Origin of the sequence: Parasphingorhabdus sp., assembly GCF_048267785.1 — a bacterium.
Classification (GTDB): Bacteria; Pseudomonadota; Alphaproteobacteria; order Sphingomonadales; family Sphingomonadaceae; genus Parasphingorhabdus.
In genome coordinates this window covers 1-56,973 of sequence record NZ_JBLWWU010000019.1, presented here as the reverse complement: position 1 = coordinate 56,973, position 56,973 = coordinate 1, and the positions used below count along the sequence as shown (strand labels likewise).

Genomic DNA, 56,973 nt, shown 5'->3' with positions numbered 1-56,973 from the left:
CCGCTATCCGTTTTTCGAACTGCTGGCGCTCGCCACCATTTTGCTCGCACCTGTGCCGTGGTGGATCAAGATACCGGCTGCGATCATCCACAACCGCCTGCCGTTTACCTCGATTCTGGTCGGGAAATTCGGATTGCCGACTCGCGAGAGCAAGGCAATTTTCAACTACCGCAAGGCGATCAGCTTTCCGGTGCTGGCCTATCCATTAATCGCAGCGGTCGTATGGGCAGCCGCGGGCATGGGAGCCGCCTTCGCCTTCTCCGCCGGGTTACTCACCTATGTCTACGCGATGATCCATCTCGGCACCGCAAAGGGATGGAATCGCAAATTTTTCTGCGACATGAAGAGCAAACGGTCGCCGGAGATGGTCGGCTTTTTCGAGCGGTATCGAAAGGCTTTTGGGCGAGTTTCCAGCAAAGGTAATTGACGTCCTGTCCGTGATAACGATCACGCGCACCACAATCCGTCTTGCCCGTCTTCATCGCTCAACAAACAGCGACGCTTTGAGGATTGGCAAAATTGTGTTACAATTTACAAAACCAGAAAATGGTCGCTATCGGAAATAATGGATTGGGGGCAGTCTATGAAGCGGCTATTGTATTCTATTATTTTGAGACCGCCGGTTCTGGTGGTTGCGCTGGGTGCGGTTGGGTTGAGTGGGTGCACGTCATTGCGGGGAGCACCCGACCCCATATTCCCGGCAAATACCGCCCAGAAAGTTCTCGAAGCCTATCCGATTCCCGGCACGGTCACAAAATATAACGAAGCAAAGACCGACGCTGCAAAGCGAGCAATTCGCGACGAATTTTTGTTTGCCTATCTGAACGCCATCGATGCCCATTATTACCGCTTTCGATCAAGGCTTGGTCAGGACAACAGGGAATTGTCCATCGGTTTCGATACAGCAGTACTCGGGCTCAGCGCACTTGGAACAATCGCGAAAAAATCGGCAGATGAGCTTGCGGCTGTATCCGGCGCATTTATCGGCACCCAGTCTTCGATCGACAAAAATCTGTATTTTGATCAAACTGCAGCAGCATTGATCGCTGCAATGGATGCGGAACGATACAAGGTCCGGACGGGCATTATCAGGAAGATCGGATCGGACGCTGCGTCCTATCCGATCACCTCTGCCCTATCCGACATTACCGAATATCAAGCGGCGGGCACTATCGATCATGCCGTCACCATCATCACCGACGAAGCCGTGAAGGAACGGGTGACCGCAAAATCCGAATATGATCAAAAAGTTAGATTTGCCTGCACACCCGAGCAAGTGAGACAATTGGGTGACGGCAAAACGGCGAAGATCGGCGATTTCAACTTCGAAGTTGCCAATGCGGCCCGCGCTGAACTGGACGCCGGGTCGGGCAGTTTCGCCGCTCGGAGCGCCCTTGAGACGCTGGCAAAATATTATGGCCTATCACTCCCCGAGGGGATCACCGAAATTCGGTCGGTGCAGGATATCGACAGAGTGGACATGTTGATCAACAATTCGTTCGGGTCGGCATTTTGCACGATGCAGGAAGTTGACGATCTGATTGCCAAGCTCAAGGCGGAACCATCCTTTACGAACCACAAGTCCAAACTCCCCTAGATTCCAGACCGGAGGTGAAATCATGGCCCTTTATGGTGAATTTAAAGCAAATCTCAGCAAGGAGGAATTGCAGGAAGCATTGAAAGAATATGAAGGTCGGACTCGATTGATGATTGACATTTTGGCCATTTCAACTGGTGACGGAAAGATTACCCAGGTCGAACAGAATATCCGGCAAAGAGCCGAAAAACAGCCAATTCTGATAGTCGTAGGGGAAGACACACCACCAGATGGCGCGGAACTGGATTTCGCCGGAACCGCCTATATTGCGAGCGAAAGAAAGATCGTGGCGATATATCGATAACTCACCCCTTGAAAATAGAACAAACATTGAACATATGACGCGGACCACCCTGTTCTTTTGGCCCGCTGGACTCTCTCCGGCATCTTCTGCAAAGCACGCTTATGAGTCTGACCCACATCAAAGTAAAAGGTGCCCGCGAGCATAATCTCAAGGGCGTGGATATCGAGCTTCCGCGGGAAAAGCTGATCGTGATCACCGGCCTGTCCGGGTCAGGCAAATCGAGCCTTGCGTTCGATACCATCTATGCCGAGGGGCAGCGGCGCTATGTCGAATCGCTCTCTGCCTACGCGCGCCAATTTTTGGAGATGATGCAGAAGCCCGATGTCGAGCATATCGAGGGGCTTTCGCCCGCGATCTCGATCGAACAGAAGACCACCAGCCGCAATCCGCGCTCTACCGTTGCGACGGTCACCGAGATTTACGACTATATGCGCCTGCTCTGGGCGCGTGCCGGCGTGCCTTATTCGCCGGCGACCGGCCTGCCGATCACCGCACAGACGGTATCGCAGATGGTCGACCGGGTGATGACTTTGCCGGAGAAAACCCGCTTCTTCCTGCTCGCGCCCGTGGTCCGTGGCCGCAAGGGCGAATATCGCAAGGAACTGCTCGAGTGGCAGAAGGCCGGTTTCACCCGGGTCCGGGTCGATGGCGAATTTTACGATATTGAGGAAACGCCGAAGCTCGACAAGAAATACAAGCATGACATCGAGGTTGTGGTCGACCGGCTGGTCGTGCGAGAAGGGCTGGAACAGCGGCTGGCGGACAGTTTTGAAACCGCCTTGCGGCTGGCGGATGGGCTGGCTTTTGTTGATCTCGCGGATGGGACGGTTGAGGAGGCTTTGGCGCTTGCCAGTCGTGCTTCGACAGGCTCAGCACGAGCGGCCGGGGAAGACGATAGCGCGGCAAAGAAACCCGTTCGTCCTGAGCCTGTCGAAGGACCCGGCGTCGCAGAAGCGCAAACACCGTTCGTGTCGAGCGCAGTCGAGACACGCCTCTCGACTGCGCTCGAGGCGAACGGACAAAATCCGGATTCCCCGCAAGGCAAGATGAAAGGCACCGGCCTGCCGCCCAACCGAATCGTTTTTTCCGAACGCTTCGCCTGCCCGGTCAGCGGCTTCACCATCGAGGAGATCGCGCCGCGGCTGTTCTCGTTCAACGCTCCGCAAGGCGCCTGCCCATCCTGCGACGGCCTCGGCGAGAAGCTCCATTTCGATACCCAGTTGATCGTGCCCAATCCGGCACTGAGCATCAAGAAAGGCGCGGTCGTGCCCTGGGCGAAGTCCAACCCGCCCTCGCCTTATTATATGCAGGTGCTGGGCAGCCTCGCGCGGCATTTCGAATTTGATCTGGAAACGCCGTGGAATGAACTCAGCGAGCATCATCGTGACGTCATCCTCAACGGCACACAGGGCCTGCCGGTCACCCTGCGCTTTCAGGACGGGCGCAAATCCTATGAGGTGAAGAAACCGTTCGAAGGCGTCGTCGGCAATCTCAAACGGCGGATGCTGCAAACCGAGAGCGCCTGGATGCAGGAAGAACTGGCCAAGTTTCAAGCAGCAGCGCCCTGCGAAACCTGTCACGGCGCGCGGCTCAAGCCGGAAGCGCTGGCGGTCAAGATCGCGGGCGAGGATATCTCGATTTCGACCCGGCGCAGCGTCGGCGATGCCCTGGAATTTTTCGAAGGTCTGGGTGCAAAGCTCGACAAGACGCAGAGCCAGATTGCCGAACCGATCCTGAAAGAGATTATCGAGCGGCTGGGTTTTCTGAACAATGTCGGACTCGACTATCTCAATCTAGACCGGACCAGCGGCACGCTCTCCGGCGGTGAAAGCCAGCGCATCCGTCTCGCCAGCCAGATCGGTTCGGGCCTCTCGGGCGTCCTTTATGTCCTCGACGAACCGAGCATCGGCCTTCACCAGCGCGATAATGACCGCTTGCTGACAACCCTCAAACGGCTGCGCGATCTTGGCAATACGGTGATCGTGGTCGAGCATGACGAGGATGCGATCCGCACCGCCGACTGGGTCGTCGACATGGGCCCGGGCGCCGGCGTTCATGGCGGCGAGGTCGTTGCCGAAGGCACGCTCAAGCAGATATTGAAGTCCAAGAAGTCACTGACCGCCGCCTATCTCAACGGCACGCGGGAAATCGAAGTGCCGGCCAAGCGCCGCAAGGGCAATGGCAAGAAGCTGACCGTGCACGGCGCGACCGCCAACAATCTGCAGAATGTCACCGCGTCGATCCCGCTCGGAACCTTCACCTGCATCACCGGCCTGTCCGGTTCGGGCAAAAGCTCGTTCACCATCGACACGCTTTATGCGGCGGCGGCGCGAACGCTGAACGGCGCGCGGATGATTGCCGGCAAGCATGACAAGATTACCGGCCTGGAATATTGCGACAAGGTGATCGATATCGACCAGTCGCCGATTGGCCGCACGCCGCGATCCAACCCGGCGACCTATACTGGCGCTTTCACCAATATCCGCGACTGGTTTGCGGGTCTGCCTGAGGCACAGGCCCGCGGCTACAAGCCCGGCCGGTTCAGCTTCAACGTCAAGGGCGGCCGCTGCGAAGTCTGCCGTGGTGACGGGCTGATCAAGATCGAGATGCACTTCCTGCCCGACGTCTATGTCACCTGCGAGGAATGCGGCGGCAAACGCTATAATCGCGAAACGCTGGAGGTGAAGTTCAAGGGCAAGTCGATCGCCGATATTCTCGACATGACGGTCGAGGATGCGGTCAGCTTCTTCAAGGCCGTGCCGCCGATCCGCGACAAGATGGCGATGCTCTATGAAGTGGGCCTCGGCTATGTGAAGGTCGGCCAGCAGGCGACAACCCTGTCCGGCGGCGAGGCGCAGCGGGTCAAGCTGGCCAAGGAACTGTCGAAACGATCAACCGGGCAGACGCTCTATATCCTGGATGAACCCACCACCGGCCTGCATTTCGAGGATGTCCGCAAGCTGTTGCAAGTGCTTCACCAGCTGGTCGAACAGGGCAATAGCGTGGTGGTGATCGAACATAATCTCGACGTCATCAAGACCGCCGACCATATCATCGACCTCGGCCCCGAAGGCGGCGTGCGCGGCGGCGAGATCGTCGCACAGGGCACACCGGAAGAAGTCGCCAAGGTCGAGGGCAGCTTCACCGGCGGCTATCTGAAGGATATGCTGGCGAAGTGAGCGGTGGCCAAAGGAAGCTGTTGTTTGTCTGTTCCCGCAATAGACTGCGCAGCCCGACTGCCGAAGCGGTGTTGAATGGTGTGGAAACGGTAACTGCCATTTCCGCCGGCACGAATAATGACACCGAAACGCCGCTATCCGGCGATCTGATCATATGGGCGGATATCATCTATGTGATGGAGACCGCCCACAAGAAGAAGATCACCCGGACATTTGGCGAATTACTGAAGGATAAGCCCGTCAGAAATCTCGCTATTCCGGACAATTACAAGTTCATGGAACCGGATCTTGTCACCAGGATAAAGTCAAAATTTCCGGAATATTTCTCTTAATATCGCAGCGCTTTCGCCTGCCAGAGCAGCAGCAGCGGTGACAGCAATTCGACGGCCATCGCCCCGATTTGCTCGGTCGGCGCCGGACCTACGGTGAGGTAGGATATCGCTCTCGCGCAGCCGCCAATAAAGAAGCACAATATACCGAAGCGGAACAGGCTGGCCCGTCGTCTCAGATCGCCGGCGCTGTAGAAAAACATAGCAGCGACGCCGAGATAAACCCCTGAATAATAACGATACTGGTTATCCAGCGCGGCGCTGAACGGGTCTGCACCCATATGCTCCGCCGCTCCGAAAAATATTCCGTTCACTCCGAACCAAAGCGGAATGAAGCCAATCAATATAGTGACAAAGCGAAACGCGATCATATGATATCCCCCTGTTTCCCCTCCCTGCTGAACGAAGAAGGGTGTGTGACTTTACGAACTGGTTGCCCAGCCATAGTTTGTTGAGGCTGTGATTTCGTCCAATTGCGAAGCCCCCTCATCCGGCTCCGATCAACGAATGTTTCGCAAGCAGTGAAAATCTTGTCCTTGGTGAGAGAAGACTTGCACCCATTCCAAACCCCAAACTCACCGATAACCCATTCGGCCAGTTATGATCGTCGTTGATCCATGAAGACTGCCACGGAGGAATCACACTGTCAATTTTTGTGTGTAATATCAGTCAACAAGCAGGAAAAACCTTTTGTCATAAGAGAATATTTGCACTTATTTCCGCCACCATGATGGCTTTCCGGCCGGTCCGGTTCCGCATCGATCCGCGATTGTTTGCCATAGCAGGCAAACCTAGCCAATTTTATGCGTAATATCAGTGACCTGACAGAAAAACACGCTGGCCCGGTTATGAGAGAATATTTACATTTATTCCCATCGCCACAAGCTTTCCGGCCAATTGGGTTCCTCATCGATCGATGAAACCTGCCAGAGAGGAAACAGCTGCCCGTTTTCTGAGCATCAATCACCGCCAAGCAATGGAGGTATCGCCCTTATGAGAGAATATTTACACTTATTCCCGACAGTGCAGCATCAGCCATAAAACTGGCCTTCAACCGATACATATCCGCCAGTGCTGAGATCGACCGCAACCCGGCTTTCGGATATTAGGTCGCTAGAGCCGTTCAAGCCGAACCGGCAATCCGTCTTTTGGCTGCGGGATTGGAAAAACCTGCCACTTCGGTTCATAATCCGGCCCGCCCTGCAGCATAATGCGATTCTGAGTCAGCATCGCGTGCATCAATATCTTGATCTGCATATAGGCAAAATGGAGACCGAGGCACATATGGGCGCCACCGCCGAAGGGCACCCAGGCATATTTATGACGCCCGACAGAGTTTTCCGGCGTGAAACGCAGCGGATCAAATTTTTCGGGATCGGGCCAGTGCTTTTCCATTTTGTGAACGAAGCTGGGGCTCACCCCGACCGATGTGCCGGCGGGAATGGTATAATTGCGGAATGTGAAATCCTTGAGTGCGCGGCGCGGGATGCTCGGCACTGGCGGAATCAGGCGAAGCGCTTCCTTGAAAGCCATTTCAGTCAGTTCCAGCTTGCCCAACTGCTCCATGCTCAGCGCCGTTCCAGCAGGCGCCACCGACAGACATTCTTCCCGAATCTTGCCCTGCCACTCGGGATGTTTGGCGAGCAGATAGATCAGGCTGGTCGCCGATGAGGTAATCGTATCATGCGCCGCCATCATCAGAAAATTCATGTGATCGACGACTTCATCTTCGGTCAGCAACTCGCCGTTTTCATGGGTTGCGAGACATATCTGGGTGAAAATATCCTCCCCACCCTTTGCCCGTCGCTCTTTCACTTGCGGCGTAAAATATTCGAGTAGATATTCGCGCGCCTTCACGCCTTTCCACATCTTGGTGAACGGTATCGGCGAACGCGCAACACCTACCGAAGCCTGCACTTCATCGACAAACGCCTTGTTGATCTTGTCCGCTTCCGGCCCCCACGGGATGCCCAGAATGGCGCTGGCAGCGGTATCAAGCGAAAGAGACTTGATAGCGGGATAAAATTTGAATTCGGTCCCACCCCAGTCGGAAACGCGCTCCAGAATACCTGCGCCCAGCACCTCGCAATGGTGCTTCATCGGTCCCGGCTTGAAGGCAACGGAGAGCGCCTTGCGGTCAGCCCTGTGCCGGTCAAAGTCCATCAACATCAATCCGCGCGGAAAAAGATTGTTGAGCACCGGGCCCCAGCCCTGTTCGCTGGAAAATATCTTTTCGCGGTTGAACATCACCAATTCGGTCGCATCGGCACCGAGCAGCATGACATTCTGCTTGCCGAAACTATGCGTACGATAAACCGATCCGTAGCGTTCGAACATATATTTGCCGAAACCGATCGGGTCCCGGATCACTTTCAGCGTCGTTCCCAATATTGGCAGGCCCTGTTCACCCGGGATATGCGCCAATTGCGCTTCTTTTGGTGGTTTCACCCAATGCGGATTGGCACTTTCCTGATAGGGATATCCATGCGGTTTTGCTGAAATTGTCGCCAACGGAAAGCTCCTGAATTATTGTCTCCATTTCTTAATAGCTACTTTCATTAATGTCAGCAAGCTGCTCCATTCATCGATTATTCAATCGCAGCATGATAGCGGGGATAACGGTAAAGCGGGATCGCGACCCGGCACATCTGGTGCTGTCAGAGGCGGTCTCTAGGGAAAAGATCATGATAGAATTTACGATGGCTCGGGGCCTGAAGTCCGCTGTGGCGGCCGGAGCACTATTGGGGCTGGGCGGCTGTATGTATGGCAGCGCCGGCTATTATGGCGATGGCTATGTCAACGGTGGTTATGATTGCGACCCCTATGCTCCGTTCGACGATTATTATGCCTGCGACTATGGATATGGCTTTGCCAACATCGGATTCGGCGGCGGCTGGTACGATCATTATTATTATCCCGGCTATGGTGTCTATATCTTCGATCGTGGCGGGAGACGGCATGCAATGCGGGATAATCACCGGCGCCATTGGGCGCGGCAACGGGCCGAATATGGCGGACATCACGTCAGAGGTCGTAATCTAACGCCCCAACAGCGAGCGAATCGACGCGACCGCCGGGATGATCGTCGTGACGATGCCCGCGATCAACGGCGCGGTAATTATCGTGACAATATAGGCACGCGCAATGGCCGCGGCGATCGTGCCAGAACAGGGGCAAGGTCACCCCAGCAAAATGGTCAAGCCGCACCGGTCCGCAATCGCGGGGATCGCGCGGGAACAGCTAGTCGACGACCATCCAGAGCGGTCGAGCGACCACAAACCCGGACGCCCCCCGTTGCGCGGCCCGCAACGACGTCGAGACCGGTGCGTACAGACCCGCCCCGCCCTTCAGCGCGTAACGGTCGCAACGGACGGAAACACGTCAACGACGACTGAATCGGCCTGAGGTTCATCTGCTGACAATAGCCGGGCAATTGAATGAAAAGGGCGGCTTTTGGCCGATAGCCGGCCCAATGGTTAAGACAATTGTAATCATCGTAAATAGCCTATATCCTGTGTTCCCGAGTGAAGTTTCGAGGAATTGGCCGATGGCGACCGCATTTAGCGACATTCAACCCGATGATTATACACCGTCGGAACAGCATCCCCAGCACGGCGTCATCATCGGCGGTCCGGCTGCGCGGGCAAAGCGCATCGAATATGGCATATTGCTCTCGACCATGGTTCTGGGCTCGCTCGGCGCGCTTTACTGGACCCTTGCCCATTCTACCGGTTGGGTGGAATGGTCTGCCTTTCTCTTCGGTTTTGTCCTGATTAACATGGGCGTCGGTATCGGCTATCACCGCTATTTTACCCATCGCTCCTTTGAAGCGGGTCCGAAAATGCGCCTTGCTATCGGTATCATGGCGCAAATGGCTTGTCAGGCATCGGTGCTCAAATGGGCCGCAGACCATCGCCGTCACCACGCTTTCGCTGACGGGGTTGGCGATGTACACAGCCCCTATATCGACGGGCACGGCAAGAATATGTCCAAATGGAAGGGGCTCGGCATCGCCCATTTCGGCTGGCTGTTCGACAATACCACTTCCGATATGAAGGTGTACGGAAAAGGACTGATCGACGATCCGCAAGTATTGTGGTGCCACAAGCATCGCTGGTCGATCGCGATTTTTTCCAGCATCATTCTGCCCGCTGGTTGGGCGCTGGCCTTTGGCGGACCCGAACATATTATCGGCACCATCCTGATCGGCGGATTCTTCCGCAATTTCTTCTTCCTGAACTTCGTCATGGGCGTGAACAGCATCGGCCATGTCTTTGGCTCGCAACGGTTCGACACAAAGGATGGTTCACGCAACAACTGGTTCATGGCCTGGATGACCTTTGGCGATGGATGGCACAACAACCATCACCAGCACCCGCGCGCCGCGTCGTCGCAAGTCGCGTGGTGGGAATTCGATCTCAACGGACAGATCATTTATCTATGGGAAAAAATGGGTCTGGTCTGGAACGTCCAGCGCGCGCCAGCCTATATCCGCAACGAAAAGGGCGAATGGGTCCAGAAAAAAGCGAAAGTCGCGAGTGCCGATCTGGCCGAACCGGAAGCCATGTCGGCTGACGATGGCGGCATAATGTTCCCGGCCAAGGACAAACAGCACCATATAGAACCGGCCGAGTGAAGCTTCACACCAAAGCCCGCTAATGGGCTCCCCCAGCTAATGTGCTCGCAAAGTCAGCGTTGCTGATATCGTGCCATTTCCCGCAGGATTGATGCTGAGGGACTCGACCGCGACTCCCTCCCGTTCGATCCGTTCGAGCCAGCCAAATAACGCTGTCGGCTTAGCGGATTCGACCACCATATTGACTCGCTCACCTAACTGGGGAACGACAGAACCAACCGCAATGCCGGTTTCCCCCGCACTTTGGCTGACAAAAGCGTCGATCGCGCCGCTGAACTTGACTGGCGTTCCATCCACCGGCTGCTGGAGCGCCGCAACCTTGGCCTCGATCCGCGCCTGCCGCTCGACCGCTTCTACATAGCGATCTTCGGCAGATGTCATCGCTCCCGACATCGGCCGCACGATGCCATAATAACCGACCAACCCGACCAACAGAAGCCCGGCGATCCCGAGCAATATTCTTTCCCTCTGGCTCAGTCCGGCAACCCAGTTTCGTGCATTGTCGATCATGGCGCCCTCACCGTAATATCCGCCTGCGCCGACCCCGTGGCATCGGTGCGCGGGGTTGCCGTGATGATGAAACCCGCCTCCTGCAGCGCCAGCAAGGCTGGGTTGATATCCTCGTTACGAACTGCGGACAATGTCGCCGAAATTATCCCGTTTTTACTATAAGCCATACGGGTGATCGATACGCCCGGTACCTGCTGCAGCGCGGAATAGAGCCCCGAGGCCGGAACCGGGAACATGACATTGCCCCGGTTTTCGGCAACCAGCCGCTCGTCCAGCGCGCGCTCGGCGCTCTCCGGATTTTCCATCTCTCCGACAATAGCGGCGGCGCTGGCCAGAGCCGCTTCGTCAGCCTTGCCCGCCGACCAATGATATTGCGCCATCTGCACCAGCGGAATGGCAAGCGAAACGATGACCAAAGCCACCGCCATCCAACCGAGCCGGCGCTTTTGCTTTGCGTCCATCGCCCGCTGCGTTTTTTTGGCAAAAGGCCCGCTACGAAAATCCAGATCCGCTGTTTCAATCGTGCCGACCAGCATCGCGTCAAAGGCATCGCCGGTGATCGGTGTGATAGTCCGATCAGCGAAAAGCATTTCCCGCAGCGCCGGATCATCGGTTGCTATGATATTATCCGCTCGGACAACCTGATCGAAGCCGAAATCCACAGACGCCGCGCCGCCATCAATGACCGGCAGCAGCCATCCCGATGGAATGATCGCATCGGGATCAATTTTAAGCGCCTTCAAACGGACCAGTCCAGCAGATAATATATCCCGTCCAACCGATGCCGTGATCAACTCACCCACGCTATCGACAGTGGCGACGATATGGAGATTCTCGTTTTCAAGGCTTTGGGCTTTCGCCGCCATCATCGCCGCCGTGAGCGCCTGATTTTGCGTCGCGTCGCTAATCGGTTCGTGCTCCATGACCGTTGTGAGATGCGACGGCAGGAGCGCGATCACCCTCACATCCCCTTCGGTATGGTCCGGTCCATAGGCCTGCGAAGCCATAAGCGGGTCGGGATCACATCCCCATGCTTGCACGGAGCCATCAACAACATGCCACCAATGGAGCGCCTCGTCGTCGGTGGCCGGAAAGGCAATCAGAAGGAAGAATTGGCTCATGCGCTGCTGTTCTTATTCGCCGTAGATATCGGCATTGTCGTCTTCGCCGCCCGGTGCGCCATCGGCACCCAGCGAGTAGAGATCGTAGCCGGGTCCCTGACGGCCCGGATTGTCATATTGATAGGGCCGGCCCCACGGATCATCGGGCAGCTTCTTGATATAGCCACCCTGCCGGTAACGCCCGGTCGTGGCCAGGGAAGCGGGCGGCGCAATCAGCGCCTGCAACCCGTCGGACGAACCGGGATAGCTGAGATTATCAAGCCGGTACATTTCCAGCGCCTGCCCAAGAGTCGCAATATCCGCCCGCGCCTTCTCGACCATCGCGCGGTCCTGACTGGGCAATACATTGATCACGACAATCGTCGTCAGCAGGCCGAGGATGAAGATAACCACCATCAACTCGACCAGAGTGAAGCCATTGCGCTTTTGCTGCTTTTTGCTTTCGGGAGCCGAAACCGTTTCTGGATTTTCAATTTCTGTCGTCATGATCATTCCTTTTTCCGGCCCTATAGTCCGGCAAGATTCTGAAGCTGCAGGATCGGTAATAATATCGCCAATATCACCACCGCGACCAGTCCGCCGAGCGCCACAATGATGATTGGTTCGAGCAAGGACAAGGCGGTTGAGCTAAAATTGTCAAATTCCCGTTCCAGATAACCCGCCGCCCGCGCCAGCATGTCGTCGAGCTGCCCCGAGGCCTCGCCGCTGGAGGTCATATAGACCAGCATCGGCGGGAACACGCCGGTATTCTTGAGCGCCGTCGACAGGCTTCCGCCGCCTCTTATCGCCTCGACCATATCTTCCGAAGCCTTGCGCAACACGCTGTTGTGGATCGTATCGGTGGTCAGCCGCAGCCCCTCGATAATCGGCAGGCGGCTGGCGACCATGGTCGACAGGGTCCGCGCCAGACGCGCCGCGTGCAAATCGCGCAGCAAGCGGCCGACAAATGGCAGGCGCAGCAGGAAACCATCAAAGCGATATTTGAGCTGCGGCTCCTTGAGCGCGCGCCAGCCGATCAGAAACATCAGTCCGATGAAAATTGCAATCGCCCACCACCAGTCGGCGAGAAAGCCGGAAATGCCGATGACGATCCGCGTGACCATCGGCAGTTGCTGGTTCACATCGTCAAACTGCTCGACCACCTTGGGCACGACCGCGATCATCAGCAGCGCGACGACGATCACCGAAACCAGCGCCAGTACCGCCGGATAGGCCAAAGTGCCGATCAATTTTCCGCGCAATTCGGCCTGGCGCTCGAGCAAATCGGCGAGCCGTTCGGTGATATCGGGCAGCGTGCCGGAGCTTTCACCCGCGGCAATCATCGCCCGGTAGAGCGGCGGAAAGCTTTTCGGTTCGCGGCGCATAGCTTCGGACAGACGCTGCCCCTCGATCACCCCGCCGTGCACCGTTGCGATCCGCTGCTGCACATGCGGTTTCTCATTCTGGTTGCCGATCAGCCGCAGCGCTTCCTCGAGCGGACTGACCTGCACCAGCGAGGATAATTGCCGTGTGAACAAAGTGAGTTCTTTCGAAGTCAGCTTTTTCGGACCGAACAGGCCTGCAGATTCCTTGCCCTGCCTGCTCTTTCCGCCCTGCGCCGCTTCCATCCTGACGACATAGAAATTGCGCTCGGTCAGTTTCGCCCGGGCCGCATCATCGCTGGCCGCAGTCAATCGCCCGGTCTTTTCCCGGCCCTTGGGGTCGATCGCGCTATAGGCATATTCAGGCATCGGCTGCTTCGCTTTCGCGCCGGGATATGCGGATCACCTCTTCGGCCGTGGTGAGCCCTTCGCGGACAAGCGCTCTCGCGGCGACACCCAGATGCGGCTGGTTGCGGAAGGCATGGGCACTGATCGCGGCCTCGTCGCCACCGTCGTTGATCAGCTTGCGCAACGTGTCGTCGATGCGGATCGCCTCGAACACGCCAATACGTCCCTGAAAACCGGTCTGGTTGCAATGTTCGCAGCCGGTCTCGCGATAGACCACCGTGCCATCCTCAAAACCGAGCAGCGATGCCAGACTACCATCAACCGGAAATGGCGTGCGGCAATGTTCGCACAGCCTGCGCACCAGACGCTGGGCAATCACCGCGCGCAAGGTCGAGGCGAGCAGAAACGGCTCCACCTTCATGTCGCGCATTCTGGTAATCGCGCCGACCGCATCATTGGTGTGCACCGTGGACAGCACGAGATGGCCGGTGAGGCTCGCCTGCACCGCAATCTCTGCTGTCTCTCTGTCTCTGATCTCCCCGATCATCACGACGTCGGGATCTTGCCTGAGAATGGCGCGCAGGCCCGCAGCAAAGGTCAGACCGACCTTCGCATTCACCTGCGTCTGGCCAATGCCCTCGATCGCATATTCGACCGGATCCTCGACGGTCAGGATATTGCGACTGCCGTCATTGAGCTGCTTGAGCCCGGCATAAAGCGTTGTGGTCTTGCCCGATCCGGTCGGACCGGTGACGAGGATAATGCCATTGGGTTCCGAAAGCGCATCGGTAAGGATCGCGTGGGTGCTTGGCGACATGCCGAGCAGATCGAGCGATATCCCTGCGCTTTCCTTGTCGAGAATCCGCATCACCACCCGCTCGCTCGCGCGGTTGGGCAGCGTCGAAACGCGCACATCGAGCAATTTTCCACCCAATGTCAGGCTGATCCGGCCATCTTGTGGAATCCGCCGCTCGGCAATATCGAGCCGCGCCATCACCTTGATCCGGTTGACGATCACGCCCGCGACATGCGGCGGCATGCGCAGCTTTTCGGTCAGCACACCATCGACCCGCATCCGCACCACCAGACCCGTCTCATAGGGTTCGATATGGATATCCGATGCGCCCTGTCTGGCCGCTTCGGCGATAATCCCGTTGATCAGCCGGATCGTCGGCGCATCGTCGGCGCTGTCGAGCAAATCTTCTGCACTTGGGATATCGCCGGCAATGTCGTCGAGCCCCTCGCCCGCCAGCGCCATATCGCCCGCCATCGCGGCGGCAGAGCCGTCCATCGCATAATGGGCGCTGAGCAGCTTCTCGAAGGCCGGACCATCAACACGCTCCACATCAAAGGGCAGAGCGAGAAAGCGCCGCACTTCCAGCAGCGCCGAAGGATCGGACCCGTCGCGCATCGCGAGCGACAACCGTTCACCACTGCGATCCTGTATCAACAAACCATGATCGCGGGCATAGGAATATGGCAGGTCCTTGACAGCCACCGGCATATGCACCCCGCCATCCGCTTCGGAGACCACCGCATCTGTTCCCCGGGCGATCTTCATCATCGCTTCCCGCTGGTCTCACTTGCCGGCAGAGGAGCCTGCTCGATCATGCCCCTGTCCCTGACCGCAGGCATATCGCCCGGCGCATAGATAATCTGGTCATCCGGCCGCGCCTCGGCCGAAGGCGGCACGGTGCCGAGATAATCGCGTACCAGAGCATCAATCGACGGTTCCCGCTCAGGATTCCGGCTAAGCTGGCGATCGCGAATATAATCGTAACGATTGCCGGAGAAACGGCGCGCGTCATTGGGATCTTTCAGGATCGTCGGACGAATGAACACCATCAAATTGGTCTTGACCCGCGACTTGCCACGCGATTTGAATAATTCACCCAGGACCGGAATATCCCCCAGAAATGGCACTTTCTGGATCGTGCGCCGTTCGTTATCGTCCAGCAAACCGCCCAATGCGATGATCTCGCCATCGCCAACGGTGACGGTGGTGTTGATTTCGCGCTTGTTGATGATCAGCTCGTTGAAATCGTCGGAAACGGGTCCTGCTATCGAACTGACCTGCTGGCGCAATTCCATCCGCACCTCGTCGCCGGCATTGATTTGCGGCGTCACTTCCAGTTCGATGCCGACATTCTGCCGCTGGATCGTCCGAAACGCATTGTCGAAATTGCCGGACAGTGCTTCGCCGGTCGACACCGGTATTTCCTGTCCGAACAAGATGCTGCCCTTGAGATTGTTATTCACAGTCAGCGAAGGCGTCGACAATACATTGCTGTTGCTGTCCGACTGAACCGCGTTGATGATCGCACCAAGCACGGCGCTACCGCCCAGACTGGTCGCAAAGCCGCCAAAGCCGCCGCGCGCGGCAAGCACCGCATCCGCCCCGTTCTGGCGCAACGCATCGCCAACCGCACTGTTCGTCGTTACGGTGGTCGCTGTATCGGTTGTGGTGGTCGTCGTCGTATCAAACTGGTCCGCCAAAAGACCGCCAGCGACATCGACGATATTGGGAGAAGCGTTGGAGAAATTGGTCACCGCGAAGGGCACATCCTTACCGCCGACCAGCCATTGCACGCCCAGTTCGCGGGCAAGGGTCTCCGAAATCTCGACGATGATCGCTTCAACCACCACCTGTTCCTGGCGCGTATCGAGCTGGCGGATCAGTTCGCCGATCATCCGCTGGACATCGGGATTGGCCGCCACGATGATCGCGTTGGTCCCTTCAAGGCGGCTGACAATGGACGGGCCACGGCTGGCGATGCCATTGCTGCCGCTCGCCGCGGCTACGGGTGCGGTTGCCCCCTCTCCACCACTAGCTGGCGTAACATTTGCAGAACCACCGCCGGTTCCCCGGCTACCGAGCATATTCTCGATCACCGGGAGGAGATGCTCGGCATTGGCATAATCGAGCCGGTGGACCCGTATCTCGGTGCCCGATTCCGCACCCTTGTCCAGGTCTCTTGCCATTTGTGCAAAGCGCGAAACCGCGCCTGGATCACCGCGCAGGGCGATGCTATTACTGCTGTCGATCGGCACCACGGTCACCGGCGCACGCAGGCCTTCACCGCCACCCTGTGCGGCGAGCGCCTGCAGCGAAGTAGCAATTTCCCGCGCCCCCGCGTTCTTCAGCGTGATGATCGTGCTGGCAGCACTGTCGCGGTCTATTTCTCCGACCAGAGACCGGATTCGCCTGATATTGTCGGCATAATCAACGATCACCAGGCTATTGGCGTTGCGATTGGCAGTGATAGAGCCCTGCTTGCTGACCAGTGGCCGCAATGTTTCCAGCGCCTCGGACGCGACGATCGATTTGAGCCGGACGACCTCGGTCACCAGCTGGTTGCCCTCGGCACCACGCGAACCGATCCGGGTCGGCTGCGAAGCAGCGCCATCGGCGGGCTGGATACGATAGGCACCACGGGTTGTCGGAATGGCCACCAGATTATTGGCGCGCAGGGTCGAAAGGAAAATCTCGAAATATTCCGAACGGCTGAGCGGACGGTCAGTGACCACCGAGACCTTGCCCTGCACCCGGCTGTCGAGAATGAAGGTTCGACCAGTGACCTTTGCCGCGTCCTGTACGAAGGCGCGAATGTCCGCATCGCGGACGTTCAGCGTGTGCTGGGCAGAGGCCGTTGCTGCCCAAAAGCCGCCACAAAGAGCGAGAACAACCATCATCCGGGTGAATAAGCTACGCATTATGGGGCTCCCACATTGACTGCAACCGGCACCGTATCGGCTCCGCGCTCGACTTCGACGGACAGGCGTCCACCGGGTCTGATCTGGCTCTTCAGCGTTTCGATATCGCTGGCCGAGCCGACCGGAATACCGTTGATCGACACGATGATATCACCATCGCGAAAACCTGCGCTCCTGAACAAGGCGCCATCTCCCGAAGGGGAAAGCAATATGCCGGTAACCCGGCCCTCTTCATTGCGCGGTGCCAGCGAGGCGACACCGGGAATTTCATTGCCATCCAGAGACAGGGCGGCAGGAGCGACGGGATCGTCTGTGCCCACCGTTTGCGCCGGTATCGACTGATCGAGATACAGGCTTTCCCGGACCCCGCCGCGATCGATGACGACATGATCAAAAGCGACGCTGCTCAGGGTAACGCCGGATAGTATCTCTTCACCCACCGCATAATTTGTCTGCACCCCGTCCGGCCCAGCCAATATGGCCGATCCCAGCCCCGATCCCTCGTTCATGCGAATGCCGAACAGCGTCAATTGCAGCGACGTCACAACATTGGCGCTTTGCGCGGCGCCGCTGCGGAAAAAAGGATCAAAGCTGCTGAACAGCGTCAGGCGTGCTTGCGGCGACAATAGCTCGACATCATTGGCGCGATAATCGCCCACCGGGCCCAAGGGGGTCAAGATCAGCCAGGTCAGACGAACGGCCTGAACCAGCAAAAAAACCGCCAATATAGCGCACAGGACAGGATAAAGACCCTGCCGGTCATACCAGCGGGCCAAGTTGCCAAATCTGTCCGAAAACCTGTTCCCCACGAATCCCCGCAACCTTGCAATCCCGTCGCGCTATAGCGATTCCACGACCATTCGACGACTCATTGATGACAAAAATATTACAGGTTAAACCGAACCGGCGCAAAGCATCAGGGCAATTGCATGTTCAGCAAAGCGCCAAGATCATCGAGCGCCTGCTGCTCGGCCGACACCTTGATCGCCGCCATGCCCAGAGCGGCCGCCGGTTTGCAGTTGATCCCGAGATCGTCGAGATAGATACATTGCGCCGGCGCGACGTCCAGCACCTCGCACATCATCTGGTAAATGCGTGGATCCGGTTTCCGGATGCCGGCCTTGCTGCTCTCGATAATATGGTCAAAACGCTGCATGACAGCTTTCACCGCAGCGGCTTTTTCATCATCCATCGCCATGCCCGCACCCTTGCCGGCCGGGACATTGTTGGTGATGCAGGATATCGTCATACCTTCCGCTTTCAGGCGGTCCAGCGTTGCCACCATCCGGGGGCGGACATCCCCGGCCAGCCGGGCCAGAACATCGGCACCGCGCAGTTCGATCCCGATCGCACGCGCTTCTTCCGCAAATGCCTCGTCAAAGCCTGCACTGTCCAGCTCGGCCCGCTCGAACCGTGCCCAGGCGTTGGTATCGGGGTTGGCGCTGTTGATCCGCCTGACGCTGTCTTTCGGCACGCCTCGTTCTGCCTCGAGCCGGTTGAAGGCTTCAAATGGCGAGGAGGTGATCACTCCGCCGAAATCGAAAATCACAGTCTGATATGTCATACAACAGCTCCAAAAACAGATCCTATCGCCGCCGTAGCGGCAAGGGCCGCAGCCCCCCAAAATGTAACCCGCACAACGGGTCTGCCCATCGGTGCGCCACCCAGCCAGGCACCAAGCGCGCCCAGTCCGGCAAGCAGCAGCAGCGCTGACACAGTCACGAGCCCGATGAGCATTGTTCCGTGGAACAGCCCCGCAAGGATCACGGGCGACAAAGCCCCAACGGAAAAGGACAAGGCAGAAGCACCGGCCGCCTGCAGCGGCTTGGCGACGAAATTTTTGGTCAAGCCGAGTTCGTCGCGCAAATGCGTGCCGAGAGCGTCATGCGCCGTCAACTGGTCGGCAACCTGTTCGGCAAGGTCGGCGGTCAAGCCGCGGTTCTTGTATATGGATATCAGCTCCAGCCGTTCTGCCTTGGGCTGGTTCTCCAGCTCCCAGGCCTCCTTGGCCCGCTCCGCCTTTTCGCTATCGGCCTGCGAACTGACGGAAACATATTCACCCGCCGCCATCGACATGGCCCCTGCCACCAGCCCGGCGAATGCGGTGAGCAATATTGTCTCCTGCGATGTAGCTGCGGCAGCGACGCCGACCACCAGACTTGCGGTCGAGACGATCCCGTCATTTGCTCCGAGTACGGCGGCGCGCAGCCAGCCGATCCGGTCAAGCCGGTGAGGTTCGTGATGCATTCTTGTCAAGGAGCGTTCCTATTTGTTGAGATATTCCAGCTTCAGTCCCGGCCGTTTCCAGCGGGTTTTGATCAGTTTTCCGCTTCCCGAAAGGCAGATCCAGGCGTCCATCATGTCGTCACCACCGAAGCAGATATTGGTGGTGAAGATATCCGGCGTCTCGACAAATTCGACCAGCTCACCCTCCGGCGAAATCACGCTGATTCCGCATTCGCCAATAGTCGCAACGCATATATTGCCGCATTCCTCCATCGCCAGACTGTCGAAGAACTTATAGCCGGAGGGCCGGTAGAGCGGGATGCCCGGGCCACCCGGTCCTGCATCAGGCGCAACCTTGCCCGGTTCGGTGATGTTGAATTTCATCAGGCGGCACGTGTAGGTTTCAGCCGCATAAAGCGTCTTCCCGTCCGGCGAAATACCGACGCCATTCGGGTTGTTCGAGGGAAAAATCACCTCTTCCAGATGGCTGCCATCGGCCTTGGCATAGAATATTCCTACAATGTCATGACAGCGTTTTGCATAGTCGACCTTGCCATGATCGGTGAACCAGAACCCGCCATGGGCGTCGAACTGGATATCGTTGGGACCGCGCAGGGCGCAGCCGAAATCACCGTCATTATAGAGCGTTTCAACCTCGCCCGTATCCGGGTCAACCCGCTGGATACTGCCGCCCACATAGTCCTTGGCGATACCGGCGGGGGTCAGAAAACCATTTTCATCGTGATATTCAAAACCACCATTGTTGCAGACATAGATTTTGCCATCCGGACCCATCGCCGCGCCATTGGGGCCACCGCCGGTTTTCGCGACCAGCTTCTTGGTGCCGTCGGGCAGGACACGGGTGAGCTGCTGCGCCTCGATTTCGACCAAGATGACGCTGCCGTCCGGCATCGCAATCGGACCTTCGGGAAAGCGCAGGCCTTCGGTGACTATCTCCATCGAAATCTCCTCTCAATATTTGTCACAGTCATTGCGGGAATTCGGCGACAAGTCTAGTAGCAAGACAAACAGTTTCAGGAGCAACTATGTCAAACGCTTATCCTCGCAAATTGCAGTTTCATATCGATGGCGAATGGATCGATGGCGGGGATCGCGCCGTTCATGAGGTCGTCAATCCGGCGACCGGTGAAGCTATTTCCGATCTGCCCAAGGCGACCAAAGCCGATCTCGACCGGGCGCTGGACGCAGCCGACCGCGCCTTTCCGATCTGGCGCGATACATCGGTGGCCGAGCGCGCAGTGATATTGCACAAGGCGGCCGACCTGATGCGCGAACGGGCACCGGAAATCGGCCGTCTGATGACCTACGAGCAAGGCAAGCCGCTGGCCCAGGCCATGGGCGAAGTGACGGCTTCCGCCAGCCATTTCGATATCATGGCCGAAGAAGCGAAGCGTTGTTACGGACGTGTGCTGGTACGCCCGGCCGGCCAGAATAGTTTCGTCAAATATCAGCCGGTCGGACCGGTTGCAGCGTTCAGCCCCTGGAATTTCCCCGTATTCACACCGGTACGAAAGCTGGCTCCGGCTATTGCCGCCGGCTGCTCGATCATCCTCAAACCGGCGGAAGAAACCCCGGCGAGCCCGATCGAGATGATCCGATGTCTGGTCGATGCGGGACTGCCCTCCGGCGTCGCACAAGTCGTCTTTGGCGATCCGGCGGAAGTTTCCAGCCACCTCATCGCTTCACCGGTCATCCGCAAGATCAGCTTCACCGGATCGGTTCCGGTCGGTAAGCATCTGATGAAACTGGCCGCCGAAGGCATGAAACGCACGACCATGGAACTCGGCGGTCACGCACCGGTACTGGTCTTTGACGACTGCGATCTGGAAAAGACGCTCGATCTCGTTGTAACCGGAAAATTCCGCAACGCCGGTCAGGTTTGCGTCTCGCCAACGCGATTCTATGTCCAGTCGGGCATTTACGACCGCTTTGAGAAAGCCTTCACCGAACGCGCACAAAAGATCAGCGTCGGTGACGGCTTTGAATCTGTCGATATGGGACCACTCGCCAATCCTCGGCGGCCGAGCGCGATGGGTGCGATGATTGACGACGCGCGGACCAAGGGTGCCGACGTGCGACTGGGCGGCGAACGGCGCGGCGACAAGGGGTTTTTCTTTGATCCGACGGTGCTATCCCATGTCCCGTTAGACGCGACGATCATGAACGAGGAACCATTTGGTCCGGTCGCGGTAATGCGGCCTTTTGACACGGTCGACGAAGCTATTGATCAGGCCAATCGCCTGCCACTCGGCCTCGCCGCTTATGCATTCACCGAAAGCCTTCGCACTGCAAATATCGTTGGCGATAAGATTGAAGCGGGGATGGTCGCCATCAACAATCTGACCGTCAGCCCGGGCGATGCGCCGTTCGGCGGCGTCAAGGAAAGCGGCCACGGATCGGAAGACGGACCCGACGGATTGAAAGCCTATATGGTGACCAAGGCGATCCATCAGGCTTGATTTTGGGAACAAATCCCGAGACCGCAGAACGCGACAGCTTTCTCAATTTTGTCGCACGAAGACACAAAGGCACAAAGAAGATAAATTACACAAATTCCCTTCGTGCCTTCGTGTCTTTGTGCGACATATAAATAGATAAATTGCAGCCAAAGCTGCAGGTGAACAGGGAGAGAAATAATGAAGAAACGCACCGGCGCGCAGGTTTTGGTCGATCAACTGGTCATCCAGGGCACCGAACGTATCTTCACCGTTCCCGGCGAAAGTTTTCTCTCTGTCCTCGACGCACTGCACGACTGCGGCACGATCCAGACCGTTGCAACACGGCAGGACGGCAGCGCCGCGTTCATGGCCGAGGCCGATGGCAAGATGACCGGCGCGCCCGGTATCGCCTTTGTCACCCGCGGCCCCGGCGCGACCAACGCCAGCATCGGCGTCCATACCGCGATGCAGGACAGCACGCCAATGATCCTGTTCATCGGCGATGTCGGCCGCGATGACCGTGACCGCGAAGGCTTTCAGGAAGTCGATTTTACCGCGATGTTTACCCCGCTCGCCAAATGGGCGGCGAGAATCGACAATGCCGCACGGATTCCGGAATATATCGCGCGCGCCTTTGATACCGCCAGTTCCGGGCGCCCCGGCCCGGTGGTGCTTGCCCTGCCCGAGGATATGCTGCGCGATACCGTCGAGGCGCTTGACCGGCCCAAGGTCATCGCCCCGGCCCAGCCGCTCTGCCCGGACGCGATGACGGCGCTCACCGATATGTTGCGCGATGCCACCGACCCGATCGCGATCATCGGCGGCGCTGGCTGGAGCGAGAAAGCCAGATATTATTTGGCCCAATATGCCGAGCGCATCGGGCTTCCCGTGGCGGTCGCGTTCCGGCGGCAGGACAATTTCCCCAACGAAAGCCCGGTCTATGCCGGCAATCTCGGCTACGGCCCCAATCCGAAGCTGACCCAGCGAATCAAGGATGCCGATCTGATACTGGCCATCGGCGCGCGGCTGGGCGAGGCAACTACCGATGGCTATACACTGGTGCCCCCCGACCATCCCGACCAGATTCTCGTCCACGTCCATCCCGATCCCGACGAACTCAACCATGTCTATCGCACCGATCTGCCGATCTGCGCGGAGATGGATGAATTCGCCGAACAGGTCGCCCTGTGGGAAGATGATCTGCTGAGCTTCGACGCCGGCAAGGCGGCTCATGACGATTATCTCGCCTGGTCCACGCCACAACCCATTGCTGCGAAACTGGACCTCGGCCAATGCGTTGCCGCGATGCAGGAGCAACTTCCCGCCGACGCGATCATCTGCAATGGCGCTGGCAATTTTTCCGGCTGGTGGCACCGCTACTGGAAATATGGCGCTTTCCCCAGCCAGCTTGCTCCGACCAGCGGGGCGATGGGCTATGGTGTCCCCGCGTCCGTGGCCGCCGCCCTGCGCTTCCCCGACCGCGTGTCGGTGGTGATCGCAGGGGACGGCGATTTCATGATGAACGGCCAGGAACTGGCCACCGCGATACAATATGATGCCAATCTGCTGGTGCTGGTGATCGACAATGGCAGCTTCGGCACCATCCGCCTGCACCAGGAACGCGAATATCCGGCAAGGCTGTCGGCAACATCGCTCAAAAATCCGGACTTCGCAAAGCTGGCAGAGGCCTATGGTGGATGGAGCGCGACCGTCGAGAAGACCGAAGCATTCGCGCCCGCCTTGGCCGATGCAATACAGCGGAAAGGATTACGGTTGCTGCACCTGAAAACCGATGTGGAATATTTGACGGCTGCCGGTGCGACCGTGAGTGGGTTGCGAAGGAACCGAGCATAGCACCGGATTCTCGACCGTTGAATATGGGAGTGAATGCTATCTGCTTCTCATCATATACCGTCGCATTCCGATAAGCGCCACGAACAAAACGCATGCCCCGCCGACTGCGGCAGGAAAGAGGATGGTCGTCCAGGAATAATTTTCTAACGCCAAAATGACAAAACCGTTTCTGAATGCGGCTATTAGAAAAAACCCGGCATGTTCTTCATTGGGAAAATCCATTGCCTTTCGCACCGACGGGCCAAAACCCAACAGATCCACAATCGTAAGAACAATAACTGCCGACAATGCGGTGGAAGTATAGAACCAAAGCGGCAACGCGCTTAGTGCAAGTAGCAGAAAACCCCAATCTGAAGGGACAATCGAACTGTCAGATGAGCGGGCTAACGCAAGAAAAGCGACCCCGAATGTCAGCAACCCCGATATGCCAATTGGCCAGGCGCCGATCCCCGCACCATCGCTGAGTTGCGCGATACAGACTACAACTGTCCCGCCCCCCCAAATGAACCATGAAAAAACGTGCGGCCGTGTTTCCCGCCGCCAGATCGATATCATGTAGGGAATAAAAGCCGCAAATGTCAGCACAAGTGCCGCCGCACCGAACAATTCTTTCAAGAACAAATCATCGACCATATCTCGGAATAAACCGGTGACACATTAAAGACACCGTCAATTCAGGAAAGTACGAAATTCGCTTACCGCCTTCGTTGACCGAATGCGATCATCGACATTTTGCAAACTCGGGTTTGGACCGGGCATGATCTTCAGGATTCGATCCAGTTCGGCGACCGGTCCTTTACCGATAGGCTATGCCTTCTCCGCAACCCTGCCCATTGCCATGTCCATACTTTCTGAACATGATGCCCCCTGATAGTCTCCGGCCACAATTTTGCGAACAAGGCCGACGAGCCTGTCGGCTTCCCGAACGCAATTGGCCTTGTCGAAACAGGCAATGGCACCTCTTTTGAGCGCATCCATCCTGATTTCCGATCCCCGCACCGAGGATGCCGAAACGATCATCACCCGCGCTAGTTCGTGCGAAACAATATGATCGAGCAATTGCAGCCCGTCCATGCCGGGCATGTATATGTCGAGCAACACCAGATCGAACAATCGTTCATCGAGAATTTCGATGGCCTGAAGTGCGTCAGCCGCATGTTCTGGTGGACGAAAATCCCGATGGTTGCTTATCACCACGTCGAGCATTGCTCGCAATGTTGAAGAATCATCGACGATCAGGGTTCTGATGGCTCCTAGCATGACTATCACCTCTCCTCGCCCAGCAGTGTGCTTGAGCAGTTATATCAATATACGGCGGTTGTGATGATCTATTAACCATAGAATCCGGAATTATTTTGATATATTGTCGGGCCGGGAGAAAATGGCGCACGGCGGGCGCAACCGCCATCAATCCCAAAAAGATGTTTGCAGCACATAGCGGCAGGGTCGGGGGGATCGGCCCGCATGGGTGGAGCGGCTAAGCTTCCCCCATCGCCAGAATTGCCTCCCACTCGCTCTTGCTAACGGAAGCCACGGATAATCGCGATTGCCGGATGATCGCAAGATCCCTCAGCTTGGGGTTCTGCTTCATCGCCTTCAGCGGAACCGGCTTGGCCAGTTTCCGCACGGGCTTCACTTTCACCACCACCCAGCGATCCGGATCGGTGGTGACATCGGGTGTGGCCTCTTCGCTGACCTCCATGATGCCAACCACTTCCAATCCCTGCCGCGAGTGATAGAAAAACACCTGGTCACCCTTTTTCATCGCTTTCATATTGTTGGAGGCCTGCGCGTTTTTCACGCCGTCCCAAGTGCCCTCTCCCTCTGCCACAAGATCATCCCAGCCATATTCATCCGGTTCCGATTTCATCAGCCAATATTGCGGCATATTTTGCTCCTTCTGTGCTGACAGGATATTAGCCGAGCCGGCTGCAACAAAAAAGGCCCCGCAATTTGCGAGGCCTTCTTTATCGATCAATATCGCACGTTATTCGGGCATCAGAACCGCATCGATGATATGAATCGTTCCGTTGGACGATTTTACGTCTGCTTCGATGACATTCGCCTTGTTGCCAGCGCCGTCTTCGAGGACAATCTTGTCGCCGTCCATCGTCGCCTTGATCATGCCGCCCTGCAGGGTGGCAATGCTGGCGGTGCCGCCGCCATCTTTAACTGCCTTGGCGATGTCCGCAGTGGTCATGCTACCATCGACCAGTTCGAATTTCGTGACTTTTACCAGTTCATCCTTGTTGTCGCTGTGCATCAGGCCGCTCAAAAATTCGGCGTCCAATTTATTATATGCTTCGTTGGTCGCGGCAAAAGCGGTAAAAGTACCATCATCGCTCAATTCCGCGCCCACGCCGGACAAGCCGATCAATGTGCTGGCGGTGCTGAGGTCAGGATTGCCCTGCAGAACAGCGATCAAATTGGTCGGCTTCTGCTCGTCGGCGAGACGCGTATCGAGTATTTCCTGTTCCTCTTTACTCAGTTCCGAAGAACAGGCGGGCAGCATCGCCAACAGCGCCGATGCCAGAATAATCTTGGGGGCTTCAAACATGAATTTCCTTTCTTGTAATCATACTGTTTGCGGCACTATGCGGACAAACATTGATGAAATTCGTAGGCGCGAACTACGCCGCCCGGCACGAGAAATAAACCCTCAATATTCCTAATAAAAAAGGTCCCGCCAAGCGGCGAGACCTTCTCCAGTCCATCCTAGTTCAGGGATGAAATCTAACCAGGCATGATAACGCTATTGATCGCATGAATGACGCCGTTGGATGCTTCAACATCGGTCAGAATTACCGTCGACTTGCCGCCAGCCGCATCTTCAAGAATTACCGAATCGCCATTCAGCGAGGCTTTCAGCTCACCGCCCTGAACCGTGGTCAGTGTCGCTGTGCCGCCGGCATCGGTGATGGCCTTTACGACATCTGCCGCAGTCAGTTTACCGGCGACCACATGATAGGTCAGAAGCGCGGTCAGGTCGGCCTTCTTTTCCGGGGTCAAAAGCGCCGCCAATGTCTCCTGGTCTACCTTGGCAAAGGCATCATTGGTCGGCGCAAAGACGGTAAATGGTCCTTCACTGCTCAATGTCGCGCCAAGGTCCGCCGCAGTCACGGCCGCAACCAGAGTTGAGAAATCTTCATTGCCAACCGCAACATCGACGATGGTGCCAGGTTCGGCGGTGGCGGCAGAATCCATCATGGCATCGGCGGAACCTTCATCGACGGCAGCCTTTGGCGCTTCGGTCGAGCAAGCCGCGAGAGCGACGACAACGGTGGTGGTCAGAATCATTTTGGGGGAAATACGCATGATAAGCCTTTCAAAAGTACATGTTCATTCATTCTGGTCGGAAAAATGACCGGCCTTCGAATATGCAAGTTATGGGCTGGATCAGGACCGGTTCAAACCTGTCCTTTGGGGCGTATCAGGGAATTCAATCCTTGCCGAGATGGACGAAATCACGGTCAAAAGCCTTCAGATTGGCGCCACCATCGACATAGATGACCTGCCCGGTCACCGCCTCTGCACGGGCCAGATAGAGAACGGCATCGGCAATATCTTGAGGAGCCGGGAGCCGGTCGAGCGGCATCATTTCCCGGATATTCGCCAGCTGGTCGGCGCCATATTCCCCGGCGGTCAGCGTCAGGCCCGGAGCAACGCCGTTGACCCGCAACCGGTCCGCACAGGCAACCGCCAGCGAACGCACCGAACCGGCCAAAGCCTGTTTGGAAAGCGTATAGCCCAGCTGATCGCGATTGGGGTTGCGGATGCGCTGGTCGAGAATATGGATAACGCACGCGCGCACCCGCTCCGACCGATGGTGCCGGTGAAGCGCGGTCGTCAGCATGACCGGCACCAGACTGTTAACCCGAAAATGGTCGGTCAGATCCTTTTCGCTTATCGTTATAATATCATCCTGCCCGAAAATCGACGCGCTGTTCACCAGCAGATCCGGCGTGCGCCCAAAATGGGCGACAACCTGGTCCATCAGCGCTTCGGCGGCGCCTTCGTCGAGAAAATCCCTTTGGAATCCGTGCCAGTCACAATCCGTTTCGCGCAGCCGGTCGGCGAGCGCCTCTTCGGGAATCGCGTCGCTATTGCCATGCAGCGCCAGCGCGTAGCCGGCCTTGGCGAGTCTGGCCGCGATTGCCGCCCCCACACGCTTCACGCCGCCGGTAACCAGCGCGAGCGGCGCCGTCATCGTCGGCTCCGACTCAGGGTGATACCAATCTGCTCACCCTTTTCGGAGATCAGCAGCTTGACGATCTTCACCGTGACGCGAAGGATATTCGCATCCTGCAGGAATAGCGTTTCAATGATATGGTCAGCCACGGCTTCGATAAGCTTGAAATGGACACCTTCCGGCAGGGCCTCCGTCGCAGCATGTTTAAGATCCATGTAATTTTTGGACTGGTCGAGCGGTGTGTCCGCTTCATAGCGTTCCTGAACCTTCATCTCCGCCGCGATCGAGATTCGCAAGGGCTGCGGCAAATGGGTTTCTTCGGAATATATCCCGGTGAGCACGTCAACATCGAGATCGTTGACTTCCAAAAGCAAAGTATCTGTCATGTGCAGTCTCAGACCATGTTAGCGGCGAAATGGCAAGTCAGGCCGACCAGCGGGCGAAAATCGCTGTCGGCAAAAGCAGTCCCCGCGCCTCTTCGCGAACCGCCAGTTCACCGACCTCAATTGTCCCGCCGAGATGGGACAGTTTTTCGTTGAGCAGCGAACCCAGCGCCAGCGCCGACATGCGCACGGCATAGACGGTCAGAAACAGGCAGCGGCTGTCCTTATCGAGCAGCTTTCCGCAATTCTCGACCAGTCCGGCGAGATGCTCCTCCAGCCGCCAGATTTCCCCATCGGGTCCGCGACCATATTTCGGCGGGTCCATCAGGATCGCGTCATAGCGCCGTTCGCGCCGGACTTCCCGCGCAGCAAATTTGGCCGCATCATCGATGATCCAGCGGATCGGACGATCGGTCATACCCGACAAAGCAGCATTGTCGCGGGCTGCGGTCACGGACTTCTTCGATGCATCGACATGCACCAGATTGGCACCCGCTGCTGACAGCGCCAGCGTCCCGACACCGGTATAGCCGAAGAGATTCATCATCTGCGGCGATTCGAGCGCCTGCAGATTGTCGCGAAACCAGCGCCAGACCGGATCCATGTCGGGGAAATAGGCGAGATGGCGGAATGGTGTGCACTGGGCGGTGAAGCTGACCTCTTCCCAGTCCATCTGCCACCCCTCTTCCGGGACATTTGGCTTCAGGTGCCAGCGGCCGCCGCCATCGTCGTCCGATGCCGGAATAAATTCACCGTCCGCCTGCCAGCTATCGCTCGACGGCGCCCACATCGCTTGCGGCTCCGGGCGGATGAAATGATATTTCCCGTAGCGCTCGAGCTTCCGCCCGTGGCCGGAATCGATCAGCGCATAATCACTGCGCGGATCGCTGATCATCAATAGCGGGGCTGGGCGTGTCTCAGCCATCGGACGGCGTGGCGTTGGACATGACAAATTGCTTCACCGCATCATATTCACCGGGCAGCTTGGTATATTTTTCTTCCCGATCAAAAAGATCGCCAACCCGACGCGGCAAGGCCGGCCGAATGCCCGTCGCCCGCTCCACTGCATCGGGGAATTTCGCGGGATGGGCGGTTGCCAGCGTGACCACGGGTACAGAGGGATCGAGATCAGCATGTTGTGCCGCCGACAGGCCGATGGCGCTATGCGGATCGATCACATGACCGGCACTGTCCTGCGCCCGGCGCATCGCCAGCGACATGTCATCCGGATCGACACGGTAACTGGTGAAAATAGAAGCCGCTTTTTCGCGCATCACGGGTTCCAGCTGCATCTTGTGGCTCTGCTCAAAGGCTGCCATGCGGGCCGCCGTCTTGACGCCGTCACGACCTTCCAGATCGAAGAGCAGACGTTCGAAATTGCTGCTGACCTGAATATCCATCGAAGGTGCCGCTGTCGGAGTCACGCTACCGGTGGAATAGTCGCCAGCGCTCAGCGCGCGGTGGAGGATATCATTGACGTTGGTCGCCACAATCAGTCGTTCGATCGGCAGTCCCATTTGCGATGCAACATAGCCGGCAAAAACATCCCCGAAATTGCCCGTCGGCACCGAGAAAGCGATCTTGCGATGCGGTCCGCCCAATTGGACAGCTGCATAAAAATAATAGACGACCTGTGCCATCAATCGCGCCCAGTTGATCGAATTGACCGCGGAGATAGCGTAACGGTTGGTCACCTCCTGATCGGCAAACATGCGCTTCACCATCGCCTGGGCATCATCGAAGCTGCCGTCGATCGCGATATTGTGGACGTTGGGCGCAAGGACCGTGGTCATCTGCCGACGCTGGACATCGGATATCCGGCCTTCGGGATGGATCATGAAAATATCAACCTTGTCCCGCCCCGCCAGCGCATCAATCGCTGCCGAACCGGTATCACCGGAAGTAGCACCCACCACCGTCAGATGCTTGTCCTGACGTGCCAGGAATTTCTCGAACAGCAGCCCGAGCATTTGCAGGGCGACATCCTTGAACGCCAATGTCGGTCCGTGGAACAGTTCGAGCAACCATTGCCGTCCGTCGAGCTGGACCAGCGGTGTAACCGCTGCATGAGCGAACCGGCCATAAGCCTGCTCGCAAAGCTCCTGCAGTTCCGCTTCGTCGAGCGCATCGCCGACGAAGGGCAGCATCACGCGAACTGCGGTTTCGACATAGGAAAGCCCCGCCATTCCAGCGATCTCGGCTGCGCTGAACGAAGGCCAGGATTCCGGTACATAGAGTCCGCCGTCGCCAGCCAGCCCGGCCAGGGTTACTTGTTCGAAATTCAATGGCGACGCTGCGCCTCTGGTAGAGATATATTCCATGATGGCGAGCGGGTTAGCGGCAGCGCCCGATCAGGGCAAGAACTATGCTTTGACCGGACGCTTTATCGCATCCTTCTCGAGCTGCCTTTTAAGTGTACCGAGCCGTTCGACCGCATTGGCCGCATGGGGTCCGATCCAGCGTTCGTGGATGGCGTGGATAGGCAGGGGATTGAGATGATTCCAGCGCTCTCTTCCCTTCTGTTGCGGAATGACCAGATCGGCTTTCACCAGCACCTTGATATGCTGCATCACCGTGCAGCGGTCCAGTTCCGGAAAATGCCCGCAAAGCGCTCCTGTGGTCAGCGGCTGATCGCGCAAATCGTCCAGAATCTGACGACGAACCTTGGACGCAAGGGCCTTGAACACCCGATCATGGATTCCATTGGTTGACATGTTACTGTTTTATAACATATTAGCAGAAAGCATATCAAGGGAGAATCAATATGGACCTGAAATTCAAAGTCGCCGCCCATATTTCCAGACCCGTCGCTGAAGTGTTTGAAGCCGTGGCAAATCCGGACCAATTATCCAGCTATTTCACAACTGGTGGCGCGCAAGGCCGCCTGGAAACCGGGGCCATCGTGATGTGGGACTTCCATGATTTTCCCGGAGCATTCCCTGTCGAGGTTACCGAGGTGGTTCCTAACAGGAAAATTTCCATTTTGTGGGAGGCGGGCGACACATCGGGGGACGCAGGCTATAAGGTCGCCGCCACGATGACCTTCGAGGCGCTGGAAGACAATCGCACGCTGGTTACCATTTCGGAAGGGGGCTGGCGACCGACCGAAAGTGGTCTCAAAACCTCTTACGGCAATTGTTCCGGCTGGACCCAGATGCTGTGCGCCCTCAAGATGTGGGTCGAGCACGGTATCAATTTGCGCGAAGGCTTTTACAAATAGCGCCCCTAGATCATTAGATCTTGTTACGCCCCCGCAGAGCAATCAGAAAAATAACCAGCGCTATTCCGGCAAAGAGAAACCACTGGACGGCATAGGAAAGGTGATTATTGGGAATATCCTCCAGCGTCGGTGGCTGGCTTTTCTGAAGTTCGGCCACGGGTTCACTCGCTACCAAACGAATGACATACTGGCTGTCGGGCGCGATAATGCCATCTACAATACCGCCCTCCCATTCCGGATCGTCCGGTCTCGATGACCAGCCGACAACCACTTGTGCGCCTGGACCTTCGGCTCCTGCGGTCCGGCACTGGGCGATATGAGCCCAACCGGATTGACCGTTGGCATTGCGCCCGCTGGTCGACCGCCAGCCGATCACTTCAAGACAATTGACGCTGGATTTGCGAAAATAGGGCGGATCGTCCGCATTCGGTACGGCAGGATAGGCAATGGCGGGCAGATCCGATGCCTCTGCATAGCTTTCCAGCAACCCGTTTTTCCAGGCTGCCCGCTGCAACTGCCATATACCCAGAGCAACCATGGTTGCGACAGCCGCCAGCACAAGAATGGTAACAAATATCGGTAACCGTCTGGTCATGGACCGGCGCGGTCTTCGATGCTGCCCTCCCGGGCCTGATTGCGATGTTCCAGAATCAGCAATATCCCTTTCGACACCCTGAGCGACCCGACAACAGCCAGAATGGTCAGCGGAACCCAAAGCAGGATATGCACCCACAAGGGCGGATGAAAATTAGCCTCTACGGCCAGCGCCAGCCCCAAGACCAGGGCACCGATAATCATTGTCAGAAAGGCTGCCGGTCCGTCTCCCACATTATATTGGCTATAGTCCAGCCCACAGGAGCGGCATTTATCCGAGAATTTTGTGACCCCGACAAAAAGCGTCTTTTGCCCGCAATTGGGGCAAAGACCAAAAAGGGCAGCGGGAAGAACATCCGGCTGCCCTTTTTTATTTTCGATATCGTTCACCATATTGTCCTAGTGAACCGGTGCACCCCATCCGCCCCAGACGTAGACGACGATGAACAGGAACAACCAGACGACATCGACGAAATGCCAATACCAGGCTGCTGCTTCAAAGCCGAAATGCTGTTTCGGGGTGAAGTGCCCCTTGTAGGCCCGCACCAGACAGACAATCAGGAAGATCGTGCCGACCAGAACGTGGAAGCCGTGGAACCCGGTAGCCATATAGAAAGCCGAGCTATAATTGAGGCCGGCGAAGGGGAATGGCGCAACGCTATATTCATAAGCCTGAATGGCCGAGAACAAGACGCCCAGAATGATCGTCAGCCAGAGGCCGGTGATCAACCCCTTGCGGTCACCATGGATCAGCGAATGGTGCGCCCAAGTAACCGTCGTACCGGAGCAGAGCAGGATCATCGTGTTGAGCAACGGCAATTCAAAGGCGTTGAGCACTTCAATGCCCTTGGGTGGCCATTGCAAAAGGGCCGCAGCGCCATCCTGTCCGATGTAATTGGTGACCACGCCATCAACAACTTCAAGCGGCTGAGGGAAAAGCGAGAAATCAAACCATGCCCAGAACCAGCCCACGAAGAACATGACTTCCGAAGCGATGAACAGGATCATGCCGTAGCGCAGGTGCAACTGAACCACCGGTGTGTGGTCGCCTGCATGGGCTTCCTTGATCACATTGGACCACCAGGTGAAAAATGTCAGTGCGAGAGCGGCAGTGCCGATGGCAAAGATAAGCCCGCCATGCGCCAGATCGTGCATCCAGCGAATGCCGCCGATTGCCATGACAAACGCGGAAAAAGACCCAACCAGCGGCCAGATGTCTGGCGGCAATATGTGATAATCATGATTTTTGGCACCGGCCATAGTATTTCCCTAACCTTGACTTAAATTTCTCTTAGCTTTCGCCTTTACCGGCGTCCAGCGCCTGCTCGTTCGTGGAGCGATAAAAGGTATAACTAAGCGTAATTTCCTTGATATCTTTTGTTTCCGGATCATCCAGTATCGCCGGATCAACATAATAAAGCACCGGCATCCGCATCGTCTGGCCCGGCTTCAGCAATTGCTCGCTAAAGCAGAAGCACTGGATCTTGTTGAAATATTGACCGGCCAACAACGGCGTCACATTGAATGTCGCCGTGCCGACGACCGGCTGGTCGCCATTGTTGGTGGCGATAAAAACCGCCATGTCGCGGGCACCGACGGTGACATGGTCGACCGCCTGCTCCGGCTTGAACGACCAGGGCAGCGCCGTGTTGACGTTGGAATCGAAGCGGATCGACATCACCCGGCTGGTCGCTTGAACCGTTGCAGCCTTGGCTTCGCCCACCCGCTGTGTGGTCCCGGCATAGCCGGTAACGCGACAGAAAACCTCGTATAAAGGGACCGCAGCAAAGCCGAGGCCGAGCATGCCAAGTCCCAACAGTCCCGCCATCAACGCGCTGCGCCGGTTTTTGCCGGAAAGAGAAGGTTGCACAGTAGCCATCATGAACCGGACCCGATTTTCACAATCGTGATCAGATAGAATAATACCACCATGAACAGCAGCAGGCAGGCCATGATAATGGCCCGTTGCTTTTGCCGTGCCTGATAGACCTTCTGCTCTTCCGGGCTCATCGGCGCTTTATCGTTATCAATTTCGCTCATGCGACCATTATCCGATCGGCAACAACCGCTGCGAAGAGCGCGAAGAGGTACAGAATCGAAAATTTGAACAGCCGCTTTTCCGCGACCATGTCGTCAGGCCGCGTGGTTTTGCTGCGGCACACACGCCAGCCCAGCACACAGAATATCGCGCTCAATACAATCGCCACGCCGCCATAGACGGCACCGGCCAGACCAAGGGCGAAGGGCGCGACGGCGACCGCTGCCAATATCAGGCTGTAACCGAATATCTGATTACGGGTCGACTGGCGACCAGCGACCACCGGCATCATCGGCACACCGGCTTTGCTATAGTCGCTGTTCATGAACAGGGCGAGCGCCCAGAAGTGCGGCGGAGTCCAGAAGAAAATGATGGCGAAGAGCAACACCGGCATCAGCGTGACATCACCGGTCACTGCGGCCCAGCCGATTGCCGGCGGGAAAGCGCCGGCGGCACCGCCGATCACGATATTCTGGGGGGTGCTGCGTTTCAGCCAGATGGTGTAGACCACGGCATAGAAGAAGATCGAAAAGGCCAGAAATATCGCGCTGAACCAGTTGACCGCCAAGCCCATCAGCAGAACCGAGAAGAACGACAACCCGACGCCGAAATGCAGCGCGGTGTCCCGGTCCATACGGCCCGCGGGCAGCGGCCGTTGACTGGTCCGTTTCATGATCGCGTCGATATCCGACTCATACCATTGGTTGAGCGCGGCCGAAGCCCCTGCCCCAAGGCTGATCGCCAGAATCGCGGTAAAGGCGATAACCGGATGGATCGGCCCGGGTGCCGCCAGCAATCCGCACAAGGCGGTAAATATGACCAGCGACATCACGCGCGGCTTGGTCAGCGCAAAGAGATCCTTTGCGCTGGCCAGGTCTTGTATCGTGTGTGACGCGGTGGTCATTTCTCTTTCCAAGTTTTCGGCTCGTCCTCAGATTACTTGATCTGCGGAAGGGTTTCAAATTGGTGGAATGGCGGAGGACTGGACAGGGTCCATTCCAGCGTCGTTGCACCTTCGCCCCAGTAATTACCCTCAACCCGACGGCCCGCGACGAAAGCGTAGGCGATGTTCACGAAGAAGATCAATACCCCAACCAGCATCACGGCATAACCGAGCGAACTGATATGGTTCCAGTAGGCATATTGCTCCGGATAGTCGGCATAGCGACGTGGCATGCCCTGCTGTCCGAGGAAATGCTGCGGGAAGAACAGGATATTCACGCCGATGAAGAAGATCCAGAAATGGAGCTGCCCCAGCAATTCGCTGTACATCCGGCCCGACATTTTCGGGAACCAGTAATAGAAGCCGGCGAAGATCGAGAAGACCGCACCCAGCGACAACACATAATGGAAGTGGGCAACCACATAATAAGTGTCGTGCAGATTGTCGTCGATGCCGCCATTGGCCAGGACAACACCGGTCACGCCACCGATGGTGAACATGAAGATGAAGCCCAGAGCCCACATCATCGGCGTCTTGAAGGTCATCGAGCCTCCCCACATGGTCGCGACCCATGAGAAGATCTTGATACCCGTCGGCACCGCGATCACCATGGTCGCTGCGGTGAAATACATTTTCACGTTAACCGACATGCCGGTGGTAAACATATGGTGCGCCCAGACCACGAAGCCGACCACACCAATTGCAACCATGGCATAAGCCATGCCGAGATAGCCGAAGATAGGCTTGCGGCTGAAGGTCGAGATGATGTGGCTGATCATGCCGAAACCGGGCAAGATCATGATGTAGACTTCGGGATGTCCGAAGAACCAGAACAGATGCTGGTACAGCACCGGATCACCACCACCAGCGGCATCATAGAAAGCCGTGCCAAAGTTACGATCCGTCAACAGCATGGTAATCGCTGCAGCGAGCACTGGCAGGGACAGAAGCAGCAGGAATGCCGTAACCAGAACCGACCAGACAAACAGCGGCATTTTGTGCAGGGTCATACCCGGCGCGCGCATATTGAAGATGGTGGTAATAAAATTGATCGCCCCGAGAATCGACGATGCACCCGCCAGATGGAGCGACAGAATCGCCATATCCACGGCAGGCCCGATAGACCCGCTGGTCGATAGTGGCGCATAGACGGTCCAGCCGGTGCCAGCACCATTACCCGTACCGCCGGGAACAAAAGACGACCCCAGAAGCAGAAGCAGAGCAGGGACGAGCAGCCAGAAGCTGACATTGTTCATCCGCGGAAAAGCCATGTCCGGCGCGCCAATCATCAACGGCACGAACCAGTTGCCAAAACCGCCAATCATCGCCGGCATGACCATGAAAAAGACCATGATCAGGCCGTGCGCGGTAATCAGCACGTTCCAGAGGTGATAGGCCTGATCCATCGAGGCTTCGCTGCCATTGGACATGCTTGCCCAGGCCTGCAGATACTGAATACCCGGCTCAGCCAGCTCCAGCCGCATCAGACCGGATATTCCGCCACCGATGATACCCGCGACAATCGCGAAAATCAGGTAGAGCGTGCCGATATCCTTGTGATTGGTCGACATAAACCAGCGCTGAAAAAAGGCTGGCTTGTGATCCGCATCATGTGCGTGATCGTCGATATGGCCATCTGCTGTGATTGTTGTCATTACTCTAACCCTCAGTTCGTCGCTGCGACTGCATCAGCATCCGCAATTTCGGTTGTCGTTTCAGTCGCTGCAGTTTCCACAACCTCAGCAGCAGGCTCTTCAACATCGCCCTTCACCGTACCACCGTTGGCACGGACCCAGTTGTTGAATTTCTCTTCCGAGAGAACCTCGACCGTGATCGGCATGAACCCGTGCCGCGCGCCGCAAAGCTCCGAGCACTGGCCATAATATACGCCTTCGCGATCGATCTGCAGAACCTTTTCATTGATCCGCCCCGGCACGGCATCAAGCTTGAACCATGCCGAAGGAATGGCAAAACTGTGAATAACGTCGGCCGCAGTGATCAGCAGTTTGACCGGCTTGCCCACCGGAATAACCATCCGGTTGTCCGCAGCCAGCTGATACGGTTCGCCGCGTGCTGCCGCATCTTCCTCGGACATCATGTTGGAAATGATTTCGAAATCACCATTATCGGGATAGCTATACCCCCAATACCACTGATACCCGGTCACCTTCACGGTCAACGCATCTTCCGGTGCGGGCTCGAACTGGCGAGCCAGAAGGCTGATGGACGGCACCGCGATGACCACAAGGATCAACACCGGAATCACCGTCCAGATAATTTCGATAAAAGTATTGTGCGTTGTTTTTGATGGATTCGGATTGGCGCCACGACGAAAACGTATAACGACCCACAACAGCAGGAAGAGAACCAGCACACAGACACCAACCATCATCGGAATCAGGATTGCATTGTTGATCCAGTGCGCGGTTTCGCCGGTCGGGCTGAACTGCTCCTGAAAATCAATATGACCATCGACTGGCATACCAATGCCCGGCGTAGGCTTCATCGGGGTGTAAAGTGCAGGATCAAGGCCAGATGCAGGCGCCTCGGTCGCCGCCGGTACATCAGCTGATTCCGCTTCACTGGCCGCTGCCGAATCCACAACTGGCGCTGCTGGCAACGCTTCCTGCGCCGACAATGCCGTCGGCGTGAGAATCAGACCAATGGCCAGAATCCAAGCTTTCAAAAAATGAGTCATAAATCGCTCAACCCTATCTTACCCCAAGTTTCGGTAGTTTTCCGGCGATGGCCCGACGTTTTGGAATCAGCGAGCCCGGCCTGGAATAGTCCGATTGGGGCGGCTTATAGGCATGGATGTCGCAAGCCTCAAGCTACCGAATAGATATTTTTTCAGTTTTTTGACTTTAATTTTTCTGGCAATGCGGTGCCAATATGCCCATTTGGACAGAATGGCGAGAAACAAGCAGGGATAAAACATTGACAGAAGAAGAAATTTTAGCGGAATTCCGAAACTGCGACGCCTTGCTGCAAGGCCATTTCATCCTCTCGTCCGGCCGTCACAGCAGCCGCTATTTACAATGTGCCCGATTGCTGATGAATCCGGCACGCGCATCCCGAATGGCGAACGCACTCGCCGAGAATATCCCCCAGAATATCCGGCGTTCTATAGATATTGTCGTCTCCCCGGCGATGGGCGGCGTGATCATCGGCCATGAAATGGGACGGGCACTCGGCCTCGACGCGCTGTTTCTGGAGCGGCCGGAAGGCACGTTCGAATTGCGCCGGGGATTCCGCCTCGAACCGGGCCAGAAAGTTTTAATGATGGAAGATGTCGTCACCACTGGCCTGTCTTCGCGTGAAGCCATCCAGGCGATCCGTGATGCCGGCGGCGATGTGATAGCCGCGGGCGCGTTGATCGACCGTTCCAATGGCGCTGCCCAATTTGATGTGCCCTTTTTCCCGCTGGTGACGCTTGATGTGCCGTCCTACGCCGCCGATGAACTGCCCCCCGAACTGGCCGCCATTCCCGCGACCAAGCCGGGCAGCCGCGCGGAGCCATCGCAAGCGTGACCGCATCGGACTATCTGAGACTTGGCGTTAATATCGATCATGTTGCCACCATCCGCAACGCACGCGGTGGCGACCATCCCGAACCGGTGCGCGCCGCTCTGGTTGCAGCCGAAGCGGGAGCCGACGGCATAACCGCCCATCTGCGCGAAGACCGGCGCCATATCCGCGATGACGATCTGGTCGTGCTGATGGACAAGCTGACCATCCCGCTCAATCTGGAAATGGCCGCGACCGACGAGATGCTGCAAATCGCGCTGCGCCACAAACCGCACGCCGCCTGCATCGTCCCGGAGAACCGCGAGGAGCGGACCACCGAAGGCGGGCTGGACGCGGCAGGCATGGACAACAGGCTGGCCGATTTTGTCGCACAATTGAGAGAAGCGAATATCCGCGTCAGCCTGTTCATCGAACCCGAACCGCGCCAGATCGAGGCAGCGATCCGTCTCGGTGCACCGGTGGTCGAATTTCACACCGGCCGCTATGCCGAGGTCGGCGGAACCGAACGGGAAGCCGAACTGCGCCGGATCACCGATGCCGCCGCCCTCGCCGCCAAAAATGGTATCGAACCCCATGCCGGCCACGGCCTGACCTTCGACAATGTCATTCCGATTGCCGCGATCCCGCAGCTCGCGGAGCTCAACATCGGGCATTTCCTGATTGGCGAAGCAATTTTCAGCGGTCTCGACGGCAGCATAAGACAGATGCGCGCGCTGATGGATGAAGCACGGTGAGACTGTCAGCGAACTTTTCCTCCCTGCAGCGTAGCGGCGTGGAGGTGGCGCCGAAGACCACGGAGGCGTGCCCCTCCACCACCCTTCGGGTGGGGCCCCTCCCCGTCAGCGACAGGGAGGAAAAGATATGATCATCGGTCTCGGATCCGACCTTTGCAATATCGAGCGCATCCAGAATTCGCTCGACCGTTTTGGCGAGCGCTTTGAAAACCGTGTCTTCACCGAGCTTGAACGCGCCAAAGCGGCACGACGGCCGCATACTATTGCCGGAACCTATGCCAAGCGCTTCGCCGCCAAGGAGGCTTATTCCAAAGCCGTCGGCACCGGCTTTCGCGCTGGCGTCTTCATGAGAGACATCGGCGTGATCAATGCCAAGAGCGGTGCACCCACGCTCGCCCTCACCGGCGGGGCGAAAAAACGGCTCGACGTGCTGACACCGGCGGGATATGAAGCGATCGTTCATCTCACGCTCACGGACGATCATCCATGGGCGCAGGCATTCGTGATCATTGAAGCCCATCCGCTTTAGGAAAGGCGCTTCCCATGGACCAGGAAACCAAAGAAAAACATATGGCTGTAGAAAATGCCGCTGACAGCGGGTCCACCAAAAAACCGGAAAAAGAAAAGGTCGACTGGTTTGGCGAGATCAAGAGCATAGGCGTGCTGTTGCTGGCGGTGCTCGCCTTTCACAGTCTGGTGGCCAAGCCTTTCTATATCCCCTCGGTATCGATGATGCCCGGACTGTTGGTCGGAGACCGGCTGATCGTCAGCAAATATGCCTATGGCTGGTCCTGGGTGTCACCGACCTTTCATATATTGCCGCGCCTGGAAGGCCGCCTGTTCGGTAGCCTGCCGGAGCGGGGTGACATTGTCATCCTGACGCCCAAAGATGCCAGCGCAGATTGGATCAAGCGGGTTATCGGCCTGCCCGGAGACACGGTAGAGCTCAGAGGCGGCCAGATATTCCTCAACGGCGAACCGGTCCAACAGGAGTTCCAGCCTGACCTGCAAGTGCCGATTGATGCCAATTCACCCTGCGGGCAGGAATTTCCCGGGCTGCAAGGCGTCAACAGCAGCGGTACGCCGGTGTGTAATCTGCCGATCCTCCGCGAAACGCTTCCCAACGGCGTTTCCTATAACATCATCGATCTCGGCCCGAAACGGACCGACGATTTTTCGCCGATCATCGTCCCGGAAGGGGAGGTTTTCGTGATGGGCGATAATCGCGATCTCAGCGCCGACAGCCGGGTATCGATGCGCGATGGTGGTCTTGACGGCCCGATCCCCTGGGAGAATATCGGTGGACGCGCTGAATTTATCACCTTCTCGCTCGACGGCAGCACGACCTGGAACCCGCTGAGCTGGTGGGGTGCCTTCCGCAGCGGACGGGCCGGCACCAGCCTGCGTCCCGACAAGACGGCGCTCGCCGCCCAATAGTCTGGCCTAGAGACGCAGACCTGCGGTTTCGTCGAGGCCGGCCATGATATTGAGATTCTGTACCGCAGCGCCCGAGGCACCCTTGCCGAGATTGTCGAGCCGGGCGATCAGGCGGGCGTGAGAGCCCTCTTCATTGCCACAGACAAACAGCTCCAGCTTGTCGGTCGGCGCATCATTCTCGCTGATCAGCAGTTCCGACAAGTCACCCCTGCCCTGCACCGAAACGATTTTCGAACCGGCGTAAAAGGCGGCCAGATCTTCCAATAGCTGTTCTGCCCGCACCGATCCCATCGCGCCGAGATGAAGTGGCACGTCGACCAGCATGCCCCGAAAGGCACGGATCACCGACGGGGCAAAGATCACATCATGGGTCAGGCCGCCATGAACCTTCATCTCCGGCATATGCTTGTGGTCAAGGTTCAGGCCATAGCTGCGAAAACCCAGATCGGGTTCCTGCGCAAAGCGCTCGATCAGCGCCTTGCCGCCGCCCGAATAGCCGGACACCGCGTTCATCACATAGGGCCAGTCTGCTGGCAGCCGTCCCTTTGCGATCAGCGGCGCGACCAAAGCCAGAAAACCGGTCGGATAGCAGCCGGGATTGGAGACAAAGCGCGCACCCGCAATGGCTTCGCGCTGGCCATCGCGGAATTCGGCAAAGCCGTAAGCCCAGCCATCGGCAGTCCGGTGCGCGGTCGACGCATCGATCACCCGCGTCGTTTCATTCTCGATCAGCGAAACCGCCTCTATCGCCGCCGCATCAGGCAGGCACAGGATGACAAAATCGCTGTCGTTGATTGCTTCGCGCCGCGCGTGGACGTCCTTGCGCTTGTCGTCGGGCAGCTGGACCAGCTCGAATTCGCTCCGTCCGGAGAGCCGTTCGGCAATTTCCAGTCCGGTGGTGCCCACGGCACCGTCGATAAATATTGTCTGCGTCATTGTCAGTCTCAGGAAAGCCGTTTGCGAGCCAGTATCGGCTGCTCGGCGGTTTTGGCAAAGCGGGCAACTATATCGGCCAGAGGCTCGATAATCACCTGCATCGCGTGGGATGTGGAATGGATGATCCGGTCGTTGTCGATCATGAGGCCGACATGATCCGGAAAGAACACCAGATCGCCGCGTCGCAAATCCTCGCCCTCGGCGATATCGTCGCCCAGCGCCGCCATCTGCTGGTCGGTGTCGCGCGGAGCCGCAACGCCGGTCAGCATCAGGATCATCTGGATCAGACCCGAACAGTCGAGACCGTCACCGCTGCGCCCACCCCAGAGATAGGGCGCGCCGATCAGCTGCTCGGCCAGCGCGGCGGTGCCGTTGCTGCCGTCAAACACGACCTTGGTGCCAATCGGCTGGACATGGCGGACATGGACATAGCCCTTGCCGGTCTTGAGGAAATTGCCGCATTCGCTGGCTTCGCCACAGGCGATCCGTGCGCCCATCGGCAGCCGCTTCATCACACCCGACTTGAAATCTGGCTCGATGAAGATCAGCGCCGCGCGGGCGAAAATCAAATGGGTCGGCTCGGGGGTCTTCTTCTGATGCTGCAGCGCGTGGACCGGCACATAGCCGACATAATGGTCATAGCCGCAATAGCCCCAGGCCCAGTCCCCGGCGATATCCAGCACGTGGAAATCCTCGCCGTGGAGCAATTCGGAAATCGCCTCATGATCCTTGCCGGGCTGCTTGCGGAGCATCGCCTTTGGCGCGGAGCAGCGCATCGGCATTGGTGCCGCATAATGCGGGGCAAACATCTTGCCGGCCAGCGCGACATCCGCGAGGTCCCCGCGATGCGCGGTAATGCGGGGATCAAAATCCCCTTCAGGACCATTGAGCACGAATTTCCTGTGCGCGCCAGTCTCTGCAGTTTCCATGTCCATGCGTAAAGAAATCCCAATTGCGATATAATATGTCCAAGGCTTTGTGGCTTGTGCGCCATATGACAAAGCGATGACAATCGGCCGCCTTTAGACGACCTGGGGGTGGTTAATCAAGCGGTGTCGCAGAAGCCTACGACCCGTATCGCCCCTGCAAATAGCACCAGCTTGCCCGCAGGCCCAATGCTTCGCCACCTTTTGGCCGCCCCGGCTTAGGTGCCGGACGCCAGGCAAATGTATCGAAATGCGCCCAGGGCACGGATTCCGGCGCAAATTTCTTCAGGAACAGGGCGGCGGTGATGCATCCGGCAAAACCCCCGGCGGCGCTGTTAACGCAATCGGCAATCTCGCTGTTGAGCATCGCATCATAGCCGGACCATAAGGGCATTTGCCACAGCGGGTCGCATTCGCCCTCGCCCGCCTGCAGCACTCCTTCCGCCATGTTCCGGTCATCGCAGAACATCGCCGGCAAGTCGGGACCCAGGGCAACCCGGGCCGCGCCGGTCAAAGTCGCGAAATCGATGATCATTTCCGGTTCTTCCTCGCCGGCCAATGTCAGCGCATCGCCCAGTACCAGCCGTCCTTCGGCATCGGTATTGGTAATCTCGACGGTCAGCCCCTTGCGGCTGCGAAGTATATCGCCGGGACGCAGGGCATTGCCGTCGATCGAATTTTCCACCGCTGGCACCAGCAGATGCAGGCGCACCGGCAGCTTGGCTTCCATCACCATCCGCGCCAGCGCAATCGCATGGGCAGCGCCGCCCATATCCTTTTTCATCAGCATCATGCCGGCCGGCGACTTCATCGAAAGCCCGCCGCTGTCAAAGGTCACACCCTTGCCGACAATCGCGATTTTCGGATGATCGGCCTTGCCCCATTTCAGTTCGAGCAGCCGCGGCGCATGGGCGCGCATGGCTGCCTTGCCGACGCCGTGGATCATCGGAAAATGCTCCTCCAGCGTATCGCCGCGCGTCACTTTCAGCTCTCCGCCGTGCTGGGCCGCCAGCTTGTCTACAATATCTTCCAGCTTGTCCGGCCCCATGTCGGCCGCCGGCGTGTTGACCATGTCCCGGACCATCGCTGTCGCTTCGGCCTGACGCACCGCTTCATCGCGCTGACCGATAGCGTCATTGACCAGCAACACGCTCGGCCCCTGCCGGTCGGGCAATTCCTTGTAGCGGTCAAATTCATGTTGCGAGATCAGCCAGCCGAACAATGTTCCCTTGGCGCTGATGTCCTGCAGACGATAATTGCCCTCGGGCAGACTGCCGCCCAGCTTGGCCAGCGACCAGGCGTCGAGCTTGTTCCGATCAGAGACCCCGGCAACGACGGAAAAATCGCCCGCGACCGACTTGTCATCGCTTTTGCCGCCCACCGGGGGCAAGAGCAGATAGGAGTCGGGATTGGCGGTGAACCGATAAGCTTTTACAATCTCACGGATGGTCTCCGGTTGCCCCTTCAGCCATTCTTCGAAACTGTTCACATCCAGTATCTGGATAGTGCGCGCGGGTTGGCCGGTGTCGGCTTCGATCAATGCCTTAAAATCAGTCATTTGATCGCTATAGCCACAGATTTGGCGAAGCGCGAGACTCTATTCAGCCGCGATGGCCTCCACGTCATGCTGCTGCTCGGGCAGACTCGCCGCCGCAGCGCCGGGCTTGGAAAAGACCATCACACCATCGTCCACCGCCTTGTGCCGCAGGTTGATAATATCCTTGGGAAAATTCTGGTTCAGGCGCCACGGTTTGCGGTCGCCCTGCTTCGGCAGATAGCTGATCGCCCGCTGGACATAGCCCGAGCTGAAATCGAGCATAGGCTCTGTTCCCATTACCTCACCAGCGGGCAAGGTCGGTGTCGCAATCGGCGTTCCGTTCTTGTCCATATAATTGATTAGTCGACAGACATATTCGCTCGTCAGGTCGGCTTTCAGCGTCCAGCTGGCATTGGTGTACCCCATGGTCATCCCGAAATTGGGAATGCCCGAGAACATGACGCCCTTGTAATTGATCTTCTCGCCAAAATTGACCGGCTGTCCATCCACCGAAATGGTGGCATTGCCGCCGGTGAGCATTTTCAGTCCGGTCGCGGTCACGATGATATCCGCGTCCAGCGTCTCGCCGGATTTCAGCTTGATGCCGCCTTTGGTAAAGGTTTCGATCTGATCGGTGACGATCGATGCCCTGCCCGATTTGATCGAATCGAACAGATCGCTGTCGGGCACCAGACACAGGCGCTGGTCCCACGGATTATAGCTGGGCGTATAATGGGTCATGTCGACGTCAGCGCCCATTTCATCCTTCACCATCTCCAGCAGTCGTTGCTTGAAACCTTCCGGTTTCTTGCGTGCCAGGTTGAACATGAAAATGCCCATCAGCACATTTTTCCAGCGGGTCAGCAGATAGGCAAGCTTGGCCGGCAGGAACTTGCGAAACCGCAAGGCCCATTTATCTTCACCCGGCCGCGATACGATATAGGTCGGTGAACGCTGCAGCATCGTGACATGTTCCGCCGTTGCCGCCATTGAGGGAACCAGAGTGACCGCAGTCGCGCCGCTGCCAATCACGACGACTTTCTTGCCGCTATAGTCGAGATTTTCGGGCCAGAATTGCGGGTGGACAATCGGTCCGGCAAAATCGGCCTTGCCGGGAAAGTCCGGATTATGGCCTTCCTCATAGCTGTAATAGCCCGAGCACATGTGGAGGAAATTGCACTGAACGGTGCTGAGCGAGCCATCGCCATGTTGCAGGCTGACCGTCCACAGGGCGTTTTCGCTCGACCAGCTGGCATCCACCACCTTGCGGTTGAAGTGGATCTTGTCCTGCAAGCCATATTCTTCGACGGTTTCGTTGAGATAGTTGAGGATCGACGGCGCATCGGCAATGGCTCTGCGCGCGGTCCAGGGTTTAAAATTATAACCCAGAGTATACATGTCGCTGTCCGAACGGATGCCGGGATAGCGGAACAGGTCCCAGGTCCCGCCGAGCCGCTCCCTTCCCTCGACAATGGCAAAGCTTTTGCCGGGGCATCTTTTGGTCAGGTGAACCGCTGCGCCAATACCGGACAGACCGGCACCGACAATCAGGACGTCTAAGATTTCGTTTTTCATCCTGCCATCTTACTGACATTAATGTTAATTGGCAAGCAGAAGCTTTGTGCTCGACCTAGTCGTTGATCAGGGTCAGCGAGCGGAACAGGTCCTGATCCAGTTTTTCATCAAAACGGCAACCGATATGGCCATCCTTGCACCAGATGATGGTAGCCAGAACCGGGCTGCTGTCATCGAAAGACAAGCGGAGAGTGGTACCGGCTGTAAATTTCGAATCGCAAGACAGGCGACATCCATAGGCCGAAACATCCACCAGTTCGCCGAGCTTGGCCGCTTTGCCATTTTGCCGGATCGAGGTTCGCTGAATTTGAACGAGGCACCGTTCCACCTCACGATGTTCAATCAGCGCTGGCTTCACCGCGCGAAATTGTGAATGCATATACCTCATAACCATGCCCCTTGGCAGAGGACGTAGCATATTATGGACAACAAATGGTTAACGCGCGCAAATTAATGTATACGATTGTAAATTTCGCAGTTTTGTTTACTCCGCAGCCTCAAGAGAAGGATCGCTATTGGCAACGCTCTGTTGCGAGTTCGGACCATAGAATTGCAGGACCCCGTCATCGACCGGGTCATTCAGCAGGACATTTTTGTCATACAGATAATCCTGATTGAGCTTCCACGGCATGGCGGTGCTGTTGCGCGGCAATTCATTGATCGAGCGTCGGAGATAACCGGACGAGAAATCGAACAGTTCCTCCTGCTCCAGTTCCTTCCCCAGTGCCGGATTGGCGATCCGCGTCGAGGTCGCATCCATATGGTTGAGCACGCGGCAGGTATAGTCCGACACGATATCCGCCTTAAGTGTCCATGATGCGTTGAGATAGCCGAAGACAATCGCCAGATTGGGGATGTCGGAAAACATGCAGCCCTTGTAATAATAATGATCGGGCCAGTGGACCTTCTTGCCGTCAACGGTGAAGTCGACCTTGCCAGCGACTGCCAGCTTCAGCCCCGTCGCGGTGACGATGATATCCGCGTCCAGCGTCTCCCCGGATTTCAGCCTGATCCCGCTCTCGGTCACCGTCTCGATATGACCGGTCTTCAGATCGGCTTTGCCTGCGGCAATTGCCTTGAACATGTCGCCGTCGGGAACGAGGCAGAGGCGCTGCTCCCAGGGACCGTAAGGCGGCGTATAATCTTCCTTCACATATTTGTCGCCAAGCTCTTTCTTCATCGGCTTTTCAAGCTTGTCGATGACCTTCTGCGGATTGTCGCGCGCGGTTCGGAACGTGATATCCTGCATCTTCACATTTTTCCAGCGGGTGATCTTATAAGCCCATTCTTCCGGCAGGATTTTGCGCAGGATGTTGGCGATCCGGTCTTTCGACGGCGCAGAGGCATACCAGGTCGGCGTGCGTTGCAGCATCGTCACATGGCTTGCTTTCTCCGCCAGAACCGGAACAATCGTCACCGCGGTCGCGCCGCTGCCAATGATCACGACTTTCTTGCCGCTATAGTCGAGATCCTTCGGCCAGAATTGCGGATGAACCACTTCTCCCTTGAACCTGTCCAGCCCCTCGATCTGCGCGTCATAGGGATTGTCATAATCATAATAGCCGGCTCCCATATAGACGAAATTGGCGTACATGGTTGTCTGGCTGCCATCGGATTTCTCCGCCGTTACCGTCCAGCGCGCATCCTCGCTCGACCAGCTGGCCGACAGCACCTTGTGACCGAAACGGATATGCTTTTCCAGGTCATGCTTGGCCTTGATCCGGTGGAGATATTTCATGATAGAAGGACCGTCGGCAATCGCCTTCTGCTCGGTCCACGGCTCAAACGTGAAGCCCAAAGTGTGCATATCACTGTCGCTGCGGATGCCGGGATATTGAAACAGGTTCCAGGTCCCGCCAATCTCGTCGCGGCGCTCGACAATCGCAAAGCTCTTGCCCTGACATTTGTCGCGCAAATGCACGGCCATTCCTATTCCAGAAATGCCAGCGCCCACGATCATAACGTCGACCGATTCCACTGCTGCACTGTCTTGTTCCGCGATTTGTGTCGCACCATTCTTGTTGGACATGCCGTCTCTCCCAGCTTTTAATCGGGTTATGCCATTCACCGAAGCGAGTTGCAATTAGCAATTTAATTGGACGATTAACGGCATGGTCCAACGATCTGCACGACAATGCCAATCCGTGCGGTTTTCTGCGTTTCCCGGCAGACATCCTGTCCATCATTCTGGGACTCGAAAAATGGGAACGGAGTTTCAAACTGATCTGTCAAAGAATAGTTGACGGGCTGGCTGCGGACGAATCGGGCCAATCGACTTCCGCCGGTGAATTTGCCCCAGTCCTGTCATTATTGTTAGCGCGCAATCGCATCAAACATGCTTTTTTGCACGTTTGCCTAATTCTTTAGTTAGTAGCGGATCCCGTAACGTCATTCATTATCAAACGGCAGAGCAAGCACCATAATTCCAAGTAAAAATAAGGAATATGGGAGCTGAAACAAATTGCGTTTTATCTGCGTAGGGGAGAGAACTGATATGACAAAGGTAACACCAGAAAACCATCTAATTTTTACACGGAAAAAACTGCTGGCGGCGCTCCTGAGCTCGACCGTCACCATCGGCGCCTGCGGTTTCAGCGCCCCTGTCTTCGCGCAGGATGCGCTGGAAGATGACAACAACGACACCAGCAACATCATCATCGTCACCGCACGCAAGCAGAATGAATCGCTGCAGGAAACGCCGGTGACCGTCACCTCGATTGGCGGAGACACGCTGGATAAATTTCAGGTCAACGAAGTCGCTGACGTTGTCAGCCGCATTCCCGCCCTCAACGTCCAGGTTGGTGGTTCGGGCGCTGGTGGCCAGATCAGCCTGCGCGGCGTCGGCACGACCAATATTTCCGCCGCCTTCGACTCTGCGGTCGCCTTTGATTTCGACGGCGTCTCGATGAGCACGATGCGGCTGGTCCAGGCATCCTTTTTCGACGTCGAGCAGATCGATGTGCTCAAGGGCCCGCAGTCCCTGTTCTTCGGGAAAAGCACCTCCGCCGGGGTCTTCTCCGTCCGTTCCGCCAATCCGACCGCCGACTGGGAAGTCGGGGGCAAGGCCTCTTATGAATTCGAAGAGGAAGGCTATACCGTCGGCGGCTATATTTCCGGCCCGATCAGCGATACGCTGGGCATCCGCGTTGCGGCGCAATATCAGAATATCGACAAATATGTCGAACTGGAAGCGGGCACACCTTCGGTGTTTGCCGACAGCGGCAAGGCGCTGAAGAATTTTGTCGGCCGGGTGACATTACAATGGGATCCGACCGACAATTTCTCCGCCAATCTGAAGCTCAACTATAATCACAATTTCGGCGACAGCCTGCTCGGCCATTCCGATATTGATTGCGGCGCCAATGGTATAGCCGACGATGTATTCCTCTCGGTGCCCGGCGTCTCGATCCCGTCCAACTCGACCTGCGACATCCAGGACGGGCTCTATCCCCATCCCGATGGCCATCCCGCGCTGCAGGTTATCGCCCCCGGCACGACTGGCGCGGATCGCTATACTGGCCAGTCCTATAACGAGACAAACACGGTCTTCGTCCGTCTGGCGATGGATCTGGAACTCAGCGACACGCTGACCCTGTCGACTGTCAGCGGCTTTCTCGATCTCGACAACGAACATGCCGATCATTTCAGCTATGTCGGCATATTGCCCAATGGCGATCCCGGCGGCCTGCCCGCGCCGTTCACCGATGCACTCACCCAGCATACCCAGGAAATTCGCCTGACCAGCGACTTTGACGGCATGTTCAACTTCATGGTCGGAGGTTTCTGGGAAAGCCGCAGCCAGCCGTTGCAGACATCGCAAAACGCCTTTCTCGGTTCGTTCCTGTTCCCCGATTCCCGCGGCATTACCTATGACTGGGTGGCTGATCGCACGACCAAGAGCGAGGCGCTGTCCTTCTTCGGCAGCATGAGCCTCGACCTTACAGACCAGCTCGAACTCTCCGGCGGCGTCCGCTGGACCGACGAGCAGAAAACCCACCGGACCTCCTTCCCGTTCGTGCACAATGCCCTGACCTTCCTGAACGGCATTGTCGGCGGCATCGGCCTGGTGGTTCCCGAAGGCTTCCAGACCGGTCCGGTGAAATTCTCCGACAGCAATATCTCGCCGGAACTGACGCTGAAATATCAGGCCCACCCCTGATCTCAACTTCTACGCCTCCTACAAGACCGGCTTCAAGTCGGGCGGCGTCGACAACAGCAGCCTGCCGACCGCGTCGATCCAGCTGGTCGTGCCCGGCTTTGCCGAACAATATCCGGGCCTCTATCCCGATCCGGAAGCGGCCCGCGCGGCGGCGCTCAGTTCGCTGATCTATGACTCCGAAACCGCCAAGGGTGGCGAAATCGGGGCAAAGGCGATGTTCGGCAACGGCGCGTTCCGGATCAACACCGCGGCCTTCTACTTCGTCTTCGACGATCTGCAGGTGCAGAATTTCGACGGCGCCGCGGTCCGCTTCCTGACCATCAACGCGGGCGAGCTGACGACCAAGGGCTTTGATGTCGACTGGTCCTGGCGCACTCCGGTCGAGGGGCTGAGCTTCTCCGGCGCATTGGGCTATACCGACGCCAAGTTCACCGACACGTTCATATCGCAGGATCCCGACGGCATTCCGGGCAACGCCGATGACGTCGACCTCGACGGCCGGAGAGCGGCGCGGGCACCAAAATGGTCGGGCAATCTCGCCTTCGACTGGACGGTACCGGTGAGCGATACGCTCGAATTCGGGCTGAACGGCAACGCGGCCTACAGCAGCTCCTATTATGCCGGGAACAATAATTTCACCGACTATATCCAGGACGACTATGTCACGCTCGACGGCGCGGTCTCGATCGGCGCGCCGGACGGCAAGTGGAAATTCTCGCTGATCGGCGTCAATCTGACCAACGAGATATGGGCCAACACCGTCGGCGACCGGCCGTTCCTGCCGGCGGGCGGCGATGACCGCGTGGTCACCCAGAACCGCGGCCGGCAATTGTTCGTCGAAGCCGCCTTCAAATTCTGATCAACGCCTTCAAGATCGGTCGCATCGGGCCGGACCAGCAATGGCTGGCCGGCCCTCTTCTTTTGCGGGGCGCTATCGGAAGCAAGCCCACTTAACACCCTCGCCAAAGCGTGATAGCGGCAGCGCATCGAAACGATCTTCCTCTTGATAGGCCTCGCGCTGGCGGGAGCGGGACTGGTGCTGATGGTGCGCAGCGATCTGCTGTTCATCCGCAACGGCACCCGCCATGTCCCGGCCCAGATGGTCCGCCACCAGATGAAGCGGCGCGGCGGCACGACGCTGTATAGCGCGGTGCTGCTGGTGCCCGACGAGCGCGGCGGCTTTATCGAGGTCCGCGACCCCCTGACCACGCCCTTCCCGACCCCGGTGATCGGCGAGCGCCTCACCGTCGTCCACCCGACCGGCTATCCGGCGAGAGCGCGCATCCCCTATCCGTGGTTCCGGGCGGGGGTGTACGGAGTGCTGGGCTATGCATTTGTAATGTTCGGGCTGGCGGTTACCGGGTTGGGGTGAGCGAGGATAAGTTCGCTAGAATCCCGCGATTTCAAATTGCGGAGTAAATAGGATACTCTCATACCGGTAAAAACAACTCCAAATATTGGGAGCAGAAACGCTATAGTCTATGTTACCGTTCCCAAACCTAGGAACTCAGTGAATTCGCTTAAGCGGGAGGAGAGCCAAGTGGAAAAGTTTACATTCGAACCGACCAGTCTATCAGACCTGATTTCTACGAGTTATTTTACGGTCCCAAAATATCAGCGTTCATTTGCTTGGGATAGCGATGAAACCAAAGATTATTGGAACGACATGGTATCAGCGATAGAATCGGGTGATGAATATTTCCTTGGCAATATCGTGCTTACAAGAAATAGCGCTGATAACACTTGTTCCATTATTGACGGCCAGCAGAGGATTGCGACAACGACAATATTAAATGCTGCAATCCGAGACATATTTAAAGCGGAAAATGAGGCCGACGATGCCTACACTATTCAACATGAACACGTGTACGCACTGGATACATCGAAAGGAAAAAAGAATCAGCGTATTCGTCTCAATGAAATCGACAATCCGTTTTATCAACGGCTTTTGATCGATAAAGTTGAAGTCAGTCCAGATCGAGAATCACACGTCCTGATAAAAAAGGCTTACGACTATTTCTTGGATCAATTGCAGAACCTAAAAGCCAAAAATCCGGATAGCTGGAAAGAGGAATTTGCTAAAATCGCCTTTTTCCTCAAATCTCAGTCAAAGGTTGTCGCAGTATATGCCGCCACAGACGCTGACGCCTTTTTTATATTTGAAACCTTAAACGATCGCGGCGCAAATTTGACTATTGCTGATCTTTTAAAAGGGAACTATATACTTAACTAGCCAAAATAAGCTTGACTAGCCGGATAAAAATGGCTAGTTAGGTTTCATGACAAACAAAGCCCAACCCGAAACGCTTAGCACGTTTGAATTTTTTGCCAAATTCCCAAATGAGGAAGCGGCGCGGAACTACTTTGAAAATCAGCGTTGGGCTGGCGAGACAGTTTGCGGTCACTGTGGCAGCACAAGCGTCACTGAATGCAAAAACCATAAGCCCATGCCTTACCGTTGCAAAGATTGCCGTTCGCATTTCAGCGTCCGCACAGGCACGGTATTAGCTGAAAGCCGCCTTCCTTTGCAAAAATGGCTCCTAGCCATATTCATGCTTACCAGCGCCCGCAAGGGCATCCCGTCAACTCAAATGGCTCGTGAACTTGGCGTTACCCAGAAAACAGCTTGGTTTTTAGCACAACGCATTCGTGAAACATTTATGTCTGGCAATGACCGCGATATGAGCGGCCCAACGCAAGTCGACGAAACATTCATAGGCGGTAAGGAAAAGAACAAGCATGGACACAAAAAGCTTCACGCTGGACGTGGCGGCGTTGGCAAGACTGCTGTAATTGGCGTTCGTGATGAATCTGGTCAAGTCCGCGCCACTCCAATCGCTAATACCACAGCCGCTACCCTAACGGGTTTTGTTGGAGCGAATGTTCCAGAGGGTGCAACCGTGGTTACGGACGATTTCCCTGCCTATCGTGGCCTTTCAGGGAAAGGTTATACCCACCACACAGTCAATCATTCTGCCGGTGAATATGTTCGCCACTACTGCATCCACACAAACGGCATTGAAAGCTTCTGGTCGCTATTAAAGCGCGGATATTACGGCGTTTATCACTATATGTCTCCCAAGCATTTACACCGCTATGTGAACGAATTTTCATTCCGCCATAACACTCGTGAAGCTGGGACAATGGGCTTTATTGACATGACAATCGGATGCATGGATGGCAAACGTCTCACATACAAGGAACTGATCAGTGGCTAAAAAAGACGATATAATCGAACCGATAGATGCGTCGATGGATGATGTAAGTAAGGCGCTTATGGCGGTCCCGCCACATGCACCGCCAGTTGATAATAGCGACCCTCAATGGAGCCTTTTGCCGTTGATTGAGCACAAAGTGGAAGCCGTTTCAATAGACCAAAGGGCAAACGATGGTTACATAAACGCCACAGCGGTTTGTAAGGCGAGCGGAAAGCTTCTTGGGCATTATCTGGAGACCAAGGCCACAAAAGCATTTTTGAAAGAATTATCAGCCGATATCGGTATTCCGATATCGGATTTGGTACAAATTATTAAAGGTGGCCATCCACAAATGCAAGGCACTTGGGTCCACCCTCAAGTCGCCATTAATCTAGGACAGTGGGCATCCCCCAAGTTTGCCGTCTTAGTGTCAAAATGGACATTTGAATGGATGAGCGGGAGCGCGAAGGAAGCCTACCAATTTCCGTATCATATTCGGCGCTATTTGATAAATCGCAGCAAAATACCCGCCACCCATTTTTCAATGCTTGATCAAATGACTTTTAAGCTTTTAGGAGCTTTAGAATCAAAGGGTTATGTAATTCCGGCAAAATTGATGCCAGACATCTCGCTGGGTAGAATATTTTCAGGTTGGTTAAGAGATAAAGGTTACGATCCTGATTCATTTCCATCTTATCCGCATGACTTTGATGACGGCAAGCGGCCTACAGTTCAAGCTCGGCTTTACCCTAACGACTTAATGACTGACTTTAACCATAAGCTTGATGAATGGATAACCAGCGGAGAAGCAATGAAATATTTCAAGAAGCGCGACCCTGATTCCGTGAAGCCTATGCAGTTGGTTTATGAAGAGATCAAGGCACTGGAAAGCACTAAACTCATTGAAAATAAGTCTTGACCTACGTCATGGAAAACATTCGCCCTAACCGAAAGGCCGCATCGGAATCTTCTATTCTAGCCAATATGGTTATAATGCCAAGTGGGTCTGACAAACTTTCTTCTGTCAGAAAATACCCGCTCGTGTCTGATGGAACATCAGCACATCGCTCTAACTTGCGCGATGTGATCGGCGCTATTGAAAGTCGCTTTCCTTCTGCAAGATCAGCACTCATAAAAATGTCTGCCATGTTAACTCTCCAAAGGACCAGATTCGATGCCCCATAACCCAACTCATCGCTTAGTGGAATCCCCTAAATTGAGCGGTCGCTATTTAGCTGACTACATGGTTGCTTCTGAACGTAGGCGGCGAACAATCATAAGAGATTGCAAATACAGAAAAATTGCTCAGGTCATTCATCATCAGCTTGCAAAAGCTTTTATCACCAATTTCCTAAAAAATGGTTCTGCTGACGCCAACTTATTGATGGTTGAGGCTGAGCGTCTTAGGGACATGATGGCTGACACACCTTATTACCGGGACGTTTACGATAATAACGCCGACTTTCTTGAAGCATATTCCAATGCATTTGATAGCAACAAATTGCCAGCGGCAGAGATAGTCCCCTTTGATGAGGATTTTAAGATCGATCTCAATGGTGTTGACCTCAACCCTGACATAAAACTGGCTCTCCAGCGCACCACAAAAACTAATCGCCTTAGAACTGGATTGCTTACAATCCGGTATGCGAAAAATAAGCCCCTAGATAACGAGACAGGGCTTTGGCAGTCCTCATTACTTTTCGGTTGCCGTAAGATGATTGATAATGAGGATGAAACTGCTGCCGAACAAAAATTGTGCATCACTTTGGATGCTTGCACTGGAGAAATGATTGAAGCGCCGGGCGATGCTTTGAGTAGATTCAAGAATATGGAAGCGGCCTGTCAATCAATCGCCGAACGGTGGGCTAGTGTTGAGCCGCCAGAAAACGCCGTTCTTAAATAGAAGGGCGTTTGGCTAGTTAAGTATATAGTTCCCTTTTAAAAAACTATCTTTTTTCTAAGTCAGACAACCAAATCGACTCGGTTCAGAAGAATTGGATCGAGGCTCGTGCAATCCTTGAAGAATATCAGGACGAAAATGAATTCAGGACTTTTTTGAGACATTTCTGGAGCTCTGTTCATGGCATGACCAGAGAGCGTGAACTCTATAAGAAAATGAAAGCCAATATAACAGACAGCGGTCAAGCGGTGAAGTTCTCAGAAGACATGCGAAACGGCGCCCGATATTATGGTGCTGCTTTGAACGAAAAGGCCGAATTTTGGAAAGATTACAGTGATACTGATAAGGGCAACTTGAAGAGGTTGCTCAAACTAAAGCTCGAACAAAATCGACCGCTATTGATCGCCGTTTTTCAGCACTTCCCGAAAACTGAAATTCAGAAAGCAATTCCTGCACTCGTTTCTTGGTCAGTAAGGGGATTGATAGCTGGCGTAATGGGTAAGGGTGCTGCTGAAAAAGCTTTTTGTGAGTCTGCTTGTAAAGTTCGCTCGGGAGAAATTAAGACAACCGCCGACCTCGCGGTAAGTATAAGTTCGTTAGTACCGCGAGATTCAGCATTTGAAAGTTCATTCAGTTTTTATACAACTACAAACAATGGCTTTGCCCGCTATCTGTTGTTAGCGATCGAACGTCATCTTCAGGGCGAAAAACAACCAGAAAATGTCCCCAATGATAATCCAGCTGAAATCAACTTGGAACACATTCTTCCACGACGAGCCAAGCCGAATGATTGGCCAAAATTCAAACCCGATGAAGTTTCATCTCACTCAGTGAGGCTCGGAAACATGACGTTGCTCAAAGAGGCAAAAAATAACGCTATTGGAAACAAACCATTTTCAGCGAAAAAACCGGTTCTATGTACGTCAAATTATAAATTGAACGAACAGTTTAAGACACAACAAGACTGGATAAAGGACGATATCGAGACGCGGCAGTTAGTGCTCGCTCAATATGCTCCACTGGTCTGGAAACTGTAAGACCTTTCCTACAATCCACCAAATAGGTTATATTCGCTCCATTTAACAAACCATATCTACCCCGCAGCACCGCTCTGCTGCGGTCGGGATGGTTTCTTTGGAAGGAGTAGGATGTATGACTTTTCAGGATGAATTTGCGCGGCGGCTGAACGCGGTGCGGGGTGTGGGTGATGGTGACGAGGATGCGCCGGATAAATCCGTTCGTTTCGAGCGCAGTCGAGAGACTGGTGATGGCGGAGACGTGTCTCGACCTGGGCCTGCCCTGAGCGCCTGCCAAAGCAGGCAGACGAAGGGCTCGACACGAACGGGCGGGATTGTGATTGCGGATGAAAGTGCGGACCAGGACAAGCCCCTCCTCTTCAGAGGAGGGGACATAAGGGGTGGTGGCGATGCGGATGCATCGCTCGCGTTAGCGAATGGGAGTGGTGGTCTGGAAACGGACGGGTCCCGTAAAGAGGATAGAAACCACCCCAACCCAGTTCCGGGTGAAACGGCCCCCGGCCGTTTCAGATCAGTCCGGGGGACTGATCGACCCGAAACTTTTGAAAAGGAGGGGCTTAATAGAACCGTTCGTCCTGAGCTCGTCGAAGGACAGTGTTCGGACGATAGGCGTCCTTCGACAGGCTCAGGACGAACGGACCAAAAGGACAACAGCGCCCCTCCCTCCCCCACAACCCGCCACGACGGCTGGCATCTTGATCTGCGGGTCAAATTTCTCGAGGCGCTGGCGCAGACCGGCAATGTCCAGGCGTCGGCCTATTTTGTCCAGCGGACGCGGCAGTCGGCCTATGATCTGAAACGGCGCGATCCGGATTTTGCGCGGGCGTGGCTGGCGGCGCTGGTGCTGGCGCGGGAGGAGGCGCAGGACAAGTTGCAGGAGCGGGCGATCGAGGGCGTCGAGGAAGAGATTTTCTATCATGGCGAGGTGGTAGCGACGCGGCGGCGCTATGATAGCCGGCTGCTGCTCGCCCATCTGGCGCGGCTCGACAAGATTGCCACGCA

At 56.4% G+C, this 56,973-nt stretch carries 58 protein-coding genes and 1 pseudogene (1 of these 59 only partly in view); 23 read left to right on the top strand and 36 right to left on the bottom strand.

The features are described 5' to 3' along the window. From ACN0VD_RS14285 to ACN0VD_RS14265, 5 genes are all read left to right on the top strand, one after another. On the top strand, nt 1-427 hold the 3' portion of the coding sequence (locus ACN0VD_RS14285; RefSeq protein ID WP_417595408.1) for a hypothetical protein. 1,607 nt of this gene lie to the left of the window's left edge; only the last 427 of its 2,034 coding nucleotides appear in the window; the start codon falls outside the window, past its left edge; its stop codon occupies nt 425-427. A 156-nt stretch (nt 428-583) separates the two neighbouring features. After that, nucleotides 584-1,597, top strand: coding sequence for a hypothetical protein (locus ACN0VD_RS14280; protein WP_417595406.1), 1,014 nt, complete (start codon nt 584-586; stop codon nt 1,595-1,597). A gap of 22 nt (nt 1,598-1,619) precedes the next feature. Then, on the top strand, nt 1,620-1,901 hold the full coding sequence (locus tag ACN0VD_RS14275) for a hypothetical protein (RefSeq protein WP_417595404.1): 282 nt from the start codon (nt 1,620-1,622) through the stop codon (nt 1,899-1,901). Between the two features lie 101 nt (nt 1,902-2,002). Further along, nucleotides 2,003-5,080, top strand: coding sequence for an excinuclease ABC subunit UvrA (gene uvrA / locus ACN0VD_RS14270; RefSeq protein WP_417595402.1), 3,078 nt, complete (start codon nt 2,003-2,005; stop codon nt 5,078-5,080). Then, nucleotides 5,077-5,412: a low molecular weight protein tyrosine phosphatase family protein gene (locus ACN0VD_RS14265; RefSeq protein ID WP_417595400.1), complete on the top strand. Its 336-nt coding sequence runs from the start codon at nt 5,077-5,079 to the stop codon at nt 5,410-5,412. The genes uvrA and ACN0VD_RS14265 overlap by 4 nt, the downstream gene beginning before the upstream one ends. Here the strand turns inward: ACN0VD_RS14265 and ACN0VD_RS14260 are convergent. Both ACN0VD_RS14260 and ACN0VD_RS14255 read right to left on the bottom strand, forming a co-directional pair. Further along, nucleotides 5,409-5,780 carry a DUF4345 domain-containing protein gene (locus ACN0VD_RS14260; protein ID WP_417595398.1) on the bottom strand — a complete coding sequence of 124 codons (372 nt, stop codon included), beginning with the start codon at nt 5,778-5,780 and terminating at the stop codon, nt 5,409-5,411. The two genes, ACN0VD_RS14265 and ACN0VD_RS14260, sit on opposite strands and share 4 nt — an antisense overlap. 742 nt (nt 5,781-6,522) lie before the next feature. Continuing rightward, nucleotides 6,523-7,920 carry a cytochrome P450 gene (locus tag ACN0VD_RS14255; RefSeq protein ID WP_417595396.1) on the bottom strand — a complete coding sequence of 466 codons (1,398 nt, stop codon included), beginning with the start codon at nt 7,918-7,920 and terminating at the stop codon, nt 6,523-6,525. Between the two features lie 173 nt (nt 7,921-8,093). On the opposite strand from ACN0VD_RS14255, the gene ACN0VD_RS14250 reads away from it, so the two are divergent. Both ACN0VD_RS14250 and ACN0VD_RS14245 read left to right on the top strand, forming a co-directional pair. Further along, complete coding sequence (locus ACN0VD_RS14250) at nt 8,094-8,804, top strand: hypothetical protein (protein ID WP_417595394.1); 711 nt, start codon at nt 8,094-8,096, stop codon at nt 8,802-8,804. Nucleotides 8,805-8,956: 152 nt separating this feature from the next. After that, complete coding sequence (locus tag ACN0VD_RS14245; RefSeq protein WP_417595392.1) at nt 8,957-10,045, top strand: acyl-CoA desaturase; 1,089 nt, start codon at nt 8,957-8,959, stop codon at nt 10,043-10,045. A gap of 36 nt (nt 10,046-10,081) precedes the next feature. On the opposite strand, the gene gspM is transcribed toward ACN0VD_RS14245, so the two are convergent. From gspM to ACN0VD_RS14195, 10 genes are all read right to left on the bottom strand, one after another. Further along, nucleotides 10,082-10,555, bottom strand: a complete 474-nt coding sequence (gene gspM, locus ACN0VD_RS14240) for a type II secretion system protein GspM (RefSeq protein ID WP_417595390.1) — start codon at nt 10,553-10,555, stop codon at nt 10,082-10,084. Continuing rightward, complete coding sequence (locus ACN0VD_RS14235) at nt 10,552-11,676, bottom strand: hypothetical protein (protein ID WP_417595388.1); 1,125 nt, start codon at nt 11,674-11,676, stop codon at nt 10,552-10,554. The genes gspM and ACN0VD_RS14235 overlap by 4 nt, the downstream gene beginning before the upstream one ends. A gap of 12 nt (nt 11,677-11,688) precedes the next feature. After that, the gene (gene gspG / locus ACN0VD_RS14230; protein ID WP_417595386.1) at nt 11,689-12,162 is read right to left on the bottom strand and encodes a type II secretion system major pseudopilin GspG; all 474 of its coding nucleotides are present in this window, start codon (nt 12,160-12,162) and stop codon (nt 11,689-11,691) included. 20 nt (nt 12,163-12,182) lie between these two features. Then, nucleotides 12,183-13,406, bottom strand: coding sequence for a type II secretion system inner membrane protein GspF (gene gspF, locus ACN0VD_RS14225; RefSeq protein ID WP_417595384.1), 1,224 nt, complete (start codon nt 13,404-13,406; stop codon nt 12,183-12,185). Then, on the bottom strand, nt 13,399-14,889 hold the full coding sequence (gene gspE / locus ACN0VD_RS14220; protein ID WP_417595446.1) for a type II secretion system ATPase GspE: 1,491 nt from the start codon (nt 14,887-14,889) through the stop codon (nt 13,399-13,401). The genes gspF and gspE overlap by 8 nt, the downstream gene beginning before the upstream one ends. A 56-nt stretch (nt 14,890-14,945) precedes the next feature. Continuing rightward, a complete protein-coding gene (gspD, locus tag ACN0VD_RS14215; RefSeq protein WP_417595382.1) occupies nt 14,946-17,099 on the bottom strand; it encodes a type II secretion system secretin GspD in 2,154 nt (717 codons plus the stop codon). Continuing rightward, a complete protein-coding gene (locus tag ACN0VD_RS14210) occupies nt 17,099-17,875 on the bottom strand; it encodes a type II secretion system protein N (RefSeq protein ID WP_417595380.1) in 777 nt (258 codons plus the stop codon). The genes gspD and ACN0VD_RS14210 overlap by 1 nt, the downstream gene beginning before the upstream one ends. A gap of 140 nt (nt 17,876-18,015) precedes the next feature. Beyond that, entirely contained in the window at nt 18,016-18,663 is a 648-nt protein-coding gene (locus ACN0VD_RS14205) for an HAD-IA family hydrolase (protein ID WP_417595378.1), read from the bottom strand. After that, the gene (locus ACN0VD_RS14200) at nt 18,660-19,346 is read right to left on the bottom strand and encodes a VIT1/CCC1 transporter family protein (RefSeq protein ID WP_417595444.1); all 687 of its coding nucleotides are present in this window, start codon (nt 19,344-19,346) and stop codon (nt 18,660-18,662) included. The genes ACN0VD_RS14205 and ACN0VD_RS14200 overlap by 4 nt, the downstream gene beginning before the upstream one ends. Before the next feature lie 18 nt (nt 19,347-19,364). Next, nucleotides 19,365-20,285: an SMP-30/gluconolactonase/LRE family protein gene (locus tag ACN0VD_RS14195; protein ID WP_417595376.1), complete on the bottom strand. Its 921-nt coding sequence runs from the start codon at nt 20,283-20,285 to the stop codon at nt 19,365-19,367. Between the two features lie 86 nt (nt 20,286-20,371). On the opposite strand from ACN0VD_RS14195, the gene ACN0VD_RS14190 reads away from it, so the two are divergent. Then, nucleotides 20,372-21,805 (top strand): NAD-dependent succinate-semialdehyde dehydrogenase, encoded by a 1,434-nt coding sequence (locus ACN0VD_RS14190; RefSeq protein ID WP_417595374.1) that lies wholly within the window; start codon nt 20,372-20,374, stop codon nt 21,803-21,805. A gap of 177 nt (nt 21,806-21,982) precedes the next feature. Then, the gene (locus tag ACN0VD_RS14185; protein ID WP_417595372.1) at nt 21,983-23,638 is read left to right on the top strand and encodes a thiamine pyrophosphate-binding protein; all 1,656 of its coding nucleotides are present in this window, start codon (nt 21,983-21,985) and stop codon (nt 23,636-23,638) included. Between the two features lie 36 nt (nt 23,639-23,674). Here the strand turns inward: ACN0VD_RS14185 and ACN0VD_RS14180 are convergent, their stop codons facing one another. The 10 genes from ACN0VD_RS14180 to ACN0VD_RS14135 form a co-directional block, all read right to left on the bottom strand. After that, complete coding sequence (locus ACN0VD_RS14180; protein WP_417595370.1) at nt 23,675-24,271, bottom strand: hypothetical protein; 597 nt, start codon at nt 24,269-24,271, stop codon at nt 23,675-23,677. A 174-nt stretch (nt 24,272-24,445) separates the two neighbouring features. Further along, complete coding sequence (locus tag ACN0VD_RS14175) at nt 24,446-24,898, bottom strand: response regulator (RefSeq protein ID WP_417595368.1); 453 nt, start codon at nt 24,896-24,898, stop codon at nt 24,446-24,448. A gap of 217 nt (nt 24,899-25,115) precedes the next feature. Then, nucleotides 25,116-25,526 carry an EVE domain-containing protein gene (locus ACN0VD_RS14170; RefSeq protein ID WP_417595366.1) on the bottom strand — a complete coding sequence of 137 codons (411 nt, stop codon included), beginning with the start codon at nt 25,524-25,526 and terminating at the stop codon, nt 25,116-25,118. Between the two features lie 99 nt (nt 25,527-25,625). Beyond that, nucleotides 25,626-26,195 (bottom strand): fasciclin domain-containing protein, encoded by a 570-nt coding sequence (locus tag ACN0VD_RS14165; RefSeq protein WP_417595364.1) that lies wholly within the window; start codon nt 26,193-26,195, stop codon nt 25,626-25,628. A gap of 176 nt (nt 26,196-26,371) precedes the next feature. Then, nucleotides 26,372-26,953, bottom strand: coding sequence for a fasciclin domain-containing protein (locus ACN0VD_RS14160; protein ID WP_417595362.1), 582 nt, complete (start codon nt 26,951-26,953; stop codon nt 26,372-26,374). 124 nt (nt 26,954-27,077) lie between these two features. Continuing rightward, on the bottom strand, nt 27,078-27,845 hold the full coding sequence (locus ACN0VD_RS14155; RefSeq protein ID WP_417595360.1) for an SDR family oxidoreductase: 768 nt from the start codon (nt 27,843-27,845) through the stop codon (nt 27,078-27,080). Then, nucleotides 27,842-28,213, bottom strand: coding sequence for a dihydroneopterin aldolase (locus ACN0VD_RS14150; RefSeq protein WP_417595358.1), 372 nt, complete (start codon nt 28,211-28,213; stop codon nt 27,842-27,844). The genes ACN0VD_RS14155 and ACN0VD_RS14150 overlap by 4 nt, the downstream gene beginning before the upstream one ends. 37 nt (nt 28,214-28,250) lie before the next feature. Then, complete coding sequence (locus ACN0VD_RS14145; RefSeq protein ID WP_417595356.1) at nt 28,251-29,135, bottom strand: class I SAM-dependent methyltransferase; 885 nt, start codon at nt 29,133-29,135, stop codon at nt 28,251-28,253. After that, the gene (gene thrC, locus ACN0VD_RS14140) at nt 29,128-30,531 is read right to left on the bottom strand and encodes a threonine synthase (RefSeq protein ID WP_417595354.1); all 1,404 of its coding nucleotides are present in this window, start codon (nt 30,529-30,531) and stop codon (nt 29,128-29,130) included. The genes ACN0VD_RS14145 and thrC overlap by 8 nt, the downstream gene beginning before the upstream one ends. A 42-nt stretch (nt 30,532-30,573) precedes the next feature. Then, nucleotides 30,574-30,924: an ArsR/SmtB family transcription factor gene (locus ACN0VD_RS14135; protein ID WP_417595353.1), complete on the bottom strand. Its 351-nt coding sequence runs from the start codon at nt 30,922-30,924 to the stop codon at nt 30,574-30,576. 50 nt (nt 30,925-30,974) lie between these two features. On the opposite strand from ACN0VD_RS14135, the gene ACN0VD_RS14130 reads away from it, so the two are divergent. Next, nucleotides 30,975-31,430, top strand: a complete 456-nt coding sequence (locus tag ACN0VD_RS14130; RefSeq protein WP_417595351.1) for an SRPBCC family protein — start codon at nt 30,975-30,977, stop codon at nt 31,428-31,430. Nucleotides 31,431-31,443: 13 nt separating this feature from the next. On the opposite strand, the gene ACN0VD_RS14125 is transcribed toward ACN0VD_RS14130, so the two are convergent. Genes ACN0VD_RS14125 through coxB form a run of 8 tightly spaced genes read right to left on the bottom strand, consistent with a single transcriptional unit; the run spans nt 31,444 to nt 37,703 of the window. Continuing rightward, nucleotides 31,444-32,025: an SURF1 family protein gene (locus ACN0VD_RS14125; RefSeq protein ID WP_417595349.1), complete on the bottom strand. Its 582-nt coding sequence runs from the start codon at nt 32,023-32,025 to the stop codon at nt 31,444-31,446. Next, nucleotides 32,022-32,417 carry a DUF983 domain-containing protein gene (locus ACN0VD_RS14120; RefSeq protein ID WP_417595347.1) on the bottom strand — a complete coding sequence of 132 codons (396 nt, stop codon included), beginning with the start codon at nt 32,415-32,417 and terminating at the stop codon, nt 32,022-32,024. The genes ACN0VD_RS14125 and ACN0VD_RS14120 overlap by 4 nt, the downstream gene beginning before the upstream one ends. A 6-nt stretch (nt 32,418-32,423) precedes the next feature. Beyond that, a complete protein-coding gene (locus tag ACN0VD_RS14115; RefSeq protein WP_417595345.1) occupies nt 32,424-33,284 on the bottom strand; it encodes a cytochrome c oxidase subunit 3 in 861 nt (286 codons plus the stop codon). Between the two features lie 31 nt (nt 33,285-33,315). Then, the gene (locus ACN0VD_RS14110; RefSeq protein WP_417595442.1) at nt 33,316-33,903 is read right to left on the bottom strand and encodes a cytochrome c oxidase assembly protein; all 588 of its coding nucleotides are present in this window, start codon (nt 33,901-33,903) and stop codon (nt 33,316-33,318) included. Beyond that, on the bottom strand, nt 33,903-34,064 hold the full coding sequence (locus ACN0VD_RS14105) for a hypothetical protein (protein WP_417595343.1): 162 nt from the start codon (nt 34,062-34,064) through the stop codon (nt 33,903-33,905). The genes ACN0VD_RS14110 and ACN0VD_RS14105 overlap by 1 nt, the downstream gene beginning before the upstream one ends. Continuing rightward, nucleotides 34,061-34,966 carry a heme o synthase gene (locus ACN0VD_RS14100; protein ID WP_417595341.1) on the bottom strand — a complete coding sequence of 302 codons (906 nt, stop codon included), beginning with the start codon at nt 34,964-34,966 and terminating at the stop codon, nt 34,061-34,063. Before ACN0VD_RS14100 ends, ACN0VD_RS14105 begins: the two co-directional genes overlap by 4 nt. 32 nt (nt 34,967-34,998) lie before the next feature. Beyond that, nucleotides 34,999-36,660, bottom strand: coding sequence for a cytochrome c oxidase subunit I (gene ctaD / locus ACN0VD_RS14095; RefSeq protein WP_417595339.1), 1,662 nt, complete (start codon nt 36,658-36,660; stop codon nt 34,999-35,001). 11 nt (nt 36,661-36,671) lie between these two features. After that, a complete protein-coding gene (gene coxB, locus ACN0VD_RS14090) occupies nt 36,672-37,703 on the bottom strand; it encodes a cytochrome c oxidase subunit II (RefSeq protein WP_417595337.1) in 1,032 nt (343 codons plus the stop codon). Between the two features lie 239 nt (nt 37,704-37,942). On the opposite strand from coxB, the gene pyrE reads away from it, so the two are divergent. The 4 genes from pyrE to lepB all read left to right on the top strand — a co-directional run bounded on the left by pyrE (nt 37,943) and on the right by lepB (nt 40,704). After that, the gene (gene pyrE / locus ACN0VD_RS14085) at nt 37,943-38,536 is read left to right on the top strand and encodes an orotate phosphoribosyltransferase (protein WP_417595335.1); all 594 of its coding nucleotides are present in this window, start codon (nt 37,943-37,945) and stop codon (nt 38,534-38,536) included. Continuing rightward, a complete protein-coding gene (locus tag ACN0VD_RS14080) occupies nt 38,533-39,267 on the top strand; it encodes a pyridoxine 5'-phosphate synthase (protein WP_417595333.1) in 735 nt (244 codons plus the stop codon). Before pyrE ends, ACN0VD_RS14080 begins: the two co-directional genes overlap by 4 nt. Nucleotides 39,268-39,394: 127 nt before the next feature. Continuing rightward, on the top strand, nt 39,395-39,796 hold the full coding sequence (acpS, locus tag ACN0VD_RS14075; RefSeq protein WP_417595331.1) for a holo-ACP synthase: 402 nt from the start codon (nt 39,395-39,397) through the stop codon (nt 39,794-39,796). Between the two features lie 14 nt (nt 39,797-39,810). After that, complete coding sequence (lepB, locus tag ACN0VD_RS14070) at nt 39,811-40,704, top strand: signal peptidase I (RefSeq protein WP_417595329.1); 894 nt, start codon at nt 39,811-39,813, stop codon at nt 40,702-40,704. A 6-nt stretch (nt 40,705-40,710) separates the two neighbouring features. On the opposite strand, the gene argC is transcribed toward lepB, so the two are convergent. From argC to ACN0VD_RS14040, 6 genes are all read right to left on the bottom strand, one after another. Next, nucleotides 40,711-41,640, bottom strand: a complete 930-nt coding sequence (gene argC, locus ACN0VD_RS14065; RefSeq protein ID WP_417595327.1) for an N-acetyl-gamma-glutamyl-phosphate reductase — start codon at nt 41,638-41,640, stop codon at nt 40,711-40,713. A gap of 8 nt (nt 41,641-41,648) precedes the next feature. After that, entirely contained in the window at nt 41,649-42,575 is a 927-nt protein-coding gene (locus ACN0VD_RS14060; protein ID WP_417595325.1) for an NlpC/P60 family protein, read from the bottom strand. Nucleotides 42,576-42,705: 130 nt separating this feature from the next. Continuing rightward, entirely contained in the window at nt 42,706-44,124 is a 1,419-nt protein-coding gene (locus tag ACN0VD_RS14055) for a leucyl aminopeptidase family protein (protein WP_417595323.1), read from the bottom strand. Nucleotides 44,125-44,163: 39 nt separating this feature from the next. Further along, nucleotides 44,164-45,678: a flavin-containing monooxygenase gene (locus ACN0VD_RS14050; RefSeq protein ID WP_417595321.1), complete on the bottom strand. Its 1,515-nt coding sequence runs from the start codon at nt 45,676-45,678 to the stop codon at nt 44,164-44,166. Nucleotides 45,679-45,733: 55 nt separating this feature from the next. Beyond that, nucleotides 45,734-46,057 (bottom strand): PilZ domain-containing protein, encoded by a 324-nt coding sequence (locus tag ACN0VD_RS14045; RefSeq protein WP_417595319.1) that lies wholly within the window; start codon nt 46,055-46,057, stop codon nt 45,734-45,736. 105 nt (nt 46,058-46,162) lie between these two features. After that, a complete protein-coding gene (locus ACN0VD_RS14040) occupies nt 46,163-47,707 on the bottom strand; it encodes a flavin-containing monooxygenase (RefSeq protein WP_417595317.1) in 1,545 nt (514 codons plus the stop codon). A 465-nt stretch (nt 47,708-48,172) separates the two neighbouring features. Here ACN0VD_RS14040 and ACN0VD_RS14035 point away from each other — a divergent pair, with 465 nt between their 5' ends. The 9 genes and pseudogenes from ACN0VD_RS14035 to ACN0VD_RS13995 all read left to right on the top strand — a co-directional run. Continuing rightward, complete coding sequence (locus tag ACN0VD_RS14035; protein ID WP_417595315.1) at nt 48,173-49,837, top strand: TonB-dependent receptor; 1,665 nt, start codon at nt 48,173-48,175, stop codon at nt 49,835-49,837. Continuing rightward, on the top strand, nt 49,821-50,696 hold the full coding sequence (locus tag ACN0VD_RS14030; protein ID WP_417595440.1) for a TonB-dependent receptor domain-containing protein: 876 nt from the start codon (nt 49,821-49,823) through the stop codon (nt 50,694-50,696). Before ACN0VD_RS14035 ends, ACN0VD_RS14030 begins: the two co-directional genes overlap by 17 nt. Before the next feature lie 144 nt (nt 50,697-50,840). Next, complete coding sequence (locus ACN0VD_RS14025) at nt 50,841-51,209, top strand: hypothetical protein (RefSeq protein ID WP_417595313.1); 369 nt, start codon at nt 50,841-50,843, stop codon at nt 51,207-51,209. Nucleotides 51,210-51,377: 168 nt separating this feature from the next. Beyond that, nucleotides 51,378-52,070 (top strand): DUF262 domain-containing protein, encoded by a 693-nt coding sequence (locus ACN0VD_RS14020; RefSeq protein ID WP_417595311.1) that lies wholly within the window; start codon nt 51,378-51,380, stop codon nt 52,068-52,070. Between the two features lie 46 nt (nt 52,071-52,116). Continuing rightward, nucleotides 52,117-53,055: an IS1595 family transposase gene (locus tag ACN0VD_RS14015; RefSeq protein ID WP_417595309.1), complete on the top strand. Its 939-nt coding sequence runs from the start codon at nt 52,117-52,119 to the stop codon at nt 53,053-53,055. Beyond that, nucleotides 53,048-53,953, top strand: coding sequence for a KilA-N domain-containing protein (locus ACN0VD_RS14010; RefSeq protein ID WP_417595307.1), 906 nt, complete (start codon nt 53,048-53,050; stop codon nt 53,951-53,953). Before ACN0VD_RS14015 ends, ACN0VD_RS14010 begins: the two co-directional genes overlap by 8 nt. Before the next feature lie 255 nt (nt 53,954-54,208). Beyond that, on the top strand, nt 54,209-54,937 hold the full coding sequence (locus tag ACN0VD_RS14005; protein ID WP_417595305.1) for a hypothetical protein: 729 nt from the start codon (nt 54,209-54,211) through the stop codon (nt 54,935-54,937). A gap of 182 nt (nt 54,938-55,119) precedes the next feature. Beyond that, complete coding sequence (locus tag ACN0VD_RS14000) at nt 55,120-55,971, top strand: HNH endonuclease family protein (protein WP_417595303.1); 852 nt, start codon at nt 55,120-55,122, stop codon at nt 55,969-55,971. A 115-nt stretch (nt 55,972-56,086) separates the two neighbouring features. Beyond that, a pseudogene (locus ACN0VD_RS13995) lies at nt 56,087-56,973 on the top strand (hypothetical protein); the annotation flags it as partial.

What these genes read in the sequence shown, in the direction of transcription:
- ACN0VD_RS14280 (WP_417595406.1), top strand. Translation starts at nt 584, where the DNA reads ATGAAGCGGCTATTGTATTCTATTATTTTGAGACCGCCGGTTCTGGTG.
- ACN0VD_RS14275 (WP_417595404.1), top strand. Translation starts at nt 1,620, where the DNA reads ATGGCCCTTTATGGTGAATTTAAAGCAAATCTCAGCAAGGAGGAATTG.
- uvrA (WP_417595402.1), top strand. Translation starts at nt 2,003, where the DNA reads ATGAGTCTGACCCACATCAAAGTAAAAGGTGCCCGCGAGCATAATCTC.
- ACN0VD_RS14260 (WP_417595398.1), bottom strand. Translation starts at nt 5,780, where the DNA reads ATGATCGCGTTTCGCTTTGTCACTATATTGATTGGCTTCATTCCGCTT.
- ACN0VD_RS14250 (WP_417595394.1), top strand. Translation starts at nt 8,094, where the DNA reads ATGATAGAATTTACGATGGCTCGGGGCCTGAAGTCCGCTGTGGCGGCC.
- ACN0VD_RS14245 (WP_417595392.1), top strand. Translation starts at nt 8,957, where the DNA reads ATGGCGACCGCATTTAGCGACATTCAACCCGATGATTATACACCGTCG.
- gspM (WP_417595390.1), bottom strand. Translation starts at nt 10,555, where the DNA reads ATGATCGACAATGCACGAAACTGGGTTGCCGGACTGAGCCAGAGGGAA.
- ACN0VD_RS14235 (WP_417595388.1), bottom strand. Translation starts at nt 11,676, where the DNA reads ATGAGCCAATTCTTCCTTCTGATTGCCTTTCCGGCCACCGACGACGAG.
- gspG (WP_417595386.1), bottom strand. Translation starts at nt 12,162, where the DNA reads ATGACGACAGAAATTGAAAATCCAGAAACGGTTTCGGCTCCCGAAAGC.
- gspF (WP_417595384.1), bottom strand. Translation starts at nt 13,406, where the DNA reads ATGCCTGAATATGCCTATAGCGCGATCGACCCCAAGGGCCGGGAAAAG.
- gspE (WP_417595446.1), bottom strand. Translation starts at nt 14,889, where the DNA reads ATGCCGGTGGCTGTCAAGGACCTGCCATATTCCTATGCCCGCGATCAT.
- gspD (WP_417595382.1), bottom strand. Translation starts at nt 17,099, where the DNA reads ATGCGTAGCTTATTCACCCGGATGATGGTTGTTCTCGCTCTTTGTGGC.
- ACN0VD_RS14205 (WP_417595378.1), bottom strand. Translation starts at nt 18,663, where the DNA reads ATGACATATCAGACTGTGATTTTCGATTTCGGCGGAGTGATCACCTCC.
- ACN0VD_RS14200 (WP_417595444.1), bottom strand. Translation starts at nt 19,346, where the DNA reads ATGCATCACGAACCTCACCGGCTTGACCGGATCGGCTGGCTGCGCGCC.
- ACN0VD_RS14195 (WP_417595376.1), bottom strand. Translation starts at nt 20,285, where the DNA reads ATGGAGATAGTCACCGAAGGCCTGCGCTTTCCCGAAGGTCCGATTGCG.
- ACN0VD_RS14190 (WP_417595374.1), top strand. Translation starts at nt 20,372, where the DNA reads ATGTCAAACGCTTATCCTCGCAAATTGCAGTTTCATATCGATGGCGAA.
- ACN0VD_RS14185 (WP_417595372.1), top strand. Translation starts at nt 21,983, where the DNA reads ATGAAGAAACGCACCGGCGCGCAGGTTTTGGTCGATCAACTGGTCATC.
- ACN0VD_RS14180 (WP_417595370.1), bottom strand. Translation starts at nt 24,271, where the DNA reads ATGGTCGATGATTTGTTCTTGAAAGAATTGTTCGGTGCGGCGGCACTT.
- ACN0VD_RS14175 (WP_417595368.1), bottom strand. Translation starts at nt 24,898, where the DNA reads ATGCTAGGAGCCATCAGAACCCTGATCGTCGATGATTCTTCAACATTG.
- ACN0VD_RS14170 (WP_417595366.1), bottom strand. Translation starts at nt 25,526, where the DNA reads ATGCCGCAATATTGGCTGATGAAATCGGAACCGGATGAATATGGCTGG.
- ACN0VD_RS14165 (WP_417595364.1), bottom strand. Translation starts at nt 26,195, where the DNA reads ATGTTTGAAGCCCCCAAGATTATTCTGGCATCGGCGCTGTTGGCGATG.
- ACN0VD_RS14160 (WP_417595362.1), bottom strand. Translation starts at nt 26,953, where the DNA reads ATGCGTATTTCCCCCAAAATGATTCTGACCACCACCGTTGTCGTCGCT.
- ACN0VD_RS14155 (WP_417595360.1), bottom strand. Translation starts at nt 27,845, where the DNA reads ATGACGGCGCCGCTCGCGCTGGTTACCGGCGGCGTGAAGCGTGTGGGG.
- ACN0VD_RS14150 (WP_417595358.1), bottom strand. Translation starts at nt 28,213, where the DNA reads ATGACAGATACTTTGCTTTTGGAAGTCAACGATCTCGATGTTGACGTG.
- ACN0VD_RS14145 (WP_417595356.1), bottom strand. Translation starts at nt 29,135, where the DNA reads ATGGCTGAGACACGCCCAGCCCCGCTATTGATGATCAGCGATCCGCGC.
- thrC (WP_417595354.1), bottom strand. Translation starts at nt 30,531, where the DNA reads ATGGAATATATCTCTACCAGAGGCGCAGCGTCGCCATTGAATTTCGAA.
- ACN0VD_RS14135 (WP_417595353.1), bottom strand. Translation starts at nt 30,924, where the DNA reads ATGTCAACCAATGGAATCCATGATCGGGTGTTCAAGGCCCTTGCGTCC.
- ACN0VD_RS14130 (WP_417595351.1), top strand. Translation starts at nt 30,975, where the DNA reads ATGGACCTGAAATTCAAAGTCGCCGCCCATATTTCCAGACCCGTCGCT.
- ACN0VD_RS14125 (WP_417595349.1), bottom strand. Translation starts at nt 32,025, where the DNA reads ATGACCAGACGGTTACCGATATTTGTTACCATTCTTGTGCTGGCGGCT.
- ACN0VD_RS14120 (WP_417595347.1), bottom strand. Translation starts at nt 32,417, where the DNA reads ATGGTGAACGATATCGAAAATAAAAAAGGGCAGCCGGATGTTCTTCCC.
- ACN0VD_RS14115 (WP_417595345.1), bottom strand. Translation starts at nt 33,284, where the DNA reads ATGGCCGGTGCCAAAAATCATGATTATCACATATTGCCGCCAGACATC.
- ACN0VD_RS14110 (WP_417595442.1), bottom strand. Translation starts at nt 33,903, where the DNA reads ATGGCTACTGTGCAACCTTCTCTTTCCGGCAAAAACCGGCGCAGCGCG.
- ACN0VD_RS14105 (WP_417595343.1), bottom strand. Translation starts at nt 34,064, where the DNA reads ATGAGCGAAATTGATAACGATAAAGCGCCGATGAGCCCGGAAGAGCAG.
- ACN0VD_RS14100 (WP_417595341.1), bottom strand. Translation starts at nt 34,966, where the DNA reads ATGACCACCGCGTCACACACGATACAAGACCTGGCCAGCGCAAAGGAT.
- ctaD (WP_417595339.1), bottom strand. Translation starts at nt 36,660, where the DNA reads ATGACAACAATCACAGCAGATGGCCATATCGACGATCACGCACATGAT.
- coxB (WP_417595337.1), bottom strand. Translation starts at nt 37,703, where the DNA reads ATGACTCATTTTTTGAAAGCTTGGATTCTGGCCATTGGTCTGATTCTC.
- acpS (WP_417595331.1), top strand. Translation starts at nt 39,395, where the DNA reads ATGATCATCGGTCTCGGATCCGACCTTTGCAATATCGAGCGCATCCAG.
- lepB (WP_417595329.1), top strand. Translation starts at nt 39,811, where the DNA reads ATGGACCAGGAAACCAAAGAAAAACATATGGCTGTAGAAAATGCCGCT.
- argC (WP_417595327.1), bottom strand. Translation starts at nt 41,640, where the DNA reads ATGACGCAGACAATATTTATCGACGGTGCCGTGGGCACCACCGGACTG.
- ACN0VD_RS14060 (WP_417595325.1), bottom strand. Translation starts at nt 42,575, where the DNA reads ATGGACATGGAAACTGCAGAGACTGGCGCGCACAGGAAATTCGTGCTC.
- ACN0VD_RS14055 (WP_417595323.1), bottom strand. Translation starts at nt 44,124, where the DNA reads ATGACTGATTTTAAGGCATTGATCGAAGCCGACACCGGCCAACCCGCG.
- ACN0VD_RS14050 (WP_417595321.1), bottom strand. Translation starts at nt 45,678, where the DNA reads ATGAAAAACGAAATCTTAGACGTCCTGATTGTCGGTGCCGGTCTGTCC.
- ACN0VD_RS14045 (WP_417595319.1), bottom strand. Translation starts at nt 46,057, where the DNA reads ATGCATTCACAATTTCGCGCGGTGAAGCCAGCGCTGATTGAACATCGT.
- ACN0VD_RS14040 (WP_417595317.1), bottom strand. Translation starts at nt 47,707, where the DNA reads ATGTCCAACAAGAATGGTGCGACACAAATCGCGGAACAAGACAGTGCA.
- ACN0VD_RS14035 (WP_417595315.1), top strand. Translation starts at nt 48,173, where the DNA reads ATGACAAAGGTAACACCAGAAAACCATCTAATTTTTACACGGAAAAAA.
- ACN0VD_RS14015 (WP_417595309.1), top strand. Translation starts at nt 52,117, where the DNA reads ATGACAAACAAAGCCCAACCCGAAACGCTTAGCACGTTTGAATTTTTT.
- ACN0VD_RS14005 (WP_417595305.1), top strand. Translation starts at nt 54,209, where the DNA reads ATGCCCCATAACCCAACTCATCGCTTAGTGGAATCCCCTAAATTGAGC.
- ACN0VD_RS14000 (WP_417595303.1), top strand. Translation starts at nt 55,120, where the DNA reads ATGACCAGAGAGCGTGAACTCTATAAGAAAATGAAAGCCAATATAACA.